Genomic DNA, 57,671 nt, shown 5'->3' with positions numbered 1-57,671 from the left:
GTCAGGTTATTCAGGGATTCATGAGGACGCTCGCTGTTATATTCATGCAGCCAGCGCTCCGTAATTTCCCTCACTTCATTCAGTGTTCTGAATAGGTAAAAATCCAGTATTTCTGTTCGGTACGTCCGGTTAAAACGTTCGATAAAGGCATTCTGTGTTGGCTTGCCCGGCTTAATAAACTCCAGCGCTACACCGTGCTCTTCCGCCCATTGTGCCATCGTCAGCGACACCAGCTCTGGACCGTTATCCATCCGTATCTTTAGCGGATATCCTCGGTTTGCCACTATCCCGTCCAACACCCGAACAACGCGGTAAGTGCCTGCCGCTCTGTTCCGGGCGTCAGTCTTCCTCGTCGGTTTCCCCGTAAAAATCCCGCAACTGCTTTCGCAGCACCAGTATCGCCGCCGCCTCCGCCAGCGCCTTTTCCTTACGAACCAGCTCGCGTTTTAGTTGCTTAACTTCTTTCTGGCTCTGTTTGAGCGCCGCTTTGTCATTGGGCGAAGACACCTGCAAAAAGCCTTGTTTCCACTGACTAATCTGTTCAGGATAAAGCCCTTTTTTACGGCAGTATTGCGCGAGCTCTGTTTCGCTGAGTGTGGCGGTTTCAATAATCACAGCCAGCCGGGCTTCGGCTGACCATTGGTCTGTGGTTTTGTCTGCACCCGGCACCGGTATTCCCTCTGCTTTCGCCTTGTTACGCCAGTAATAGAGGGTAGCTTCCGATATCCCTTCCATCTGTGCAACAGCAGTGACGGTCATGTTGTAAGGCGGTAGTAATTTAGCCAGTGCGGCCGCTTTACGTTCTGGTGAAATTCGTTTCACGATCTGCTCCCATCTTGTCATTAGTATTTTCGATGGGGGGTCGAGTAGCCCAAGGGAACCTCCCCCTCAGGCTCTCACAGAACCGTACGTGAATCTCTCGATTCATACGGCTCTTCTTATCCAACTGCCTTTGTATAGATAAATACCCAGTGCGCAAACAATTTAGGATGCTGTCCTCTTATCTGTTTGAGCCAGTTCCATGAACGTCGTTTGTGTCCGCGCAACCGTTTGTATTTGTTACGGGCCCATCGCCCCAGATGCAGATCTATTCTGATCAAGGCTCGGGACAATATTTCTGGGTAAAATTTTCCGTAATACGTTATCCACCCTCGCACCCGGGAATTGATCCGTTTCGCCAATTGGCCTAGATCCATCCCGGTTGCCCTGGCGATTTTCATACCTCGTAATACTTCACCCATCCGTTTGAGCGCTTTCCTGCTGATTCCCGGGTTGAATCCGCTAAACAACTTCCCCTGCCGATCCTGTACGGTCCGGGCATGGAAGCTGAATCCCAGAAAATCAAATCGGGTATGCTCGGCATGGCCGGTACGACGTCCATCTTTGCAATACACCAGCCGCGTCTTTTCTGGATGAAGTTGCAACCGACAGGCGGTCAATCTCGCCTGTAAGGCTTCGAGCAACGCTTTTCCTTCAGATTCGGTGCGGCAATGGCAGACAATATCATCGGCATAACGCTCGAACGGCACCTGTGGAAAATGTTTATTCATCCAGCTATCAAACGCATAATGCAAGTAGAGGTTGGCTAATAACGGTGAGATTACCCCACCTTGTGGCGTTCCACGATCGCGTGACTGACATTGCCCGTCAGCCACTCTCACCGGGCACGCCAGCCACCGTCTGATATACAGTCGTATCCAGCTTTCGGGGATATGCTTTTCAACGGCGCGCATCATCAAATCATGGTCGAGCGTATCAAAGAACGCTTTCATATCCATATCCAGCACCCAGTCGTATCGCCAACAATGCCGTCGTGCCTGCTCCACTGCGTGGTGAGCACTTCGTTGTGGACGATATCCAAATGAGCTGGGATGGAAAAGCTGTTCCAACCTCGCTTCCACTAACAACTTGACCGTCATTTGCGCCACCCGATCGCCTACGGTAGGGATCCCCAGAGGCCTGAACTCGCCGGCTCCTTTGGGGATCAATACCTGACGAACCGGGGATGGCATATAACTCCCCGAACTCATCCGGTTCCATAACTTATACAAATTGGGCCCCAGCCGTTCCCCGAAGGCGGTGATGCTTTCCTTGTCAACGCCCGGCGCGCCTTTGTTGGCCGCCACACATTTCCACGCTTCCCACAGGGTTCGTTTGGGTATATCAAAGGGTTTTGCCGTCCGGCAAGGATCATCCTGATGCACAGTTGTCCTCACTTTTCCGCTGGATAAGGTCATGCCTTCGCTCCGGCACCATTACAGTACTTTCCTCACTACTACGCATGACTCCGTCTCTGTATTCCGCATCGGTACTCAGATCCTCCGCAGGTTCGCTGCTTGAATCGCTCCCTTGGCATCGGAATGACAGATTCTCCTGTTCCGTATCTGTGCCTGAATGATCGTCACGCCACCTCCGTGCCGGATACCGCCAGACCCGCACTTCAGGTATCGGTCTGACTTATCCCAGAGCGTTGACAAGACCCTGGTTCTGATATCGGTTGCAATTATCGACATGTCTTCAGTGGTTCACTTGCGTTCGTCTCAATCATTCTTACCTAACGGAGTCTTGCTCCGCCTTTTTCCCATGGCGCTCACCACACACGCTCTTTACGTATGCAGCCCAGGGTGGTTTGGGATCACCGCCTGATCGGCGAACCCGAGGGGCCTACCCTCATCACAAATACAGCATGGTAAAACTTCATCCGGAAGATCTACCTTCAGGACACACTGACAACTATCCTGACAGAGGGGGAAGCCGTATCGCGGATAGCGTTCCGCCATTTCAGTCAGTGCCTGAATGACCGGCTCATCACGCCGGGTGTCAGGCTGATAAAAATACACCGTCCTGCTCAACGATAATGTCCTGCATGCCTGGCGGATGCTCATCGTAAACTGCGCGGTCAGATAACTGACGAGCTCACGCTTTATCGCTGGTTTTAAAGCTTTTTTTCAATAACATCTTTGAGTGCGCGGCACTCCAGACTCAGATCGGCAAACATCTGTTTTAGCCGACGGTTTTCATCCTCCAGATCTTTCATCTTTTTGATTTCAGAGGCTTCCATTCCGCCAAACCTCGCTTTCCAGTTGTAGTACGATGCCTCGGATATTCCCGCTTCGCGGCAAACGTCTTTGACGGTACGTCCGGCTTCAACAGACTTCAAAACGGCGATGATCTGGTGCTCAGTAAATCGGGCTTTACGCATAGCGATCTCCTCAACGGGACATAATCAGTATGTCGGAAGATCTCTAAAAGTGAATGGTTCGGTTTACCGGGATACTTACAACTATATATCAATACTTAATTTCTAGCTGAGAGGATTTTTAGAGTTATTCTGACTACTCAGAAATCATTCATCAAATTGACATCAAGCTAATCGTAGTGACTTCATATTCAGCAGGTAACCACACTCCCCATCCTTGTGGAACCATAATTTGCATCAGTGCCATATTGAATATGGAGAAATTCTTGTAGAAATCGTCGTCAGGGACAACTTCGAGATATTCGAGGCATAAGTCAATTAAGTCTCGCCACTTGAAGTATTCCTCAAAAAAACGAATCTGCGACAACTCCATCCAATATATTTCTACAAAATCGAATCTACCTATTATTTCGGGTTCGAAGAAACCAATATTATGTTCAGGATAATTCCCGAGGCATTCTTTACAGCCATACTCAAAGCATAATTTATTACCCTTTTTTACAAGGGTAACCATTGACCAAGGAAGAGCCTCCTTTGATAAAATATCATTACATCCACACTCCATTACGCAAGGTAGCGGCTTGTAAACCATACCTGTATTGACATGGTGGTATAGATCATGCACTTGTTTGAAGTACTTTTCCAGAACAAATCCCATCATAGTGGGAATTATGTCTAGGATGTTTATCCTGTAGTACTCAACCACTTTAAAATCAAGCTCGCGAAGCTTGTTAAACTTTTTCTTCAGGCCTGAAGTTACTGATGATGAGTAGAACGCGATGAACCCAGAGCATAAATTAAGCTCCATGCGATCTCGTATATCTTTCTCCTGCGAAACACCAATAGCCTTCTGATGATGTTTGCAGCTTACAATAAACCTCTGTCCACCTTTCTCTACAATAAGATCCACTCCATCATCGCGTCCCACAGATGGCCCTAAAGCTATTGTGTAGCCAAGATGAAAAAGGACATCTTGAGCAAAATTCTCCCAATCTTCATCGTTGAGATCCTTGAATACATCCCTCATCCTTCTCCTCCAAAAAACTCGCTATATGTACACAAAAAACCGATTAGCCCTTGTAAAAATAAAATGAAAAGGTTATTGCTTCGCATTTATTTTTCGCGTGGCGGAAAGCAATAACCCATTTCAAATAGTACCCACTCTAATAAAAGTGTTATTACTGAATATTTTGCTTTCGCCAGTTGTCAACAGCAATCATTAGCCGATTTTCTTCGACTGGGATCTGCCATTCATCCCAAAAATTCACTGTTCCGCTATTCGGCTTATTCTGTGGTTCGTCGATTCTGATACGGCTTGGCAATAAGCTGGCATCGCCAACAACCAAAGCCTCGCCAGTATCGAGCGTAGGAAGGATGTCGCTGAAGCCTCCGAGGCTGTCGGGAAGTAGGCGCTTGATAACGCCTTGATCTTCAGCATTGGTCAGACGCATAGATACAAAGTTACTGCACTGGCTAAGCAGTGTTTTGTTCACTTCGGATGGGCGCTGACTGATTACAACCAAACTGACGCCATATTTTCGCCCCTCTTTGGCAATTCGCTCGAATATATCCAATGAAATATCGTCGGCAGAATCTGCCATATTGCGCTGCGGCATATAGAGGTGCGCTTCATCACAAAGAAGAGCAATGGGGTGGCGAAGCTCTGATGGTGTCCACTGTTGTACTGAGAACGTAACTCGTGCAACGAGGGATACTATTAGGGGCAAAACGTCCGAGGGAACCTCGGAGAAGTTGATAATCTTGATGCCTGCTTTTCCGTTCTCCGCTGTGCTACCAAGAGCGGCACTGGCAAATTTATCAAGCCAAGTGAAATCAAGAATATCTCCACCGCCATTGAACATAAATCCGAGGCGTCGATCGGAAATTTTGTTCTCAAGCCGAGAAATCATGCGTGCGAGCTTTCCGAAGAAGTCGCCTTGCTTGTCGCCACGCGCACCAGGAACCATTTCGATGTTTATTTCATTTAGTCGCGACATCAGGAAGTTAAGATCAAATGGCACAGGGCTATCTACAGTAAAATGCTTTAGCAAGTCCTGTTGCCCATTGTCTTCAAGGTACTTTCTTTTGGCCTGATTGATCTCGCGAGCCATAATCATGGCTTGGTTCGGGGCATTTTGGTCGCTGCGATCCACAAACATGGAAACTAGGGCCTCATAAGAAAGCAGCCAATAAGGAAGATAAAGCACACCGTCAGAAATAGTGCTTTGGGCTTCAACATCTGCAGGCCCTGCAACTTTGAAATGTTGAATTCCAGGTCCTGTCAGTGGCGCGTATTCTCCGTGAAGGTCGAAGACAATAGCATTAGCAGTAATGAGCCCTGACATCTGCTCAATAATTTTGGCGGTTGTCCAAGACTTTCCAGACCCTGTACTTCCTCCAATAAAAGCATGACGTTGGAAGAATTTATTTCCATTAAGGTAGGCTACTGCATTCTCATCCAGAGTGTATTTGCCAAGCGTCAATGCGTTGCCATCAGCTGAAACACTGGAGAGAGTACGCATAAATCCCGTGAGGTTCTCGCCTTCGAGAGCGAAGCAGTTCGCATCTATTTCAGGAACACTTTCGAGTGTTCGACGGAAAACATTTTCTTTGGAGCCATCACGATCTAGCATGGTTCCAATTAAAGCAATGCGACACAGATTCAACTCTGATTTTTGGTCTACGATCCCATCATCAGAAAGATTCTCGATACCTCGCTTTCTGGTCACTTGTGTAATAAGACCAATAAGGTGCTGCCCTGGCCTGCTACTCTGAAGTACAGCTAGATGATTAACCTGCAGTCTCTTTAGATGAGAAACATTCTCGACATCAACAACGACATTCGCGGTGTCAACTGAGGCAACCTTTCCAAGTGCATCTTCATCCCTAAAGTTGAATATTGGCATAAGTCCTCTCTACATGATGAGTGATAAGTAGCCCTCAAGGCTCCAGATGTTTTTCTCTACAGAGATCGCAGAACTGAACAGAGAAGAGTAGACAATGGACTGGTCATCTGTTGCTCCTCGCTCTATGGCTAAATAATTCTGTGCTTTTCCCCCAAGGATAAGTCTTTTGGCTGACTCGGAAAGCGCGTATGTAATGATGGTGACTGGTGCTCCATGTCGCTGACATTTGGCCATAAGTTTTGGTTGAATATGTTCGTCGTTAAATCCATATCCAATGCACAAATATGATCCTGCCTCGTTGATGGCTACGTCTGCGTTATTAATAATTGAGCGGAATGGCTCAAGGTGCGTCTTTTGGTACTTTTGCGTGCCAGGCGTGACAATCTGCGGACTATAGTTTTCAGGTATTTCTTGTGAACCTGAAATTGCGACAGTGTCGTCTAGTGGGGACTGGAACCAGTCTAGAGATCCATGTACTTTCCAGATATTCACTCTGCGCGAACAGGTCAATTCATCGGGTGCGGCCAGTTGACGGAAAAATCCGTGTGTAAAACCAGTGTAGTGATGAATCCTGCTTTGCTCGCATGCGTACTCGGCCAAGCGATCATAATTTGTAGTGATGATATTTATTTTTTTCAGGCTTGTTTTGAACATATGTTCAAGCAGGCGGCTCAACGGAAACATCGAGCTATTTTGCAAGCCACTCTTGAAGATGCCGCAATCTTCATGATTTATAAGTGACCAAGTGGAATTTATGATTCTGCACGTCAGCACTTCAGATACTGCTACTCGGTGGAGAGCTGCCTCTAAATCCACACCGTCTGTCAGCATCTGACAGAACAGACCCCAAGACTCCATTTCAGCATCAGACAGACCTGAAACATCAGTATTCTTTATCAAATGCTGCGCAAGCCCCCACATGCCAGACATTCCATGTGCAGCTGAGGCTCCACTCCCCAGAATAATGATGGGAGCCTTGCTGTAATAGTCCTGAGCTTGCTTTTCGTAGTTGACATCAGACAAGGCGCTATCCCTTTTATATTTGAGATTCCTGAACAGGAAAAAATTTCTTAGGTTGCAGATGCATATAAATAGATAATAGGCCAAGAAGAGCCTTGCATCTCCGCTTTTCGGATCGAACTACTCCAAGTCCACTATTCTCTAATCCCTGACACCTACGGCCCGACTTCCAGCTTAGGGCCTGCTCGCTTCGCATACGTGCGGTCTGCACATCACGACGCTGTTGCCATGTCCAGCCGTCTCTCCTGAATCTATGAATTGCTCGCGACTGTAGCTCATGCCATATGCAAGATTCTGGTTCCACTCTCTCGGTTGGTATCCTGCCCCACGGACCGAAGTGTGCGCAAGACTCCGCGCATGTCGATTCCCGAACTCGCCGACAGCATCTCGCGTGTTGGCCTGTTGCAAAACCTTCTCGCGACCGCCGACGGCGAGCATTACAGAGTGTTGGCCGGAGGCCAACGCCTTGCAGGAGGAAGGCGAACAGCTGCAGGCGTTGGAAGATGGCTTGCAGAACTACGGGGAAGCCGTCAAGGCTGCCGTCGGTGCCATCGTCACCATCGACCACAACGGCGAGGCTATGATTCGTCGCGTGTTGCCACCGTGGCGGTTGAGCAGCCTCAGGCCGAGGCACTAGCCGCGTGATCTTCACATCTGTGAAGCAAGCGCTTTGGTTTCAGCAAAGGCACTTTGCTGTCTGGTCAGCCCTACCTTAAGCCATGATTCTGGCTAAGAGATAAATGCTCCAATGCTGTCTTTGTAACGAACCACAGCGGCAAGAACACCCGCAAGAAAAACAAACCCAGAAACAAAAGGGTTGTTCTTCGCCATCTCAATTAGTGCTACAGGGTGAACGCCATACTTGTCAATAAAGGATGCGTTTGTTTTCAGGCTTTTGTCGTGAGTTCTGTCAAATATATTTGACAAGACATCGACCTTTCTTAACGTTGATTGCTGAAGCCTTATGAACTCGCCGTTAACGAACGCAGCTGCTTCTTCAGCCCCCTGAAGAGCATCGGTATCCGCGATCCTGTTCAATTCAATTATGCTCATCAATCGCCCCCTTCGACCCTTGGGGGATGTATGGGGAGCATATCTTTTGCCGAACAGAGTTATTAATTCCCTAGCCAAGTCAAATTTCTTGTTATCTTGAAGTATGACGGGGTTTCCGCCTAAGACGCGAAAACGATGTTCCAGTGCGGAGAAGCCATAATTGTCATCCCGCATATTCCAGTGAACATATGTGCTATCGGAATGATTTGAAAGAAATGAAAAATATCCATTAAGCATGTCTAACTCAAGTGGATTGAGGATTTCGCTGATATATGCGGTTGCCTCCGTTCGCGGAACGTCAGCATCCTGCTCTTGATTGATAAGCGGAGCATTTGCCTTAATCAATTCGTTCAATTTTTCTAGCTGCTTACCAAGTTCGGCAGACTTGTGAATCGACCAGGTTTTTGTCTGACCAGATTTCAAGTTTCTCACGGCTATAGAGGTAACCCGAGTCGAATTAGCTAGCGGAGACTGTCCATCTGGTGCGTAGAACGATTCACAAGAATAATGAATGACGTACGCATTAATTGCTTCATCGTAGATTTCATTCAGTCGCTTGCGGCACTTGGATCGTTCGCGTACACGTGATATTTCCGAGGAAGACATGCTATTTCCTGCGATATTATTTTTGCATAAATTAAGCTAGAAATAGCCTAAGATCAAGATTACAAGGCCTTAAGTTCGACATCGATACCTTGCCGATAGCCAAGCCATTAACTGTCATAAATTAACCCCCTGTGCAAAACGTCATCGGGATGAAGTTGTTGCTTAATCTCCGTCATTAGAGTCGTCGTGTTGCACCCCGTTCGATCTTGCCCATGTGCGCATCATATACACAGTTGCCTCGAAGGTGGTGGAGTCGGCGGCGCTAGACGGTTCGCTTCTGCACAGACAGAAGTGTCGATTCGCAGCACAATCAAAACCACGTTGTATTTAAATCATTCATCCAATCTCACCGATTTTTGTGCCTTTACTGAAATCAGAATAGACGATTTTCTTCAAAAGCGCAGAGCCTGAGACGTGTCTTTCCTGACTTCCGGGCATGTGTCTGAGTGCTCCTACGCCTCTGCGGATGCGTGCCCTCTCGGCATCTGCACTTTCGTGGGAAGGCGTGAAAGCACATCTGATGCTTCGCTCATCCGTGGGAATACAGCCATGTTACCGTCATGCTCACGCACCTGCTGTCCAAAGGCTAGGCAAGAAATCTATCCTCTGCTCGTAGTGCGCCTGTTCACTCCAGATGCGCATGCCATCAGGCTACTGGCATCGCTCGATCCAGCCGATGGCGATACCGCCCACGGTTTGATCAACATAGGGATTGGCATGCCGATGCTGGGTACCGTGAAACTGTCGGAAAACCTGTGACTGACCGAAGACAAAGGCTCGATCAAGAATTAAATATCCAGGTCGAGGGCCCTTACAACCTATCTCAATAAACCCAAAATAGCATTCTGCTATTTCTTCACACAATCTGTCGCTATAAGCTGCAGGAGATTGAGATTGGCCTTTTAGCCAAAACGACTATCTACTAGATGAATTGCCGTAGTAAGTTTCCGCCTCTCTTTAATCTGACGCCACGATGCGGTGTGTGGGATCTAATCGAGATGAAATAATGACTCAAAGTGCTCAAGTAAGCCCCTCGTGTCAACATCTGAAAGCCAGAAATCGGTCTATGAATATCTAGATAATGTGACCCACTGTTGACTGTGTTTACCAAATAAATTTTGGGAAGAGACAAAGTCTATCAATTAATAATAGTGATAACCAAATGTACGAGACCCCTCACCAGTTTCGATTGGTGGTCATACTGGTGGTCTTGACAGAAAAGCAATTCAGGTTTAGCTTATTTATTAGCCAGTTACTGGCAAAGGCGATCCCAGTCAGAGGAGCCAGATTTTAGTATCATGACATCCCAGTGAGTCCTGATGCGTTTGAAAAACAATAAGTTATCTTTACCCGGTTATCCTGAGAAGGACTACCGGGTTTCTTGATATCCATAGTTTTTGGGGGCCTAATCGGGGGCCTCACGGTTCGTTGAGAAAATGGAGCCCCCCGCTATGGCATTAACCGATACCGCTATCCGCAAGATCAAACCCTCCGATAAATCCTTCAAACTGGCAGACAGTTCAGGACTGTACCTGCTGATCAAACCCAACGGCTCAAAACTTTGGTACATGAAGTACCGCATCTATGGCAAAGAGAAAAAGCTGGCCTTTGGTCCCTACCCGGGTGTTTCCCTGTTTAAGGCACGTCAGCTACGCGACGCCGCTCGTGCTAAAGTGCGTGAAGGGGCCGATCCTGCCGCTGATAAGAAGCTCGCGCAGCAGAAAAAGAAAAACGGGCAGACATTTCGCCAGATCGCCATGAACTGGCACGCCGATCACCGGCGCTGGTCTGCGCATTACGCAAAAACCATCCAGCGCAGACTGGAAATGTATGTTTTCCCGGATGTCGGGGACAACCTTATCGATCAGATCACGACAGCGGATCTGTTACTCACATTGCGTAAGGTGGAGAGTAAAGGCTTTCTGGAAATCACCGCACGGCTGAAAAACTACGTAACGGAGATCATGCGCTATGCGGTGAAAAAGCAGTTAATTAAATCGAACCCGGCGCTGGTGTCAGCGCCAGTGATATAAGACGGTAATTCACCATTTGGATTGTCCGCTCCACCCAACATGTTGTTTCCTTGAGGTTCTCACACCAGAAAGGACACCAGCATGCTGAGCAGAGAGGACTTTTACATGATAAAGCAAATGCGCCAGCAGGGCGCGTATATTGTCGATATTGCCACTCAGGTTGGTTGCTCTGAGCGGACTGTCAGACGGTACCTGAAATACCCGGAACCTCCGGCCAGAAAAACACGCCACAAAATGGCCAAACTCAGACCGTTCATGGACTATATCGACATGCGTCTGGCAGAGAACGTCTGGAACGGCGAGGTCATCCTCGCGGAAATCAAAGCGATGGGGTATACCGGTGGACGCTCCATGTTGCGTTACTACATCCAGCCCAAACGTAAGATGCGGCCATCGAAGAAAACGGTTCGCTTCGAAACTCAGCCCGGTTACCAGCTCCAGCATGACTGGGGGGAAGTTGAGGCTGAGGTTGCCGGGCAACGATGCAGGATTAACTTCGCTGTTAACACGCTGGGGTTCTCACGTCGCTTCCATGTCTTCGCGGCACCAAAGCAGGATGCTGAACATACCTATGAGTCACTGGTCCGCGCCTTCCGCTACTTCGGCGGCAGCGTGAAAACCGTGCTGGTCGATAACCAGAAAGCCGCAGTGCTGAAAAATAACAACGGGAAGGTGGTGTTCAACTCCGGGTTCCTGCTGCTGGCTGATCACTATGGCTTCCTACCACGGGCCTGCCGTCCACGAAGGGCCAGAACCAAAGGTAAGGTGGAACGGATGGTGAAATACCTCAAGGAGAACTTCTTCGTCCGGTATCGCCGGTTCGACAGCTTCGCCCATGTTAATCAGCTACTGGAGCAGTGGATGGCTGACGTTGCCGACAGGTGGGAACTTCGCCAGTTCAGGCAGACACCGGAACAGCGCTTCACGCAGGAACAGGAGCATCTGCAGCCGCTGCCGGGTACGGACTTCGATACCAGCTACTTCGACATCCGTCATGTCTCCTGGGATGGCTATATCGAGGTTGGCGGGAACCGTTACAGCGTGCCGGAAAGCTTGTGTGGCCAGCCGGTCTCAATACGGATCTCGCTGGATGATGAACTGCGGATCTACAGTAATGAGCAGCAGGTAGCATCGCACCGTCTCTGTTCGGTTGCATCCGGCTGGCAGACCGTGCCGGAGCATCACGCCCCGCTCTGGCAGCAGGTCAGTCAGGTCAGTCAGGTCAGTCAGGTGGAACATAGGCCGTTGAGTGCGTATGAGGAGCTGTTGTGATGAATGAACTGGAGACACTGCTGGGTCGTCTTAAAATGGAACATCTGGGCTACCACGTCGAAAGTCTGCTGGAGCAGGCGGCCAAAAAAGAGCTGAACTACCGCGAGTTCCTGTGCATGGCGCTGCAGCAGGAATGGAACGGGAGGCATCAGCGCGGTATGGAGTCCCGGCTGAAACAGGCCCGCTTCCCGTGGGTCAAAACGCTGGAGCAGTTCGACTTCGGCTTCCAGCCTGGAATCGATCGTAAGGTCGTCCGGGAGCTGGCCGGGTTGGCGTTCGTGGAGCGCAGCGAGAACGTGATCCTGCTGGGGCCGCCAGGTGTGGGTAAAACGCACCTGGCAGTCGCACTGGGGGTAAAAGCGGCTGACGCTGGTCACCGGGTACTGTTCATGCCACTGGATAAGCTGATCGCCACACTCATGAAGGCAAAGCAGGAAAACCGGCTGGAAAAACAGCTACAGCAGCTGGGTTACGCCCGGGTACTGATACTGGATGAGATAGGCTATCTGCCGATGACCCGTGAGGAAGCCAGTCTGTTCTTCCGGTTGCTGAACCGTAGATATGAGAAAGCGAGCATCGTGCTGACGTCAAATAAAGGGTTCGCCGACTGGGGAGAGATGTTCGGCGATAACGTGCTGGCAACGGCAATCCTGGATCGGTTGCTACACCACTCAACCACACTGAACATCAAAGGAGAAAGCTACCGGTTAAAGGAAAAACGCAAAGCGGGAGTGCTGGCAAAAAACGCCACGCCAATCAGTGATGATGAAATGGCGGAAAGCGGACAACATTAATGACCAATAGCGGACATTAAAAATGGCGAAAAACGGCCAACTATCTTGGCGTTGACACTGGATCTGGACGGTGAATTTACGCCACCGGAAACCAATCATTACCCTGCCCTGCCGCTTAAAAAGCTGCCTGAATTGTTATCCCGGACAAACAGTTACTCCGGCAGGTTGCTGACCCAATATGCCCTTAAGCTGTCGCTGCTGTTTTTCGTGCACTCCAGCGAACTGCGCTTTGCCCGCTGGTGTGAAATCGACTGGCAGCAGAAATTATGGATAATCCCGGAAACGCGGGAACCGATCGAAAACGTGCGTTTTTCTCACCGTGGCACAAAAATGAAAACTCAGCAAATTGTTCCACTATCCAATCAGGCTATTACCATCCTAAAGCAGATTGAAACGCTCTCGGGCCATCTGGCATTTATTTTCCCCGGCGAATACGGTCAGGATAAGTGCATAAGCGACAATACCGTTAACAAGGCTCTGCGCGTGATGGGCTACGATACCCAAAAAGACGTCTGCGGCCACGGCTTCCGAGCGATGGCGTGTGCGGCGCTGAGTGAGTCGGGATGATGGACGAACGAAGCGATTGAAAAACAAATGAGCCATCAGGAAAGAAACAGCGTTCGTGCTGCCTATATTCACAAGGCTGAATATCTGGAAGAGCGGATCAAGATGATGTAGTGGTGGGCGGATTATCTGGATGCGAATCTCGACGGGTATATTTTACCTTATCGGTATGCCAGCGATCTGAAAAAAGCATCGTAATAAAAGTACAACGCTTTATTTTTCCTTCAATTAATGGAAAGCCTGCCCTTTGCCCCTATTCAGGGGCAAAGTTAGTAACATGCGTCATGTAACTGTGGTTTCACAAATACAATTGGAATGATCATTTTGTTAGCGTTCTTCACCTTCTGTGCAGAAACGATATGAACCTGAAAAATCCGCTCTGCCAGATCAATTCCGATAATTTGTTCCATGGGACGCCTCTTCATTTTGCAGTGGGTCGCACTAGCAGAATGGCTCACTATGCCGGTATGGAGAAGAGTCTATCCCATTATGGACGCAATGACGGCACCACGACCGATTGCGGACACAGCCAGAGTGTGTCCCTTAACCTCCTTGAATACCAAAAAGTGCTGTAGAAATCATTTCCGAAATGTGATTTTTCGTTGAATATTGAGCGTTTTTGGGGCGATTTTTATCGCCTAAAAGCATTTTTTGCACAGTTATACCAATGCTGATATGTACAAAAACAGTTACGAGACACACCCTAAATAGTTATTTAATTCTGTAGGATCCTTAAACTTCATAAAACCAAACAATTTCAATGATCGCAGCTATAAACAATCGAGAGTTAAACAAACAAATCTAAACATACAAGTTAAAATATTGACACACATCAAATATTAGTGGATTAATTAAAATTTATCAATATTTATTGATTTACATCAAATCAATGAACGGAAAAAATTGACCATAACAAAACTATGGTCTTTGATCAAAAAATAAACAAATCAATAATGACCATTAATTTGTACAATCAGTCTTATGAGGAGGGGTTATGGATATGTTAAAAGGAATGCCCGACTTTTTTAATATGGAAAATATTACAAGATTGGGGGAGCGAGAATTAGACTTTTTAATGATAAACGTCCCACCTGTTTGTAATTATGATTGTGAAAAGTGTTTTACTTCAGCAGCTAAGAAGAATCCAGAAAAATTTTTGAGCACAAAAGAAGTTAAATATTTAATAGACGCAGCTGAGGAAAAGGGTATACAGTGTGTCTGTATTTTAGGAGAGGGCGAGCCTCTTTTATTTATAGATAAAATGGTCAAGGAAGTTAATTACAGAGAGATAATTAAACATATAAGTGAGAAAAATATCATTACTCTTATTGCTACAAATGGATTATTGCTAAACAGAAAAATTGTTGACTTTTTTTATGAAAATAATGTTAGCATTGCCATAAGTCTAGATACATTAAATAGCGAAGAATATAAAAACTTTTATAGAGGTTCAGCAAATCTAAACAAAGTTATAAAAAATATAGAATATGCTCGCAAAATATATCGACAAGATATAAAAAAAATAAATGGAAACATTATAAAAAGGCTTTGCATTCATATGACTGTAACATCAAAAAATTATATGAATATACCTAAAATAATTGAGTTGTGCGGTGATGATATATATTTTGATTGTGAACATATAGCTCAAATTGGTGTTGCCAATGAAAATCCAGAGATCTATGAAGAATATCAATCATGTATTGATGCTTGTAATAGTGTAAAAAAAGCAATGGTGAGAACTTATGTACCCCAAATTAATGGGGACGCATGTTGCTATCTTTATTATGGCTTTGCTGTTACTCATGATGGTGAAGTTCTTGTAGATACACACGCTCTTGATACAAAATATCGAATCGGAAATATAAGGGATCACAGTTTAAATAGTTTATTAAAAGAAGCAAGAAATCTGAGAGATATATACTTTGAAAAGTATGATTGTCATTACTGTATCATTAGAAGTAATAAGTATAAAAAATATGTTAATGAGCAGATAAGAATACCAATGGCAACATTATAATGTTGGAATAAAGATATGATCAGTTCAGTACAAATACATTTAACCAACAGGTGCAATAGATGCTGTTCACATTGCCTTTTTCTGTCAAATCGGCTTACTATCCCAGAGTTATCACCTGCAGATTGGATAAATTTTTTTGCCAAGAATTCGTCATATATATCCCCACGATGCAATGTAAACATATTTGGTGGAGAGCCTTTTTTATATAAAAAAATTTATGATTTAATTTATTTTTTAAACAAAAAAAAGCTGGATATTGGCATAACAACGAATGCTTCAGCAAGGATAGACAAAATCTATAGATCTATATCTTTAGGTGTCAAGCGTATTTCTGTAGATATAAGCTCTACCGAGATAATGATTCATGATCAATTAAAACCAAAAACCTTTACTAACACTCTTTATTTATTAAAATCTCTAGAAAATAGTCCTGTAAATGTCTATATAAACATAGTCATTCATCGCGATAACTATAGTCATATTGAAAAAATCCTTGATTTTATTAATAAGTATAAGGTGGATAACGTTTCTATATATAGCTTAACTGAGATTGGCCAGGCAAAACATTCTAAATATAAAATGGTCAATCAAAAAATATGGGGAATATTAAAACAAAGAGTTAAAAATTGGTTGATTTTAAATAATCCAACCTTCAGTCTTGTATGGGAAAATAGTTATCTCGATCATCCACTAAAGAAAAATTATAAGCTATGTGCAAAAGCATCGACGCATAGTATCGACATTCGGGCTGATGGTAATGTCTATTTTTGTTGTCTGTTAATGGCTGAACACATTTCAGAGCAAAAAAATAATAATAGTTTACTTCTAGGTAACATTATCAGTGATTCACTAGAAGAAATAATTGAAAGGAGAGAGAACTTAGTTATAGAAAAGAGCGAATTATGTCCAGTAATAAGAAAACTTCCAATTAGTGAAAATAAAAAGAGAAACTTTTGGTGCCCGTATGACTGGGAGTTCATGTCGATAGGATGTAAAGGAAATATTGGGTATATGGGAGGATGAGTCATGGATACTTATTCAAATGAAGATCGGTTAAGCAGAGTTTTTTTAAAAAAAAATAAACTCGCCATCATTTCGATTACTAATCGATGTAATTTACATTGTATTTATTGCCGACCTCTTGGGGAAGAAAACTGGTATGATAAACTATCAAAATTTAGCAATAAAAACGAAAAATTAAAAAATATAAGTTTGCTTTTAAATGATGATATCATCGAAGTAATGTTATCCGGTGGAGAACCACTAGCCGCAAAAAACATTATCACACTGGCATTAGATCTGAAAAAAAATGGTAAATTTATATCCATCCATACAAATGGCGTACATCATAAAGCATCTGAAATTTTAGCATCACTGTATAATGAGAAAATAAATCTAAATTTTCATGTTTCTTCAGAACTATTAGAAGAACATCAAACTACATTAAGACAATGTAAAATGCCCTATGCTTTTATTGAAAAAGCAGCTAAAGAATATGGTTTTAAAGTTGAATTAAAGGTTATTCTTCATTCTTTACTCACCACACATGTTGAAAATTTTCACAAGATCATTGATGACTGGTTAAACCATGGTGTCTCTCAGATACGTTTTCAACCCATAGTACAAACAGGTAATATTCCTACCGAATTAATCTTACAAACTAAAGATAGCATTATAATTCAAAAACTATTAGAACTAAAGCAAAATGAAAGGTATAAAAATAAAATTAGAAATTCAAATGATTCCCTTGAAACAATTTTAAAAGTAATTAATAAAAAAGAAAATAAAATTTATAAAAAATGTGACATGCATGAAAAAATAATTTTCATAAATTATAACGGAGATGTAATTAATTGTGCCACGATGTGGGGAAAAAATATAAATTGCTGTAATCATACATTTGATTTTGTCTGCTGCGGCTTTACCTCATAAGGAGGAAAATTGTGAACAATTACATGATAGATGACACTTATTTTGAAAGTAAATATAAAATCATAATGAAAGCCTACTTGGCAAGACTGATATGGCTTGTGTGTTATAGTAGAAATCACTCACCTTTACATGAGAATGTAAACAAACTAAATACTGAGTTAATAAAAATAACCGATCCTATATCTGATACCGAGTATAAATCCTTTAACCAATGGTCAGTGATTACCAGAAAAATAATTTCCAATATTAAAGAAAAAGGGATTGATAATTTTTTACAATGGGAGTGCATCAAAGAAACCATGGGTGAAGAAAATTCATCTTTTTTATATAAAGAATATAAATATTTAAAGAATAATAAATTATGGAAAGAAATAAAGGACAATATAACCTATCCGAAGGTAGGCAACCCACTTCCTTTTCTAGGAAATATAAAACTAACGGGGGCGATAGTGCATCATAGCTACTGCCTAGTGAAATTTTTAGATAAAAGCAATCTCAAAATTAATGAGATTGACAATATATTCGAATTTGGCGGTGGATATGGAAATATGTGTAAAACAATTCATGAAATAGGGTTTACTGGCTCATATCATATATTCGATTTAGAGGTCATGAGTGCTATTCAACAGTATTTTTTAAATAGCCATAGATTAAATAAAGTTTTATTATTTCATGATCCAGACAAATGGGAATCAGTTTTAAACACCATATCGGGTTATAAAAAAAATCTTTTTATCTCAACATGGTCTTTGAGTGAGTGTCCATTATATATAAGGAAAATCACACGTGACCATTTACATCTATTCAAATATTTTTTGGTCGGATTTCAAGAGGAATTTGGAGAGACGAACAATATCCTTTATTTCAATGAAATAAAGGATAATCTAGAACAGGTAGAATGGTTTGAAGAAATTATGCCAATGCTACCAAAACATCATCTACTAATAGGCTACTGAATTTCATGGTAAATATTTCCGCAAAAAATCTATGCTTTGGAACTATGACCTTTGGTAATAAGGGAATTTTCAGCAGAATTGGTTCTAATCAAACTAATAATTCTATCGAATTAGTTCGTCTCTTTTATGACGCTGGAATAAGAAGGTTTGACACTGCCTATGGATATTCAGATGGAGCTTCTGAGCATATGTTAGGCAATGCACTTAAATCATATAGTAATGTTTATATCTGTTCAAAAGTTAGTAAGTCAATTAATGGTAATAAATCAATCGACCTATCATATAGAAACATAATTAACTCATGTATGATGTCTTTAAAAAACCTTAAAGTTGACAGAATAAATTTATTCTTATTACATGGGTTTGATTCTTCAGTTAATATTGCAGAATCAATATCTGCGCTAGAATGGCTTTGCGATCATCAAATGATAGCTGAATATGGCGTAAGTAATTTCACTGGATATCAACTAGCACAAGCTATAGAACTAGGTACAGAACGTTTTACATCAGTGCAGTATAAATGCTCTTTTTTGGAACGAAATTACACTTGGGATATGTTAGACTTAGTCATCAGGAAAAGAATTCACTTTTATGGTTATTCGATTTTAGGCGGAGGATTACTTACAGGTAAATATATTCATTGTCCAACTAATGATAGATATAGATTCAATCGCCTTGGCATAAAAATAGAAGATGATTTTATAAAAAAAACAAAAAAACTTTACAATTTAGCGCAAGCAATCAATATACCGATTGAGAAACTTGCTATCCAGTCAGTAATGGCCGATCTTGATTATATTATCATTGGAGCATCCAATATAAAACAGGCCGAATATTTATTGGAGATTTTATTAAATGAATAATATTGAAAAATATGACACGTGGTCTTCTCTATATAGCAATCAGCCATTTAACCCTTTAATGGAATCAGAACATATAATTTTAAAACGTAAACTACAAACATGTTGTTTAAATCGTTCAATTATAGATGCCGCTTGCGGCGCTGGTCGTATTTCAAAACTATGTATTGAATATGGTGCAAAAAAAATACTTGCTTTTGATTATTCTAATTCGATGATTGAAAAATGTAAAAAAATAAACAAACATTCCAAGTTGAAAGTAATTCATGGTAACATTTTGAATATTCCTCTAGCTGATAGCTCCTTTGATATTTTAGTATCATCTCTTGCTATCGGCCATGTAAATAGTTTATTTAAAGTTTTATCTGAGGCCAAAAGAGTTGTTAAAAAAGATGGAGAAATCATTATTAGTGATTTTCACCCAATTCGTGCTTCATGTGGATTCACTAGGGGATTTATAATGAATAAAACATATATTAAGTTAGAACACTTTATACATGATATAAGCAGTTGGATACATTGCTGTAATCAACTCAATTTGAAAATCGTAGATATTCAAGAAGGATTCATTGATGAAAAACACCATAATTACGAACAATGGCGTAATGATCCTGACATTTCCAGCAAAGATAAGTTTGAATTAGCTTTCAAAATTCCAAGTGTATGGGTGATACATGCAAGAAATAAATAGAAACAATAACATTTCATTTGTTATTAGCGCACTTAATAAGTGTAAACTAAAAGCTCTTGAAGGTATTAAAAAAGGAGAAAATCCTTTTGGTGCCTGTGTGATTGTTGATAAAGAAATAATTACTTGCACGTACGATCTCGCCATGAGAAATAATAATCCCGCTGATCATGCAGAAGTCGTAGCCATTTATACTGCTTTAAGAAAATTAGACGTTAACCAATTCCCAAAAGGGGCGATACTAATATCAACTTGCGAACCGTGTCCAATTTGCATGACAGTTGCTCAATTAGCTGGTATTGAATATATATACTATGGAATGAGTGTAACTACAGGAAAAAAAAGAGGATATTTGAAGTATAGTATCCCTTCTTCAGGATTTGCCAGCCAGCTAGGGAGTAATATTAAGATTGTAAGTCTTGAAAAAAAATGTTCTACAGAAGAATTAATTGATTTCTGGGAATCCCGTAATGATAGTTAACAATAAAACATTTTTAGTTTATATAATTAAATAACTTTTCAAAATAGTAGATCACTGAACTATTACGGAGAAACTGATGAGGACGACTGACACAGATATCAGAACAGATAGCGTTGAACTGTTGTGTGCATGAAACAATGACCAAGGTCACTGGTTTTATCTGTATCTCATTAAAGATGTGTTCAGTTCGAAAATCATAAATTATTAAGTGCATAAAAATGAAGAAACAATCATACCAATTTGCGCCAAAGATCAAAAAATACTGGAAAAGTAGACATTTTTGGTAGTACCTTTATCTATCTATAAAGCGTAACAAAAGAGTATTGATTTTATCAAAATATTGAAAAAACAACAAATTAAAAACATAAAGATAGGAGGGAATGTGACAACTATAGAACAACTTGTAAATTGTGGTAAGAAGGATATTTCTAAAGCCACTTCGTTACAAGAGCTAAAAGAATTCCATATCAAGTACTTAGGTAAAAAAGGATTGTTTACATCAAAAGCCAAAGAATTACCATCTTTTCCCCCGGAAGAACGTCCTGTGATTGGTAGCCTAATAAATGAGGCAAAAAAAGAATTACAGAAAATATTTGAAAAAAAACGAAAGGAATTAGAAACAAAAAAAATTGATGCTCTTATTACAGATGAAATTATTGATGTGTCACTCCCTGGAAGAGGAATAGAAAGTGGAGGACTACATCCAGTAACCCGAACAATTGAACGAATTAAAGATTTTTTTATTGAAATGGGATTTACTGTGGCCCAAGGGCCAGAAATTGAAGATGGATTCCATTGCTTTGACGCTTTAAATATGCCAAAATATCATCCCGCTCGTGATTCTCAAGATACATTTTATTTTAATCCGGAGGTTATGTTACGTCCGCATACATCAAGCGTACAAATAAGAACAATGGAAACTCAATCCCCTCCGTTGAGACTTATTGCCCCCGGACGAGTATACCGAAACGATTATGATATGACTCACACGCCAATGTTCCATCAGATAGAAGGACTATTTATTGATCATGGTGTCAGCTTTGCGCAACTAAAGGGAATACTTCATTCATTCCTCTATAATTTTTTTGAAGAAGAATTACAAATTAGATTTCGTCCCTCATTCTTCCCATTTGTAGAACCTGGGGCTGAAGTCGATGTAATGGGGAAAAATGGTAAATGGTTAGAAGTATTGGGATGTGGAATGGTGCATCCAAAGGTTTTACAAGCTGTCAAAATTGATCCTGAAGAATACTCTGGATTTGCATTTGGTATGGGCGTAGAGAGACTGACAATGCTACGTTATGGTGTTAATGATTTACGTCCTTTTTTTGAAAATGACATTCGTTTTCTTCATCAATTTAAATAGCCCAAATATATATACAGGTCCATCAGTATTTTACTTGAGATTATTGGGCCTGTTATTTTTTTTGAACACCCCATCTTTATTTAATTATAGTTTTTCATTCCTCTTTTTGATTTGTGTCATTGATATTTTCTCTGGTTGCGGTAGGGGTGGCAGTTACCTGCCCCCCGCCCAGATCCGTACGTGCGGAACTACCACATACGGCTCCTGCCTCGTAAACGTCTGGCGAACTCATATTGCCGGTAGCTGTCAACGAAGTTGTCACCCTTAATGAGTAGTTTTTAGGCGGCTTTTTCTGATGCCAGTTGTGGCTTATCTGGATTCAACATCACCACGCCTACACGTTGCCATTGGCGGCATTGCCTTGACCATCGACCCGGTCTGGCTTTCCTCGCTGCTTCATATCGGTAGCGTCGAGTAGCCCAAGGGAACCGCCCCCTCAGGCTCGCACAGAACCGTACGTGAATCTCTCGATTCATATGGTTTTTCTTATCCAACTGCCTTTGTATAGATAAATGCCCAGTGCGCAAACAATTTAGGACATTGCCCTCTTATCTGTTTGAGCCAGTTCCATGAACGTCGTTTGTGTCCACGCAACCGTTTGTATTTGTTACGGGCCCATCGCCCCAGATGCAGATCTATTCTGACCAAGGCTCGGGACAATATTTCCGGGTAAAATTTTCCGTAATACGTTATCCACCCTCGCACCCGGGAATTGATCCGTTTCGCCAAGTGGCCTAGATCCATCCCGGTTGCCCTGGCGATTTTCATACCGCGTAATACTTCACCCATCCGTTTGAGCGCTTTCCTGCTCACACCCGGATTAAATCCGCTAAACAACTTCCCCTGCCGATCCTGTACGGTCCGGGCATGGAAGCTGAATCCCAGAAAATCAAATCGGGTATGCTCGGCATCGCCGGTTCGACGTCCATCTTTGCAATACACCAGCCGCGTCTTTTCCGGATGAAGTTGCAACCGACAGGCGGTCAATCTCGCCTGTAAGGCTTCGAGCAACGCTTTTCCTTCAGATTCGGTGCGGCAATGGCAGACAATATCATCGGCATAACGCTCGAACGGCACCTGTGGAAAATGTTTATTCATCCAGCTATCAAATGCATAATGCAAGTAGAGGTTGGCTAATATCGGCGAAATGACTCCGCCTTGTGGCGTTCCACGAACGCGTGGCTGACATTGTCCGTCAGCTACTATCACCGGGCACGCCAGCCATTGTCTGATATACAGTCGTATCCAGCTTTCAGGGATATGCTTTTCAACGGCACGCATCATCAAATCATGGTCGAGAGTATCAAAGAACGCTTTCATATCCATATCCGGCACCCAGTCGTATCGCCAACAATGCCGTCGCGTCTGCTCCACTGCGTGGTGGGCACTTCGTTGTGGACGATATCCAAATGAGCTGGGATGAAAAAGCTGTTCCAGCCTCGCTTCCACTATCAACTTGACCGTCATTTGCGCCACCCGATCGCCTACGGTAGGGATCCCCAGAGGCCTGAACTCGCCGGCTCCTTTTGGGATCAATACCTGACGAACCGGGGATGGCATATAACTCCCCGAACTCATCCGGTTCCATAACTTATACAAATTGGTTCCCAGCCGTTCCCCGAAGGCGGTGATGCTTTCCTTATCAACGCCTGGCGCACCTTTATTGGCGGCCACGCATTTCCACGCTTCCCACAGAGTACGTTTGGGTATATCAAAGGGTTTTGTTGACAAGCAAGGTTCATCCTGATGCACAGTTGTCCTAACTTTTCAACGGGATAGGGTCATGCCTTCGCTCCAATACCATTACAGTACCTTTCTCACTACTACGCATGACTCCGTCTCTGTATTCCGCATCGGTACTCAGATCCTCCACAGGTTCGCTGCTTGAATCGCTCCCTTAGCATCGGAATGACAGATTCTCCTGTTCCATACTTGTGCCTGAATGATCGTCACGCCACCTCCGTGCCGGATACCGTCAGACCCGCACTTCAGGTATCGGTCTGACTTATCCCAGAGCGTTGACAAGACCCTAGTTCTGATATCGGTTGCAATTATCGACATGTCTTCAGTGGTTCACTTGCGTTCGTCTCAATCATTCTTACCTAACGGAGTCTTGCTCCGCCTTTTCCCATGGCGCTCACCACACACGCTCTTTACGTATGCAGCCCAAGGTGGTTTGGGATCACCGCCTGATCGGCGAACCCGAAGGGCCTACCCTCATCACAAATACAGCATGGTAAAACTTCATCCAGAAGATCTACCTTCAGGACACACTGCCAACTACCTTGACACTTACCGGTATCGTTCTGGCGCAGCCAAAAAGCATACGCCGGAGACCATTTGTGTTTTCAAATCAGGGGGGATGTATGGGGAAATTAGGCGGGGAGATGAAGGCGCTGCCGAAAAACGGCGGCGGCAGCCACAAAACGGTGAACGATCGCATTCATATCGTGCAGCGTTTCAGCTACCATTTACGGGCGCTAAATATCCAGCGGGTGGCGCAGATTAAGGTTCGCCACATTGAAAGCTATATTAATGAAAGGCTGGCGCAGGAGATCGGCAAACGCACGCTACAGAATGACATGGCTTCACTGCGCGCTGTGCTGCAACAGGCGGGTCGCAGGCAACTGGCAGAGCACGAGCGGCTGACCAACAACGCATTAGGACTGTCCGGCGCATCACGCAACGGTACGCGACAGGCGATTACGCCGGAACACTACCTCCATGTGCTGGAAACGGCCCGAATGAAAGATCCGGGGCTGGCCGCGGTTCTGGAACTGGCACGGGTAATGGGCCTGCGTTCACAGGAAGCGGTGCAAAGCGCTCAGTCGCTGAACACATGGAAACACCGTTGAACGCGGCGACACGCGCCTAACCATTGTTTTTGGCACCAAAGGCGGACGGCCCCGCGAAACGGTGATTCTGGATGCCGGCGCAGTCAGAAAGGCGCTGGATAATGCGTTAACTGTAGCAGAAAGCCGTAACAACAGGCTGATTGACAAACCGGATCTGAAAAGCGCGATGAACTACTGGTACGGTCAGGCGTCGCGTATCGGCTTGACCGGCGCATATTCCCCTCATTCTCTACGCTACGCATGGGCGCAGGACGCCATTCGTCATTATCTGGCACAGGGTTTTAGCAGAAAAGAGACGCTGGCAATGGTAGCGATGGATTTGGGGCATGGCGACGGGCGGGGGCGGTATGTGGCGCAGGTTTACGGGTCGAGGTAATGAGAGATATGTTCAATTTTACTTTTATTCCAGTTAGTAGAATAATCACAGACGTGTTTTTTTAAACAGGAAATTATGATGGGAATACTTCCTCAAGTTTATCCAACGCATCAGCAAGAAACCGATAGTTTTAGAAAAATAGAATCAATAATCCCATCTGAAATGTTTATTCTTCGTAAAGAAAGTGGCGGCGATTATGGTGTTGATTGCATTATTGAAATTATCGAGAATGGTTTTGCTACAAACATTAGGAGTCATATTCAATTAAAAAGTAAAAAAAATCAAGTTATCGATTCTGATGGTTATTTTAAGTACTCTGTACCGATCAAAACCATTAACTATCTATCGAATGCTCTTAGCTCTATATTTTTTATTTATTCCATAAGTGAAAATATTGTTTATTGGGAGTGGAACTCCATAATTTTAGAAAAAGCGAATCAAAATAAAAAATTCGGAGCAAAAAGCTTTAAATACTCTTTTCATAAAATCCTTGATAAAAAAAGTATCGATGAAATTTATTTCACTATAAAAAACAATAATGAAATAATCATTAACTTAGGGTTAAATTCTTTAGAGAGAGGTATGTTAGAAAACCTGATTACTGAGGAAGTTAGTTATGACTTGTTATTGAATTTTTTCAAAGAAAAAGATTATAATTCCATTATAGGAAAACTGAAAAATAAGAAAGATCTTACATTAGGGGAAGTCAGTTTATTATCGTTAAGTTATTATAACTTACATCAGTATGATAAATCCTTAATGACTATTCTTCTGTTTGAAAATAAGGGATTAAAAAACAATCACCTTTTGAGAATTAAGGCCTGTATATTCTGTGAGAAAGGCATAAAAGAAAAGAACCTCAATATTGTCAAAGATGCGAAAAGAATTCATAAAGAAGCATTACATGGTAAATGTTGGGATTGGTTAGACTACTATAACTATGCGAATATGGATTTGGCGCTCGGTAATTTCAAGGATGCCATACATAATTATAATAAATCGTTAAAGATAAATCCGAAAGATGAAAAGACGTGGAAAAATCTGGCACAATGTTACTATGAAATAGGTAATAATAAAAAAGCATTTTCGTGTCTTGAACAGGCGTTAAGTATTAATCCTGAGCTAATTGAAGCTATTCTCACTAAAGCAGGAATGATCCGCGACATAAAAAAAGCCCCTCTTGATACAATAGATTTATATGATCAGGCAATGAGTATTGCTGTCCAAACAGGTTTTGACATGAGATCTATATTTTATCAGAAATCTCTATCTTTTTATCAAGGGGATAGAATATTTGACGCTATAGATACAATTCAAAATGGACTCATATATTTTCCAGGAGAATTTTATCTCACAAATCTCAAGCTATCAATTCTAGCCCATAGATGGTCAATTGACACTACGTTAGCAGAAATGGCAATTCAAGAATTTACACAACAGATTGAAGAACATCCACTTGATATTGAAGCAAAAAAAATACTAGCTGAAATTTTCCTGAAAAAGAATGACAATGCGAAATTAGAAGAAATTATAAAGTCATGTCTGGAACAATACGAGTTACCATACAATTTAGATGAATTAATTGAGCATGACATCGAGTCAATATTTATTTTCATTAAGAATATTGATAAAATACATAATTATAGAAAGAGTAGTAACTTATGCGGTGAGTTATTCTCCACCTATGAGTTAAGTATAAGTCATGCTAATGAGATTCAGTTTCATTTTGATATTCTATATGCTGACCTGTATACAAAAATAGAGAAAAAATTAAATAAGAAAAATTTCTTGAGTATTCTTGATAAACATCTTTTAGTTGGAATTAAAATTTCTAAAGCCGTCTCCCGAATACTATCAAAAGATCAATCGGTCAAAATAAAAAACAAAGAAGAAATTGCAAATAACATTGCTTACTTAATCGCATCTATTCCTGAAATTACGATAGGTGAAATATCAAGACAAATTGGACATGCCTCTGGAGTACTCGGATATGATTCTTCACTTTTAGATAAAAATATTAATATTTCAAATAAAATCAGCAATTGGTTTAATCTTTCTCTTGAGCCAATATTAAATGGAGCAAATGAGATCTATAGAGTATTTAAAGAGTAAAATGGATTAGTTGTTATTCAATTTTGACATATTCTATATCAAGGTATGGATAAATCTGGTGCTCGGTAGAAGAGATGCCATTTTAGGGTTGTGTAGTAATGGTGAAAATCATTGCTAATGTATTAATGAACAGGAAACAGGTTGACATATCTACTCTCCGTCATCTATTTCGTTCAAGTAATGAGCCAGAACATCACCATGACATGCATATGGCTTACAATGGCATCCTAGCGTATGACCCCTGAGATTTTTTAGTTTTTCCTTAAAATCGTTTCCACCTTTGAGAAAATTACGCTCAAAGTCATACTTAAACTTTCTAATCACTTCATCGCGATCACCATCATGGCCGATTGCATAAGGGTTTCCCCATAATGTTCCACGGCCAATATATGTGTCAAAATGCTCACCTTTATCTTTATTAGACACAAAGGTTATCTTATCTTCAATATAACGGACTGGAATTTTTTCGGATAAAACTTCGTGTGGAGTTGAGAATACGGGTTTAGTCGTTGAATCAAATATTATTGCATGAGTTGGTTCAACAGAAAACGGATCAGAAAGGGCATCAGCACTAAGCTTGATTAATACATCAGACTGAAAATAGCCATTTATTAGTTTATGGTGATCTTCAAAATACAGAACTTTATAATCACTTGACTTAGAAAAAATCCGAGTAAGCTTACGTTCAAACTTTCCCTTCGATGCAAAGTCAGGATGATACATTATCAATACTCTCATCATAGCAAGTGCTTAACCTCAAAATCAGTATCCCAATGGCTATTAAGATATTCTATCACAAGCCGACGATGGCAGTGGTGGGGTTTGTGTTCACTGCATAGTAAGCAGCTATCTTCAATCAATGATTTATCAATTCTTTCTATATTCCTTTTCCCCATTAAATTCATAAAGTTATCCTCATAAACCTCCCATGAAACATCCCCTTTTTTATACGGATTTAACATCTCTTTTGTCGGTGCTAAATCTGGGATATGAGCGTAGCCGACTGTACATATTTCTTTCAGGAAGTATTTAAGATCGTTTTTCTTGGCGAAGCCAGCAAGTTGGGAGACATTATTTAGTCTTACATCAACTAATGTTTTTATCGGTTGTGATTTAATTAAATTAAAAAATCTTTCTGCTGATTTTTCAGTGAATCCAATTGAATAAACTTTCATAATTAATCCTATTAAGTTACTTTATAATAGCGGTAATAAATTTATAACAATATTCATCTGTATGAGGTGCAGTACTAAAAGTAATATAGCAATCACCAAAATCATAGGTGTCTTCTTTCTGTTGCCCATAGGCAGAGTATATTTTTGGATCAGTTATAATCAGCCCATAATTAATACCATTATAGGTAAAAAAACCTCTAAATCGCTTTAAATCATTACCAAAATCAATACATTCTCTTTTTACTCGAATCTTAAGATTACATACATTGACAAAATAAAGAGATTGCATTGGTCTTTTAACTAAAGCTATAGGGAATCTGTCATTTTCACCATTATATGATGAAAAATTATTATACCAGAGATTTTGTGGGTTATCTAAAAGTTGATTGATATTAAGTTTATTAAATACACCAGATTTCCTCCAATAAAAGGACGTGTCTATTGAGTAGTTTTCACATTGAATTTCATGCGGAGTTTTTTTAAGATAACTAAAAGAAGTAATATGGAAAAGTTCAGGGCGCTGGTTATTAGAATATTCAATATCATTGTAAGTTAATGCATCACTATTCGAGTCAGTAGCATTTACTGGACGTATCCACTCACCAATAGTCCCATTACTAAAACGTTTTCCTGCTATGCAAAATTTTTTATGTTTAATTGATTTTGCTAGTACTATAAATGTAATTAATGGCATGATAACTACCTCTGCGTAAATTAGAATAATCTTATAAATCCACTAAAAAGAATTGTCAATAAATTCAAAATGTTATGTTATAACATATAATTTAGAGAATTTTGCTGAGAGGTGAGTTTAGATATTTACCAATATCTACATTTGGCACTGAACTACCTATCATATTTTAATTGTAGCTAAATAACTTCACATAATACCTCTCCACTTTTGGGAATGTCTGTAGCACAAAGCTTCAAAGGTGTTTCATCCACAAATGGCCGCCGGATAAGACTTGGGCGTTAAGCTCGGTAACCAGCAAAACGCACTACGTTCATACAGTGAACTGATATTTTTCGAAACTAGAATCCCAATCTAAAATATGACAGACATCACATTTCAAAGCAGCGATAATGTTTGGGGCCTTAATGAGGGCTTCATTTCAATTTAAAAAATTAAATTCATTTAAGTTCAACTAGATATATGAGATGCAGCATCCAGTCAGAGGAGCCATTTTCCTGTTTTCATGCATCCTTGCGAATCCCTATTTATACATTGATTCAACAGGTTGGCGTGAAAATCCTTCCCGATGCGTTTCTAGTTTTCCCTCCGCATCGGGAAAAAATGGTGGTCAGATTTGGGGTCAAGTTGGTTCGATGACGGAGTGACCCCCAAATGTCTCTTAACGACTCAAAAATCCGCAACTTAAAATCATCCGCTAAACCCTTCAAAGTTTCCGATTCTCACGGCCTGTACCTTTTAATCAATCCAGGCGGTTCACGTCTCTGGTATCTCAAATATCGTATCGACGGCAAAGAGTCCCGCCTCAGTTTAGGCGCTTATCCTAATGTATCGCTGACCGACGCCCGGCAACAACGCGATGGCATCCGCAAGATGCTGGCGCAGAATATCAACCCGGCGCAACAGCGTGCCGCTGAGCAGGCGGCGCGTTCACCGGTTAAGCATTTCAAGACCGTGGCGCTGGGCTGGCATAAAAGCAATAAAACATGGTCGGAGAACCATGCCGCCCGCCTGCTTGCCAGCCTGAACAATCACGTTTTCCCGGCGATGGGTCATCAGCCGATAACGGAACTCAAAACCCGGCACTTCACCGTCCTGCTGAAAGGTATCGAAGAAAAAGGCCTGCTGGAGGTGGCGTCCCGTACCCGACAGCACCTGTGCAATATTATGCGTTACGCAGTTCAACAAGGATGGGTGGAAAATAATCCGGCGCTGAATCTGGTCGGCGTAACGGCTCCGCCGGTCAGGCGCCATTATCCGGCCCTGCCGCTGGAGTGTCTGCCGGAATTGCTGGAACGCATTGAAGGCTATCGGCAAGGCCGGGAGTTAACCCGGCTGGCGGTACTGCTCACCCTGCACCTGTTTATCCGTTCCAGCGAACTGCGTTTCGCAAGGTGGAGTGAAATTGATTTCAAAAACAGAATCTGGACCATTCCCGCTACCCGCGACGCTATTGCCGGCGTCCGCTACTCCGGGCGTGGCGCGAAAATGCGTACGCCGCATATCGTGCCGCTGTCCAGGCAAGCCATCGATATACTGAAGCAGATTCAAGCGATTTCAGGCCATCTGGAACTGGTGTTTCCCGGCGACCATAACCCGTATAAACCCATGTGCGAAAACACAGTCAACAAAGCATTGCGACTAATGGGCTATGACACCAAAAAGGATGTCTGCGGTCACGGATTCCGCGCAATGGCGTGTAGCGCATTAATGGAGTCAGAGCGTTGGTCGCAAGATGCCGTTGAGCGCCAGATGAGTCATCAGGAACGCAATAGCGTGCGGGCGGCCTATATCCACAAAGCCGCCCATCTTGAAGCCCGCAAAGCGATGATGCAGTGGTGGTCGGATTATCTGGGTGCATGTAAGGAAAATTATGTACCGCCGTATATCTGGAGCCAAGAAAATAACCATCAGGCGGCCTGAATCAATAATGGCGTGACAGATAAATAATATATAAGCAGTATCTGTCAAATCAGATACTGCTTTTTATATGTGCCTGAGTAATGACCCGGTTAGGCCCAAAATAACTATTACGGACAGCTGGCTTAAATCACGCAGCGCAAAAAAATGTGGTTTTTCTCGGGCGGGCTATGCAGGAGGTTCATTCGTGACAAGGTGTAAAGTAATCAGGCCAGCGTCGACCCCAGATTCATTCGTGCGATCCTGAGCAACTGAGCCGGTTCTGCGCCGGTCTGGGCGAGCACCCGCAGGCCCGAGACCACGGTGACAATCAGTGTAGCCACATCCTCTGGCAAGGATTCGGGGCGCACGCTGCCGTCGGCTTGCCCAACTTTCGCGGCCTGAGCCAAGAGAGAAAGACGGCGATTCAGGTCATGGTCCAGGATCGTTTGCACCCGGCGATCACTCAGCCGTATATCCGGCGACATTAACGTGTGCACAGTCATACACCCAGCCGCACGCCCCTCCTTGCGAGCCTCCCGCTCCTCGTCAATAACCATCTCGACGATCCGCCACAACCGCGTACCGCCATTAAGTTCAGCATTAGTGAGTACCGCTTCCTGCCGTAGCGTTACGACTTCGACGTATCGACGCAGGGCTTGCACGAACAGCTCTTCCTTCGAGGTGAAGGCATTGTACAAACTGCTACGGCGCACGCCAGCGACTTCGCACAGCCGCTCTGTAGAAGTGTCAGCGAAACCATGAACACGGAACTCTGCCGCCGCAAAGTCCAGTACCGTCTCTGTATCGAATGAACGTGGTCTACCCATGACGTGATATTAGCATATTCTGTATAGTAATATACAGAACTCGTACTCAGCGATCGTATCCAACAGGGGCCGCGCGAGAACGCAGACGGTCTATTAGGCTCGATGCTGGGCTGACGCCACCAGACTCGCCCGATACTGCCCTCATCGACATCAAATTTACCTCACTCAATCGTGGAACGTTTAGAGTTCATGGCGCTTAGGCGGGGGTGTTGGCCGGATGCCTACAGGACGGTCACACTCGTAAGCACTGACAGGCTCGATTCTTACAGTCGAAACTCGCATGGCGACTTAAAGATACTCCAGTGCCTGGGCCCTGGGCATAGAACCAGGTGATCTCCGACCAGAACTTCGCCGTCGAGCCATCCGAGTTCGAGAGTGCAGCTACCGCTGCATTGCACGTTGCCGGACTTAGGCACCTCATGCAGTCGAGGCAGCGGCTTTGCCCCCATGTGCGCAGACTACAGTCACGAGAATCACTGGAGGCGTAGGACATCTCGCCGTCCAGTTCCCCCTCAAAGCTATGAGTGCCCAATCCTACAGCCTTCGTTACATATCATCTGGCACAACGTCCGGCCCCGACTTAACACTCGCCAAAAAGTCAGGATGATTCAGACACGTTGCTTTTTCTGGATTACAAAGTACAATAAAATTGTTTTTGTATTTTAAAGTACAATACTAAGCAAATATGAGGGCTCTGGTTTTACCAAAGGTGGGACCGGTACTGCGAAACAACATCAAGTTGATCGGAGAAGCCAATGACATTGCAGGACTATCGCGTCCAAACAGACGCTGAGCTAAGCACACGAGTAGTCGACTATCGTAATCACCGTGAGATCGAGCAGTTGATTACTCACGGGTGGAGGTACGTTGGGGGCCAATGCTGGGTGACCTCTTCTCCTGAAAGCGAAGAATCCGACTCCACTGGACGTAAGACTTTTCTGCCACGTCTGTCGGAGTCCTGTATATGCGGTGATGGTTTGGTCCTGACCTATCCGGTTCTAGAAGATATTACCGGCCTGTATGCGAACGAGTTTGACGACGAGGTCCAGCGCCACTCTATCTTTCCACCAGCTTCCTCGGCAGCGCTGGAATCAAGGATCGTCGGGGCATATGCGGGCTGGCGACTCGGAGATTCGACGTTCTTGGTCGGGCGTCGCGATTTCAACGGTGTGGCTTTGACGACATTGTCGGTCCGTCGTCTGGGTCCGCCTGGCGTTCTGGATGTCGGATACTCGACGATGAGCGCCTATCGCGGAAACGGTTACGCTGCACACACCCTGAGGCTATTTACTCAGTGGGTCTTCAACGCTTTCAGCGTCCAGAGAATCGAACTGGGCATCAAGCCGGGCAACGCTGCCTCCGTGTCTACCGCACTCAAGGCAGGGTACCACTTAGAGTCCGTTCGCCGTTCCCGATTGCGCAACGCTGATGGGTCTTTCGACGACGAGCACTCGTATGTAGCGCTCAAGGATGATCATATCCGTGCCTGGAGGTACCAGCCATGAGTCACCTAACGGGCAACAATGTCAGCGAATTCGCCTACTCCGCACCGGGAGAAATTCTTGAGCCCAATGACGTGCTTGAGGTTCAACAAATAATTAAGTCTCGTTCCAGTGGTCTGAAGCGACCGCTGCGAGTGGTATCCAGTGGTTACAACTGGGGACTGGGCTCAGCCTCAACCCCCGGCCCCGTGACCGATATCATCAGTCTGTACCGTCTTAAATCGATCCGGGAGATTGCGGAAGATCGAGGGTATGCCGTCATCGAGGCTGGGGTCACTCAGGAGCAACTGAGCACAGCCTTACTGGGAAGCTGCTGCTACTTGAACTGTACGGCATCCAGCGCCAAGACCTCAGTCATCGGCAACATCATGGATCGAGGCGTTGGATTGCACGGACAGCGAACCCAAGACTTGCTCGGAATCGAGGTTGTCCTACCCGACGGTCGAATAGGTACAGTCGGATGGTGGCCCGGCGTTGGGTCTCTAGCCGCCAATCCTTTGGGACTCGGCCCATCGGCCCTCCACTTGTTCACCCAGTCAAATTTTGGCGTCGTGACTGCTGCCTCCGTGCGCCTGCGGCCTCGGCCATCACGGCGGAAAGTTATCACCTTTACGGTTGAGCCAGGGACCATTCGTACGGTCGTCGACCACGTGAGAGAACTCGTGCGCGATGGCGTACTCAGCGGGGTCACAAAAATCTACGACCACGAATCGAGTGCACTCTATGGCGCGCGGGAGGCACGGATCGCTATCCACACTTGCATTGATGGCCCCGTCCCCATTACTGAAGCAAAGCTTGATGTGATGTGGCGCACCCTGGCGGATGTCGACCCACAACGAGTGTCGGATGACTTCGTTACCAATGATCCGTTGATGTCGGCTGTCGCGCGTCTCTATGACGGAGACACGCGCAGCAGCGAGATTATCGTCCGCAACGCGTTGAACGCCTCCACTGAGGAGGCCGACGAACATGGCAGCGGCTGGATTTTTGCTTTGCCTTTCGTCCCGATGCGAGGAGACGACGTCGAGAAAGCGATCCAGATCGTCCGCGACGGAGTCACCGGGACCACTATCCGCGCGGGTACAACCGTCAACGTACTCGACCATGACACTGTCGATCTCGTAGTCGCCATATCTTTCCACCGCGACACGCAAGGCACCGCAGCGGCTCATGCGGCTTTCGATCACATCGTTGCTGCACTAGTCACCGCTGGCTATGTGCCCTACCGGGTGGATACCCGACATGAACGCGCCGATTACGCCGACGCGGGCAGAGGACTTGACGCCGTCATCGTCGAACAAGTCAAACGCCTGCTTGATCCCCAAGGTGTGCTCGCTCCCAGCCGCTACATGGCAGATTCGCGCATTGTTGATACAGAAACTTCTTGCAAGCCCGAACGCGGGGTCGACGGGAGAACGAATGCAACGTGGAAATCGGGAGATGACTCACGATGAAAGACGTTAATCAACTAATGACGACTGCAAGTACCCAACCGGGCCAAGGAGGAAACGCATGTTAGACACGATCCTACGGCAACAAGACGACTACTTCTTCGCTGGTGACGAACGTCTGGCTTCAATCCTGGCATGGATTCGGAACTATGCCGACATGCTACGTATCTATGGACGCGAAGCGCGACTCCATGCACGCCTCTCATCGGCTTGTGTGGAACTGTTGCGCGCCGGCGGGTTGTTTGAAGTGGTCAACTAAAACTGGCCACCGCTTTAGAGTTTTTCCAGTATCGGTTTTCCGATTCGTTTGGTGGTAACCCACCGTTATATTCGTGTGGCCTGAACGTACTGTAATACCCAACGATATAGTCCGTTATTGCACTGTTAGCATCGCTGAAGCTTGTGTAACCAGTCACCGGCAACCACTCGTTCTTCAGGCTTCTGAAGAAGCGCTCCATCGGACTATTATCCCAGCAGTTTCCACGACGACTCATACTCTGCCTGATCCGATACCGCCACAGTGACTGCCGGAACTGCCTGCTTGTGTAATGGCTGCCCTGATCGCTGTGGAACATCACCCCGGCTGGTTTGCCGCGAACTTCCCACGCCATTTCTAGCGCTTTGATGGTCAGCCTGCTGTCCGGTGAGAACGACATTGCCCAGCCCACCGGTTTCCTCGCGAACAGGTCGAGAACAACGGCAAGGTATGCCCAGCGCTTACCTGTCCAGATATACGTCACGTCGCCGCACCACACCTGATTAGGCTCTGTCACTGCGAACTGACGCTCAAGGTGATTCGGGATAGCGATGTGTTCATGGCCACCGCGTTTATACCGATGGATGGGCTGCTGACAACTGACCAGCCCCAGCTCTTTCATGAGTCTGCCGGCAAGCCAGCGCCCCATCAGGAAGCCTCTGAGCGTTGCCATTGCGGCGATACTCCTTGCCCCGGCTGAGCCATGACTAATGTTGTATAGTTCCTGAACCTGACTGCGTAACTCTGTATGCTTTCTGTCCGGCTTATCAGGACGGCATTTCCAGTATTTATAGCTGCTGCGGTGAACCCCAAATACGTGACAGAGTGTAGCCACGGGATAACGCGCCCTGAGTTTTCCGATTAACGAGAACTGTTCAGGGAGTCTGACATCAAGAGCGCGGTAGCCTTTTTTAATATTTCATTTTCCATTTCAATACGTTGTAGTTTTTTCTTCAACTCACGTATTTCAATTTTCTCCGGGGTAATGGGGGAAGCTTTCGGTGTTTTTCCCTGTCGTTCATCCCGTAATTGTCTGACCCATCGGGTCATTGTTGAAAGGCCAATATCCATGGCTTTTGCTGCTTCAGCAACGGTGTAGCTCTGCTCGACAACCAACTGAGCTGCTTCACGTTTGAACTCTGCACTAAAATTTCTTTTTTTCATTGGAGCACCTGTGTTGTTCTGAGGTGAGCATATCACCTCTGTTCAGGTGGCCAAATTCAGTGTGCCACTTCAGTCCACGCAGCTGAAAATAACGTCAGCATCAGCAACCGCTAATACCGCTTCCCTATCTAATATTGAGCTGTGGATCGCAGTCGCTACGTTTTCTCCACGTATCCTGCTAACAGCAACGGCAAACATCTCAACCTTAGATACATTGTGTGAGGCATCTTCTTGCGTAGCGTTCAGGATCCGGTTGAGATTCTTCTTTTCAATATGATCATCGTCAACGAGTAATATTTTACCAAAACCCAGGCGGGTTACCTGCTCCGCGACAATTGAACCGGTACCTGAAACGCCTATAACCGCGGCGGTGAGATGACTAAAACACGAAGTCATTCCAGAGGTGAATGCAATGACTTCCTTTTGCGGCACTTCATCACCGGGCCGCCAGAGGCAGATGTCATCCCCCGGTACACTGACAAGGTCTACGTCTTGTACGTTGATACCTTCACTATAGAAACGGGCCCGTATTCTGCCATCAGGTATCATTATTGCAGAACCATGGAGTGCATTGACACCCTGATAAAGAGCAGGAATTGTGATGGCATCGCTCGCATCATCAAACTGTGAAAATTCAAAGAGGCCGCCTGGGTGTGAGTGAACCAAAATGATAGACATTGAAGCTGTTTCCGCAGCATCAATTGCTTTTTCTAGGTAAAGCCCTGGCCAGGAGATGAAATCATTTTTACGTGATTCGCATTCGTCGTCCGGCACTTGAATGATCTCTTTTACAAGCAGCTTAAGGCGGCTTCCTTCATTGCGATTACAGAGCAATATTGCAGCAGATTCCTTGCCGTCACCTGGGAAGAGGTGTTTATGAAGCTGCAGGTGAATACTTTCTGGTATCACCATATTTGAGTTTACGCTCACAGGCCCACCTCCTTAAGTAAACATCCGTTAGCCATGGCTAGCTGTGAAATGACGGAGTCAGTGTCCGGATCCCATGGACGATGGCGAGACCATCCCTGGAAAGTGTTCTGATCAATAACCGCTACAATTTGAGTCGCCGAGATTTCAGCGCCATTTGATAGTTTAAGTGCTGGGAAAACATAAAACATATCCAACAGGCTTATGGGATACCCCTCAGGGATAAGTAAAGCGAGTTGGATCTGTTTTTGGTTGTAGCCTTCAGGCAATACATAATCGTTTATGATGAGCCAGCGTGATTGTTCATTGACACACGTTTCCCACTGAAAACCCATCTCATTAAGATACTTCTCGTCATTGATGAGAAGTTCAAAATCGCGACGCAGAGCAACCGCAGCTTCACCGTTTGAAACATTGCGTGGAGTCAAACGCAGTTTCTCAACGCCTGGGGTTGTCAGATCAAGATGGTCGTTAATAGTTTTTTCCTCTTTAGGCCTCCCTTCAACATTGAAGAAGATATGCCAAGCCTGATCAGGATTTAGTCCTGCTCTCACAACGGCATCCCTGACGCTGATAATGGGGGTATCAAAAGAATAAACTTTACCCTGCACATTGAGCTTCCAGACCGGATCGCGGCTGATGAATCGCTCAACCCCTTCTGGCTCAAGCGAAACAAACTGATGCCCTTGGATCTCTTCATCAGCGGAATCCTCTTTTTCGAGTAATAGACGCTTTCCTTCTGCGACCTCTCCAAGCTTACGGACAGTGTGTCCCGTGATCTGATTAAACGGCCACTCCAAGCGTTCCCCATCAACGGAGAAGAAGTAGGTCCGGTCAGATATAACAACAATAAATTTATTATTGTCAGCCCCCGGACGAGCGAGTTCACCAGGACTGAGGCTTTCGAGTGTACCGTTAGCCAGCAACTGCAGGATCACAGGCAACTGGTCGGGTTTGTAACCCGCCGCAGCGCCAATCTGGTTACCAGTAAGAGTTAAATCATCGACATTCACCTGTCGGAACTGCAGGTCTTCACCAGCAATTTCAATGTAGTGATGTGGTTTACTGCTTAGAGTATCGAGAGAGTTCATGGGATTCAGTCTCATAGGATAGTTATCTCAATAACATCTGATAAACTTTAAGAGATTTATCAGATGCCACACAAGTTGGCGAACCAACATGCAGGACAATACCGCTAGATTCTGATTAACGCAAGCAGATTTATCAGAATTATTTTATCGGAACATACACAAACTCATGCCCGCCGGACTCCGCGACCTCTTTTTTCCCCAGAATAAACCCTTGCCGATAAAGCTTTTTGAGCTTCCCACTGGCATTTTGCGTAGAGAGGTCGAACTCTGATGCCACCATGCTAGTCGTGGTAAATTCATTTCGCATAATGAAATCAATGAGCTGTTTTGTTCCTTCGGTCAGCACAGGACCGATGATGCTATAAGTACTGCCATAGACAAAAATCGGCTGGTCTTTTGCTGTCGCGGCATATGACCAGTTATCCAGTAGGTCCTTAGACGTAACTCCTGTGAGGTAAAAGCCTTTATCTTCACGAAGCAACTTTGCAAGTGAAACAACGCTTTCTCTGGGAAAGGATGCATCGGTGGCATCAATTCCTTCAAGAGAAATGCCGAACACATTCTGCTGAGGGTTATTGTCCACTATCTGCTGGAGCTTACCAAAGACCTCTCTTCCCATTTCGTTACCGAATGCAAAAGAGTCGCCGACAAGATCGAAAAGTTTGATGATAAGTGATTTCTGTTTCATCTGATTAAGTTAATCTGTTTTATTCAGGGGTGTCAATAAAGAAATCGAAGCAGATATGAGTACCGTTTATCAAGCTAAGATTTTCCTTAACCTCAGCGGTGACAAGTTCACCATCTTTGTAATTCAGTTCAATGCTGAAATGTGTTTGTCTGATGATGAGCAACGCTTCGTTTTTGGACGCTTGCTTTCGAGAACTTTCAAAACCAAGGCCACGCCCTTCTTTTGAACCATGGCGGCTAATCCCGCCGTTAGAAAAAACGTGTTTAACCAGATCTATGTCGGAACGTAATAAACCAGCAGGAAATTTTGCATATAACTCAGGATAATTACCTTGGAGCGTTGCGCGTAAGGTTGCCACTACTCCTAGCCCGCTATCCGAAATCACCGTCTGTATATGCTTCCTTCTTCCCTTTCCATTGTAGCTCTGGAGAGCGGCAAAACCAGGAATATGGCTATTACTGTGATCCTTCACATTGTTAATGAGTTCGCTAAAGACCGTCATAATGACAGTAAGATAATCTTTGGAAGCTTCAGAAACGAAGCGTTGTCCCAGTCTCTTGATAAGTTCACTGATTTCGGCCTTTGTTGAACCCATGTCTATCGCGCCTAGTTCAACCAGACTCTCGCTGTTATCAACATATTTTACAGCATCAGAATTGCCAAGCTGGGGTCTGAAGGGTAGAACGGTAATCTTTTGATCCAGCAGATCGTAAAAACCAGAGCGGTTGAGGAAAGTTCTTGTTCTTTTACATTTAGTTAAATCAATAGTGACCGCGATATTTCGGGATGACAGTTGATTAAGTAAAGACAGCATCCTGGCAATAGCCACCATCATCAGAGAACAGTTTTTGGCAAAGATTATATCGGCTGCTTTGTAGGTCCCATCTAAAGGATTTCCACTTTTAGAAAGAGCATCCTCAAAGTCATCTTGGGTAAGCCATGTGTCACCAGGAAGCGAAAGTACAAAAGTTCTGTTCTTAGACTGGAACCACTTGTAATTCTCATCTTGATTAAATAAATGCCCACTTCGACTCAGGAATGAATTGACCTTTTTTTTATCAAACCCAAGTTGCTTGGCGATCTCACGCCCCGTCAGGCCTGGGTTAGCGTTAAGTAGCTTATCAATGTCACTGAACATTATTATATTTTTTCCTGTCAATCCTCAGCGGAGGTCTTGCCAGTTATTCTAATGAGTTGTTTATGAAATCGCTATAGTTTCAGCCTGCAAGGGGCGTTGTTGAATAAATCGAACTTTCAGCGGTAAACAGGATCAGATCACTCTCTTCCCTGACAGTACATGGCGAACCGTGGCAAAGCAGAAGTTCAAAATCACCAACTGGAAAACGTATAACCACGCCCTCCGTCAACGGGGGTCGCTGACAGTCTGGCTCAGCGATGACGCCACCGCCGCATGGTACGATGCCGCTGAGCCTGCGCGGCGAGGCCGGCCGTTACGTTACTCCGATATGGCGATCACCACTGCATTGATGCTCAAGAACGTCTTTAACCTTGCGCTGCGGGCGTTGCAGGGATTTATCGATTCGGTTTTCCATCTGATGAATGTGCCGCTGCGCAGCCCGGATTACACCAGTATCAGCAAACGGGCCAAAAGTGTTAACGTCAATATCAGGACGCCGACACGCGGCGAAATCGCGCATCTGGTCATTGATTCCACCGGGCTTAAAGTCTTTGGCGAGGGGGAATGGAAGGTCAAAAAACACGGTGCGGAAAAGCGGCGGGTGTGGCGCAAGCTGCATCTGGCGGTGGACGCGGGCACACATGAGATAGTCTGCGCTGACTTGTCACTCAGCGGCGTGACGGACGCGCAGGCGTTGCCGGGGCTGATAAGCCAGACGCACAGGAAGATAAAGGAAGCGCTGGCAGACGGGGCTTACGATGTGCGCGACTGCCACGACGGTTTGAAAAGGAAGAAAATCAGGCCGGTCATCCCGCCGCGCAGGGGAGCGAAATACTGGCCTTTGGAGCGATATCAGGAGCGAAATCAGGCGGTGGCGCAGCAGCGGTTGACGGGAAACAACGAGGCGTGGAAAAAGAAAGTGGGTTACCACCGGCGTTCACTGGCGGAAACGGCGATATCGCGGATGAAGATGATGTTGGGAGACCGGTTGTCGCTGCGTGATTACGATGGGCAGGTGGGTGAAGCGATGGCGCGGGTGAAAGCAATGAACACCATGACGCGGCTGGGCATGCCGGTCAGTGTTCGCATTGCCTGAGAGATGAGGAAAGGGCTTTGCTGCACCCCGAAAATGATTTATTCAACAACGCCCCTGCAAGGAAACTTAAGCGGGCTTTTAGTTTTAAAATAACGTCAGATATTTAACGTCAAATAAAGAGAAGTGGTTAGTTTCTCACAGATCCAATCCAGCCCCACGGCCTCTGAGCCACTCTTTTCTTTCGCGATAATCCGGCAATACCTTGTCCACCTCGTTCCAGAACGCTTCCGAGTGATCCCGATAACGCAGATGGCAAAGCTCGTGGACGATGATATAGTCAATGACGCTTAGCGGCGCCATCAGGCATTTCCAGTGGAAATGGAGATCGCCGTTCGTGCCGCATGAAGCCCAGCGGTAACCCAGATCCTTAATTTGTACTGTACCGGGATTCACACCTACTTTGGCTGCAAACCAAGCCACTCGACTGCGGATACGAGGTAAACCTTTCATTTGATAAAAAAGTACGAACGCCTGATGAGCCGCGGAATAGCCCTCCTCCTCTTCGATAATCTCGCGCCGCATGCAGAAGCGGCCATCCTTAAGTTTGAGATCATCAATTTGTCCGGCGATTAACTGAAGTCGGTAGCCGCTTCCCAGATAGAGAAAAGTCTCACCGTTAACCCATTCACGCACTACTCGTGTAGCATTAAGATCGCGCCACTCAGCCAGATTTCGGTAAATCCACATGCGCTTGCTGAACACAGTTTCATCTACCTGCTCAGGTGTCATTCGCAGGGGAGGCCGCACGGTAATAGCACCGTTGCGTTCAATCACAATGTCGGTAGTCTGACGATCGCTTCCTGGCAATAATTGATATTCAATATCGCGAACCTGCCGGCGTTGCATCATGCATCCTCCGTCCGTACCATGTTAATCAGTTCATTATGGCGATTTTTAGCCAGTTTCATGATTTCCACGGCCACTCGCTCACGATTCAGCTTCAACTCCTCGATTCCGGTCCTGGCGATCTCGGTTTTAATCAAACCACGCACACGCTTTTGTTTGTCAGGGTTCAGCCAAAAGTCGATGCTCGCGATGCTTTCTTGCAGTATTGTCACCGAGGTACTCATCAACGCTTTGAACGCAGGCTTATCCGCATCATTAACAGTACCGCTGGCAAAGCCAAGCTGAACAATGTGCTGATAAAAAGTGGTCACTTCTTTACTCATCCCCTCTTCACCTTGCTGCCGACCTGCAATAGCCTCCTTGCGTAGATCAGTCAATTTTTCAGCCAGCAATTCCCATTCGTCGTGGTGCTTCTCGATCAGCGCGTTCACCTTTTCAGACAGGCTCTTATAGAAGGCCGGATCCTCATCGTGGTGGACGGTACAGTGCTTGCGGATAGCATGTTCCATCTCGCTCGCTTTGGCTTCACTGTTCTGCCCGGCATGGCTGGCCAGCTTCTCGAGAAAGTCTTCTGATAACAACTCTACCGGTGGCACCTTCGGGTTGATACCAAGACTGATCAGATGCTCATTAATCAGGGCCTTAACCTTTTCACCTGCGCTACCAAGGTCAAGACTGGTGTCCTTATAACGCTCTCTGGCGACCTGCAAAATGTAGCCGAACCGTTTTGCAGGTACACGATAGGCCTGGGCAGAGTGATGCGGCAGGATGATATCCAGACTCATCAGAAACTTTTTGAGGTAGACCTCGAAGTCTGCACGTTTTTTCTCATCTTTCAGGGCCTTGACCGCCTGGTGCACGACGGCGGCCTCGGCATCCAAATGAGATAACTCACCATTAACAAAGGCCCTAATCTGCCTGATTCCCAGGGCGCTGAAATGTTGCAGCAACCGCTGATAGCGTTCGTCCAGCACCGGCAATTCTGACGTGATATTCTGCATTCCATCGTGCAGTTCCTGCAACTCATCACTGGCGGCGTACAGTGTAAGCGCCTCTGTCAGGTGATTGGCCAGACCGATATAATCAACGATATATCCCCGCTGTTTTCCCTTTTTCACACGGTTGGTCCGCGCGATAGCTTGTAGCAAACTGTGCTCGCGTAACTTTTTATCGATATACATCACCTGCTCAATCGGCGCATCAAAGCCCGTTAACAGCATGTCGCACACAATCAGAAAGGCAATGCCGGTATTTGCTTTGTCGGGATCATTCAGATCGAAACTACGGCAAAAGTTCTCCACCGCATTCATGCGCTGCGCCTGTTTGCGCGCATACGTGATAAAGGCCGCTTCATTAGTGCCATCGCTGGAGATAACCACCGCAGTTTTCAGAAAACGCAGACGCTCAATCAACGCTGTATCTGGCAGAGTCAGCCCTTCTTCCTTGGTTATTCTTTCAGCCAATGCCGCTTCAATACCGTTGCGGTAACGCACACAGGCCAGCTTCGAATGGCACACCACCTGTGCCTTAAAGCCGTTTGGCAGGATGTTGTCCACATAGTGCGCAACCAAATCGCGAGCAATGGCGTTGATACGGTTTTCTGCCTCCAGAATATCGCCGGTAGCGCCGTATTTTTTCTTGATCGCCAGCAACTCCTCATCACTGCGGTCTTTGAATAAATCTTCAAACGCCGTATCAAAAGCATGCTTCTCGTTCAGCGCACTGTCAGCGGTTTTGCCCTCATAGAGGATTTGTAGCGTAGCGCCATCGTTCACCGCATCCATCAGCCGGTAGGTATCGATGTACTCGCCAAAACGCTTATGGGTTTTCTTTTCGCCATGACGATCGGTAATCAAGGGCGTGCCAGTGAATGCAATCCGGGCCGCATTGGGAAAGGCCTCAAACAGGTTATCACCTAGGTCCGAACTTTGCGTACGGTGAGCCTCATCAATCATCAAAATGATGCGTTCAGAGCTGTTCACCACGCCAAAGGTCTTACCTGCGGGCATGGCCAGATAAGTACCCAGCGCCTCGGCGACTACATTAGTCAACGTCTGTTTTTGCTCCTGAAACTTGTGCACCATGACCATGCTAACGTCCGAGCTATCAGTGGCAAGATGTGCACGCAAGCCCTGGCGGCTTTCAATCACATTCACCCGCCCGCCGATCAGGGTAGCGGTGTTGCACAACTGTTCTTCCAAATCCTGTCGGTCATTCACCAGAACCAGCTTGTAATCGCTCAGGTCGAGACTGGCACGGATCGTTCGGGCCAAAAAAACCATGGTCAACGACTTGCCTGAGCCTTGGGTATGCCATACCACACCGCTACGCTCCAACGATGTATCGCCCTGACGCAGGCGTTCGATAATCTTGCCCGAAGCACGAAACTGCTGATAACGGCACACCACTTTAACGCGCGGCCCACCGTCGGTATCCATAAACACCGCACTGGTACGCAAAATCTGTAGCAGATTGGTTTTATTCAGCATCCCGGCAATCAGTTGCTGCTGGGCATTCATGCCCTCACGGGCGGCATCATCTTGCGGGTAGATCGTTTTCCAAGCGTAGTAATGTTCTTCGCCAGAGGTGATGCTGCCGTAGTCCGCCTCCAGGCCGCAACTGCGAATCAGCAGCAGGTTACTGTAAAAAAGTCGCGGCTCACCTTCTTTCAGGCCCACGTTTGCAGTTTCCTTGCGTCGCCCCATATAGCGCTGCAACTGCACAAAGGCTTCCTGCATCGGGTTAGCACAGGTTTCCGAACCTTTCTTGCATTCCACCACCACCAGCGGGATGCCATTCACGAACAACACAATATCGGGAATGATAAATGCCTTCACACAGCCCGGCGTGTCAATGCGGAATTGGTTAACGGCATGAAACTGATTGTTCGCTGGGGTGTGAAAATCAATCAGACGCACCACCGGGTCAGTTTCACCAGTCAGTTCGTTGCTGTCAGTCTGCGCCTTGAATAGCAGCGCCTGCACGGCTTCATTAGCCTCCAGCAGAGTAAGATTGGGCTGACGCAGCAGTTGGCCGCGCAACTCTTCCAGTTGTCTGTCCGTTAACCATTCGCAGTTATCGTCAGTACGGTTGATGGCTCGAACAGCCTTGTCGAAGATTTCAGGTAAAAGCCACTGGCGAAAGTTGTTGCGCAAGCTGGGGCCCGCCTGCTGTGGAATACCGCAGCCCTGGTCGATCACCGTCCAGCCCTGCTCACCCAGTTGGTTCAGAAAAGGCTTTTCAACTTCGCTGTATTCGCTCATACAGAGTCCTCTTCTGTATCTCCTGCCAACTCTCGCTCCAACTGCTCAATGCTCGGTAAGCTGGTTTGCAGCTCCACTGGGAGGGATTCAACTAACTTGTATTCAGCAATGCCCATAGGCTGGGACTTATCCCCTAAGGCATATTCGGCAACGACTTTGTTTTTGCTCTTACAGAGCAAAAGACCAATTGTCGGGTTATCCTGCTCGTCTTTCACCTGCCTATCCACCGCCGTCAGATAGAATCCCAATTGCCCAAGATGCTCCGGTTTGAACTTACCGCCTTTGAGTTCGATTACCACATAGCAACGTAACCTGAGATGGTAGAACAGCAGGTCGATAAAGAACTCGTCACCGCCTACATCCAGCAACACCTGTCGCCCGACAAAGGCAAAGCCCGCACCAAGCTCCAGCAGAAACTCGGTCACATGCTTTACCAAGGCGTTTTCCACTTCACGTTCCTGTGCTTCCTCAGTTAGCCCAAGGAAATCAAATCGGTATGGGTCTTTCAGTGATTCACGCGCCAGGTCAGACTGCGCCTGAGGCAAGCTGACATCAAAGTTGGTTATCGCACTGCCGCTACGCTCTAACAGGCGACTTTCAATTTGCATTACCAGCACATTACGCGACCAGTTATGCTCAATAGCTTTGGCGGCATACCAACGGCGATCTTCCGGGCGATTAAGTTTGTCCAGCAGGGCCAGTTGGTGATACCAAGGCAATTGTGCAAGTACCGCTTGCACAAATTCCGCATCCGGCCAAGCTTCGGCAAAAGCGCGCATATACTTGAGGTTACGCGTTGAGAATCCCTTCATTTCCGGAAAGGCTGTGCGTAGGTCATGCGCCAGCCGTTCAATGACTTTCGCCCCCCAGCCTTGATCAGCCTGTCGGCTAAGGATGTCCCGACCTATCTGCCAATACAGTCCCACCAGTTCCCGGTTGACCGCCAGCGTGGCACGCTGCTGGGCGCTATGGATACGCCCCTTCAGGTCGGCCAGCCAGTCGGCGTAGCCGCTGGGTTCTGGGGTCATCGAAACCGGGCGCTCTGATGTCATGCCGTTACCTCAGTGTTTGGTTCCTTAACATGTACAGGCACTTTGCCGGTGAGTAGATCTTGCATCAGGCCGATTTTTTGTTTTCTGAGCTTTTCTAGTAGCAAACTTTCCTGCTGAATTTGCGCTGAAACCTTGATATATCGAGCATAAATTAATGTTTGCTCGTTAAGATCTGGAATTGGCAAATGTAGAGTCTTTAAGGTGCTAGACTGAATTGCATCCATTATCCCCCCTTGCATTGCACGGCGAAACCACGCTTTGGCCCATGCTGAATGGTTAAGCTGCCAGCAGATCAATTCAGGAATAGCTTTCTCAAGATCAAATGTCATCGTCCAAAGGTGCTTGGAAGAGAGCCCAAGTTCAAGATTATCTGGAATGACACAGCATCTACCGACAGTTCCCATAATCGTGATGACAACATCACGAGGACGAACTCTGTACTTGGCTAACTCTTTAAATTTTTGTTCACTTACAAACCGACGAAACTCAGGTTCAAAGCGCTCTACATGAACATTATCGATACCTAAGAATGGAATGCCATCCTCAACCAGTTCATGTTTAAGTAAGGCACTACCAAAGGGTCCGCTGCGGATATTGTTTGGTAGTGGTGCGAGTAATTCTTCGAGAATTGAAACCTTCCACTCTTTCGGAACCCATCCGATCTCTGTCTCTCGATACATCCCAGGTGCCTGACTGCGCGAGGGGCGAAGTTGGCCGTTGGGTAATACGCCTCGGGTAAACAGATCGTGCATAAGACCCGTTTTAATTTGCTTATATTTGGCAACTAGGGCTTTGGTTTTTTCGATAGCAATATCATTGGTAGTAAGAATAGCTGCAATTTTTGACTGAACTGATAACGCTTTTGGATAGCGCAACTTCAGGATTCTTCCAAGATCCTTTGGTACGTGAGGAACCCCCGTACCTGTTCGACGGTGCTGAATCCAACCAAATCGATCAGACAGAACAAAAAACAGGTATTGCGGGTCGATTTGCTCGTTTGGAGTAAGTTTTGATACTGTAGAGGCAACTACACCTTCCTTGTCAAACCCGACCAAGCCAGATCTTTCACCATCCCACAACATTAGCGTGTCAGTTCTTTTAGCAATTACCCCGTGTTGAGTCGCAGCAAATCCGTCATGACCACCTTCAATGCCAGATGCTCCCAAATATGCGGCGAAGCCTTCGTTTGCAAAGGCGGAAGTATCAACCTTCCTGCCCTTTTGAAAAGTCACTAGCTCAGACAACGGCTTTTCAATCCATTCACTCATAACCCAACTCCACCAAAAACGCCTGCAAGGCTTTGGCTGCCTCATCACGCTCGGCCTCAATCTGCTTAGCCGTGACCGCGTACTTACTCCACAGATTTTCGATCGCTGCAATGCAGGCACGTTGATCGGCACGCAAATACTGGCGATAACTGTCAAATAGCGCGTTGCCTAATCGTTCGACAATAACCTTCTTCGCGTCATCTTTACTGATATTCAGACGCGCTTGCTCAACCAGTTCATACTTTTTCGACTCGGTGGATTTAATCGCTACCTTCAGTGATTTTGCTTCGTCTTCCAGAGCCTTATGTCGGGCCAATTGCGCTTCAATACGAGCTACCTCCTGCTGGTGGCTTTGCCAGTTACCAAAGGCGCTATCGCGCCTAGCAAGTTTCACCATACCCCTGGCTTCTTTAAGGCTGGCTTTCAGGGCCTTAACTTCGTCGGCAGGCAGTACGCCAGTATCATCATTATCTTCAAAGTCCTCTTCGCCTGCAGCGGCAAACAACGCCTGCAGTTCAGCCAGACGGGCATATTGCTGCTCCAGCTCAGTCAGCACCTGCGGGAACTGACTTTGAAGGATGTCCTGATCGGGGATCAGCTCAGGGCCCCAGCCACTGGCAGCGATAGATTTAAAATCAGAGGCAAGCAGTTTGAAGTAGTTGGCGAAGGCGCCCCGCACCTGATAGTGATTGAGCAGATGCTGACTGGCAAAGGTGCGTTCAATGCTGTCGAGCAGAGTGGCACGCATCTGATACACATTGGTGGCCTTGGCCTGTTGGTTATTCGCATCGGGCGCCAGCGCTTCAACCACGGGAAGGTATAGCTGCCACCAGCTTTGCAGCCCGGCCATAAATTGCGCTTGTCGCTCCGAAACGCCAGGATGGATATTAATATGTTCGGCGATAGCACGTTTGTCTTGCAACGCTGATGAAAAATCGACGTAAGCCACCGCTCCATTGCCTGAAAACTCGCTGTCGGCACGCGGCACAAAGCAGCTCTCCCGCAGACCAACATAGTTCAGCCAGAAATGGCCAAGGGCATTCACTTCGCTGACTGGTACGCCACCGTTCAGATGAGCACGTACATCATGCGGTTCTGGCGGCGGAGCGTTATCAACATAGCGACGGATGTTGCAGTTGTAGTCCTCGGCCTCGATATCCGCTATCCCCACGCGTTTAGCGTAGGCCGGGATATCTTGCCCGGCACGATAAGCCTGAACAATTTTGTCGATATCTTCCGGTCGCAGGTGATTCTGCGCCTTGCCTTCACGGTATTCGCGATCGGCGTTAATAAACAGCACATGCTTACGCTCTGCTGCACCCGCCTTGTTGAGTACCAGAATGCAGGCTGGGATACCGGTACCGTAAAACAGATTGCCAGGCAGACCGATCACAGCTTCAAGATAGCCGCGCTCAATAAAATACTGGCGCGCCTCGCGCTCCTCTCCGCCGCGGAACAGTACGCCATGCGGCATCACGGTGGCCATACGTCCATCGCTTTTGAGCACTGCTAACATGTGCTGTACGAACATCAGATCGGCTTTTTTACCTTTTTCCGGCATCCATACGTGGAAACGGCCAGGGTAGGCGATGGGGACTTTTTTCTTGGTCCCCGTGCCATCATCTTTAGACTGGCTGCGCACGTAGTTCTGGCTGAAAGGGGGATTAGCCAGCACGCGGTCAAAGCGCCTGAGTTCGTTATTTTCCGCTTTATGCCGCGGGTCAACAAGCGTATCGGCGTTACGGATATCGGCGTGCGAGATTCCGTGCAACAGCATATTCATCTTGCAGATAGACCATGTAGTGCCCATCTTTTCCTGTCCGTTAAGCGACAGTTCGCTGGCATCTGCACCACACTCACGCAGATAATCGCGCGCCTGAATCAACATACCACCCGAGCCTACCGTCGGATCGTAGACGCTCATTCCTGCCTGTGGGTCACAAATCTCGACGCAGATGCGCACCACCTCTGCCGGAGTGTAGAACTCACCCGCCTTCTTGCCTGCTGAATCGGCGAAGTGCTTAATAAGCCATTCATAGGCAGCACCGAGCAGGTCAGGGAATTCAAAATCATCATCCCGAAGCGGAATCTTTTCGAAGTTCTGGATAAAATCAACCAGGGTATCGTCATCAAGTGTGTTCTGGCCAATCTTGCGGTTGAAGTTGATGGTGCCCTTAAGCACATCCTGCAGGGCGTCAGTGTTACAGTCTTCCAGTTCCTCCAAAGCTTTGGTAAGCGCGGAGCCCACGTTGTCTTTGACGTGTTTTAGTGCAGGTTGAGGCTTGCCCGCTGCATTTATCCAGGGGTCGTTCCAGCGCGCACGCGGCGGAACGTAAAAGTATTTGCCGAAATACTGGTCCGGATCTTCCAGATTGAGGGTGATGTCAGCTTCAGACAAGCCAGCAGCTTTACCTTCTTTTCTGATTTCTTCACGACGCTGATCGAACAGGTCGCTGGCGCGCTTAAGGAACAACATACCAAATATGTATTCCTTGTATTCACTGGCGTCCATATTGCCGCGCAGATCATCACACGCGGTCAACAGCAGGCTTTCAAGGCGGGCTAGTGTAAGTTTAGGGGACGGCATTGTTGGATCTGTTCCTCGGATTTAATTGTCGCTGGGATTAACCCAACGCCATCAGAAAGTCGGTCACAAGCGCAATGAGACAGGTTTTGATCCCATTTTTCATAGCTGCCAGCAAAATCATGGTCGCTATTTTTGACGTTCGGTTCGACCATTGCCCTGCCTCAGGGAAGGATATGAAACACTGTATTTATGGCGTTTACGGAGATGCGACTCTTACTGACGGATGGTTTGGTTGCACTAAACGATGCCCTGAATTGTATCAGCCTGACAACTTGATGACGAGGGTACGGTTAGAGAGATCTTGCTTTTAAGCCGCCTGGCGTGTTGATCGACCAACGCTTGATAAGTACCTCATCTCATACCCCTTTACTTGCCGCACTCTTGCCGTATAAACATCGTTCAATTTGGGGGTCACTCTGGTGGTCTTGACAGGACAGCCCTCCTGAGATAGCTTACTTATTAGCCAGTTACTGGCAAAGGCGATCCCAGTCAGAGGAGCCATTTTCCTGTTTTCATGCGTCTTTACGAATCTTTATTTGTACATTGATTCAACAGGTTAGCGTGAAATTCCTTCCCGATATGTTTCTAGTTTTCCCTCCGCATCGGGGAAAAATGGTGGTCAGATTTGGGGTCTTCCCGGTTCGATAAAGGAGTGACCCGCATATTTCCCTTAACGACACTAAAATCCGCAACTTAAAACCTCCCGTTACCCCCATAAAACTATCCGATTCACACGGTGTATCACGTTAATCCTACTGGTTCACGTCTCTGGTCCTTGATAAAGTTTTCACTTTCAAGGATACGTTTTATGACAGTCACTCTTGAAGTTGCCTGCCGATAGTGTCAGCACATATTGGTTTTTTCACCACCGATGACTGGGGCAGCTACACACGAGAAATAGCGTCAGAAAAACACCTGACAGGTAAGATATTCACGCAGCGAATTGAGTGGCACGCCATAATTTATGCATTCACATTAAACGTCCGGCAAGGAAAACAGTCTGCTTTTCCCGTTCATTTGAAATAGATGAAAAGTCATCGATGCTTACATTGAAAAACGCCATTACAACACATTTAAGTCATAAACCAGTCAGCCATCAAATGGTCGTGCCGTACAAGGGAAATGCGGTATATCAGGTGATGACGATATTGCTTTTCCCGCTTTGATGAGACAGCGCAGCAGATAGCACCTGGTACGGGTTGCTCCATTGAAACGGATTTGTCACAAACAGGGGCAATAACACCACATCAGGTTAAAGGGAAAATGGCGATTCGTCAGACGGTTAGTGAGGCAACAAGAGGAACCCCACTGAAAATTACCCGTTGGAAACCTGACTCAATAACCCTTCGTTGATGTGCCTAGAACCTATTATAAAGAGGGCGGATGTGAATAAATCCACCGGAGCGGAGGTAGTCCGCTCGCGGGGGGGACCTCGCTGAACGCTGAAATTAATCCAGCCCCAGACGTTCTCTAAGTTCATTTACAAGCGAAACGTCATCCAGTTCAGCGCTTATCTCATGACGAATGGCATTACTCAACGGCTCGCTGCGCTGACAGCTATCGTGGTAACCGTGGGAAAGCCAGTTCCAACTGCCGAGGACAACGTAGCGGCCATCGATCATCAGCACTTTTTCGTGGGTGCCTTCCATCAGACGGATCACGTTCTCTTTTCCAAGTCGTTCGCAATACTCGGCAACCAGCGCCTCGTCATTATCATCAGCACGATCTAAGCGTTGATGATAATAACCGTAATAAACCCTTACTCTCACACCGCGCTGCTGCGTAGCCACCAGTTGCGCCAGTTCAGGTCGCTGATACCGTTTACCGCCCCGTCGGATCCACGGCGTTATCACAATCATCTCCTGTTCACTTTGCGCCGCCAGCGCGCTAAATGCGGCAATATGTTCGCAGTCTCGATAGTAACGCTGCAAACGCGGCGTCTGGCTCAGGCTGGCAAACTGCGGATGCTGGCTGCCCTGCTCAAGAAGAAAATCTTCTGCAACGCTGTCGGCGAGCACCTTGAGATAGTTGCCCGCCTGTCGCAGCCGGTGATGATTGCCGACGACGATAAATTGCTGTTTGGCGCGTGAAACGACTACGTTCAGTAGGTTAGGCGAGTCATTTTGAAAACTGGTGTAATCAAGGGGATGAAAAATCACCGAGCTATAAATGATGACCTCAAAACCGACGCCCTGGAACTGATGCACAGTGCCGATACAGTTTTTCCGCCAATGATTCATGCGCTCAGCGAGGCGCTTGATCAGCAATGCTTTCTGGTTGGTGTAGGGAGTGACGATACCGATATCTGTGGTCAAGTCATAGCCCGCTTCTTCCAACTTATCCAGCAACTGCTCAATGGCATCGACTTCGTCAAGGTTGGTGTTAACCACGTCACCTTTCCGACCTTCAACGCTGTAGAACATTAAATGATGTCCGCCCGCTTTCTCAAAGGCTTTGGCGATGCGTTCGGCAGGCGGCGTGGTTTCCACCGTCACGCCACGATAGCCGGCCAGCCGGATAAAGAGATCGGCGATCGGCTTCTGGCATCGCCGATGCTCATCAAGAATAATGCCGCTGCCAATCTCATCCACCCGGCCTGAAAGCGTGCCAGCGGCGCGGTGCCAACCGGTGACGGTAGCGGGCGAAACCCGCTCATACAGCGTGTTGTTGTCTGCAAAGTGGCGCTCTCGCAGTTGCGCTTGTAGGTTTTCAGAGAGATTACGGATCGGCTCGATTTGCAACGGATCGCCGACTATCATCGCTTTCTCGCTGCGGCACAGCAGCGGAACCAGCGATTCAACCGAAATCATGCCTGCCTCATCACACAGGGCCAGATGCCAGGGCTTGTGCCCCTTGAGTTGATCCAGCTTGCGATATCCCGCCATCTTCCAGGCGGATACCAGCGTGGTCGCCATCACCGGATACACCAGCGACAGCGCGCAATAGAATTCATCCAGCTTATCCAGCCAGCGATAGTAACCCGCGCTTTGGCGTCCGCTGACCAACGCCCGCCAGTGATTCAGCACCTCTTCCAGCTCGCATTTTCGCTTCAACTGCTCCTGCCAAAGATAGCCAATCGCCGCTTCAAACATCGCACGGTGCTGTCCGATGAAGCGTTTACGCAGAATGTCGCACCAGTTGCCTTCGGGATAGCGCTGCTGATGCTGGGCCACCGCCTGCTGTGCATGCAAGACTTTACGCCACTGCGCCTGAAGTTCTGCAACTTCGATACTGAGGTTTTGTAGGCGATCTTCTTGCTGCACATCAGGTTCAGGGTGCAGGAGCAGTGTCAGCAGTTGAAGACCGTCCGGCTGTTGCGACAACGCTTCTCCGGCATCCGCCAGTGCCGCCAACTGCCGATGGGACTGTGCGGCAAGATTAAAATGCTGAAAATCCTCCGGCGCGGCGGCGCGCATCTGCCGCAAGCGCGCCGGGTATTTTCTTTCGAACAAACGGGCCAGATAACGCTTGATTCCGCTACGTGGATAGTCACGGTAATGGCACTCAAGCGCAGGGCGGAGTGGTGAATCCATCCAGGCCAGGATTTGCTGCACATTATGCGGCAACGGCCAGGTCGCCCGAAGGGTTTGACAAATTTTCCCGGCCTGTTGACGCCGCGCTTTTTGCTGGCGTAACCCATGCAGGCGCTGCTCCAACTGGCAGGCGAAGTCGTCAAGGTCGTCGGGGTGATCCAGTGAGGCGTCAACGCCCTGATGCTGCGCGTGGGTGGCAAACGCGGTAAGTTTCGCAGCGAAACGCCCTGGGAGCTGTTGTACTGCCGTGGTCTCCAGCCCGCAACTGACAACGGACTGCTGCGCCTCAGCCTTATCTTGCAAGTACGCCCGATAGTGAACATCCAGACTGGCGCGATGTTCGATCAACACATCTAAACAACCACGCTGGCTCTGTTCATCATAACTCTCCTGCCGCCAGCGGCTGATGAGTTGATCGAGCCGGGCAAGCTCATTCTGTACCTGATCCTTTGAGCCGCCGTGAAACCAGAGCCAGTCAAGCTGTCGGGTAACGGGGTCGCTACGCAGATCGTCAATGATATTCTCCACCGCTTTAATTGCGGTCGAAGTCACCAGCATACCGAGGTTGCGGTCATTTCCATCGGCGATGGCCAACGCGCGGGCCACTAACTGCTGGGCGATCAGCGATTTAAACAACGTAGTTTTACCCGTTCCGGGCGCACCCTGTACCGCGATCAGCGTTTCATCCTGATTAATCGCCTGAATCGCCTCCATCTGTCCGTGACCCAGCGGATGACGCGTCTCAAACAGGCCGCCGGTTACCAGCTCATACCTGTCCGGGGCATTTTCCTCGCTATGAACATGGTTGAGGTACTGCTCCAGTAGTGGGAACTCGCCTTTGGCACTGTCACACAGCCAACTGAAATCTTCAGCGTCGCGCTTCAAGTTGTAATCTTCGTTATGTAGCGGCGCAACAAGGGCGTTGAACGCTGTTTCCAGCCCCTGGTGTTTATTGCCCGATTGCTCTGCTACCCAGTATTGAAGCGCTTCTAACGCCTGGACGAAGGTGTCATATTTGCAACCGGTCAGCGCGCTAACGATGCTCATCATATGGCGATTTTCACCCAGCTCTGCCAACTGAATGCCAAACATCTCCCGGAAAGCGAATGGCAACGCGCTTACCTGTTGACCGTCTTTGACCGGTAGGAGTAAAGAGAGACTATTTTGTTCAAACAGCGATTTTGGCAGAGGGAAAGAGAACAGCGGCAAGTATTTCACGTTGGCTTTGCCACGTTCATACTCGATACAGCGTAGCAGCGGAAACAGCAGATTGACGGGTTCAATATGGGTAATCTCACCCTTATCACCATACTTGACGAAACGCCTTCGCCAGTTTTCACGCATTTGGGGGGGGATGTGCAGTGATACGCCGTTCTGACGCTCCTCACAGTTTTCTTTACCGAGCGCGAGCTGATGATCTTCATGCACCTTACTGGCTGGTACTTTACTCCTCTCTGCGCCACTGCATTTCAAATAATCTTGCCATGCGGAGAGGATAACTTTAGAAGAACTTTTCATTATTCTGGATACGCCTTATCAGTCCATGTCCTTTGAAATTGACATAAACAGAATAACATAGGTGCCAGGGCTTTAGCCCATGCTCGCTCCTCACTGCCAGCGGGGAACCGGTAAACCGGTTTAATCCACCACCATTGTTTAATTGCTGAACTGCCCCAGGGGTTGGGCCGGTTACCTCTGCCTCCCTCCCGTCCAGAGGATTATAAAGAGCTGTGAAACCACCTGCTGTGGAGTGGCGTTCTCGTTGTGGTCATTTGAAACTTCATTTAACGGCGCTATACTGTATAAAAAATCAGTACGAGGGTATTTAATTGGTCAGACGCATCGCCGCGCCCAGGCTAGAATTTGAAGCGGCAGCAATTTATCAATATCCAGAGCACCTCCGCCAATACCTTGATGATTTACCCTCTTTGCCAGGGGTTTATGTGTTTCATGGGGAGAGTGAAACCCTGCCGCTCTACATTGGTAAAAGCGTGAATATTCGCAGCCGGGTGCTTTCGCATTTGCGAACCCCAGATGAAGCAGCGATGCTGCGCCAGGCCAGGCGTATCAGCTTTATTAGAACCGCAGGAGAAGTAGGGGCCTTGTTGCTGGAAGCGCAATTGATTAAAAAGCTGCAACCGCTATTTAATAAACGCCTGCGCCGCAACAAGCAGCTTTGTGCATTGCAGCTTAAGGGGGATAAGCCTGAAGTGGTTTACGCCAAAGAGGTGGATTTTGACCAAAAGTCGGATTTGTTTGGGCTCTTCGCCAACCGGCGAGCAGCACTGCAATCGCTGCAATCAATCGCTGATCAATATCAACTCTGTTATGGGTTATTAGGGCTGGAGCCATTGAGTCGGGGGCGTCCCTGCTTTCGTTCGGCACTGAAACGTTGTGCTGGCGCCTGTTGTGGCAAAGAAAGCCTGGCTGCGCATCACCAGCGTCTGATTTCAGCGCTTGAGCAAAGCAGAGTGGTGTGCTGGAGGTGGAATGGCCCGATCGCTTTGCGAGAACAGGGGCCTGATATGACGCAGTATCATATTATTCATCACTGGCTATGGCTTGGTGCGGTAAACAGTCTGGATGAGGCAAGAAAGTTAATGATTGCTGCGCCGGGTTTCGACAGTAACGGCTATAAAATTCTTTGTAAACCAGTCATTAGCGGTGACTGTGAGATTATAGATCTTTGCGACAAAACGTGAATCGCATGCCTGTGAGCAACACTCAATGATTAGCCGATATCAGCCGCGATCTGTGACGATATCAGCGGTTGCGGTACAGGCAGTTTTATCTCGGTTACTCACGCCCTCCATCTGGAATGTCCCCCCCGGACGGCGGGCTTAAACAGCCCGTGAAGTGAGTATAAATTATCAGGTACGGATGCAGATCGTGAACACGGAGAAATAGTACAGTAAGGCCACACTTCCGGTTATTACGGTCTATTTTCATCCAAGGGTTCGTCTAACTGATCGCCAAAACGCAAATTATAGTCCATATAATAATCAATGAGGGTGGATTCTACGGAATCATTATTAGGTTCGGTGTTGAAGATGACGGTTTTAAATTTTTCATAGCGCTCATCCTGCTTGCTGCCTTGTAAAATCTGCTTTGTTCCCTCTAAAAGCAATTTTTTGCCCAGGTAGCCATAATTCTGAGACGCCATGCCGACGGTAGGCAGTAATCGATTAAAATTAATCGACTCTCTATTTTTATCCCTTTCATCGGAAATAGAGAAGTCATCATAAGAAAAAGAGGGCAAACAGGTTTGGATCGCTTTAAGGGTTTGTTCCTTGACACTATCTTTTAATGAAAAATTTCCAGGCCCGGAGATGTCGTCTATGACGTTAATAATGATGCCGATATCATTATCTATGAACTTTATCCCCTCTGAGTAAGTATGGAGTAGCTTATCTTTCAACGCCGCCGCATATTTCAAACCTAGACGGCCATTAAGCAAATCGGTTAGTTGTGATAATGGCTGTTCGATGCCGCTATCTTTATCTATCTGCAAGGGGTTGATGGCGTTGAATATAGTATCAATCATCTCTTGCAATGGTTTCTCTTCATCAGATATTGATGGTGTATTGCTTGTAGAGGCTACTCGGTTAAACATTTAATTCATCTCATTTTAGGTTTTATCCAGGTTTACTTCGTGGCATTTCGTCAAGTTTCGGTTCCATAGAATCATCTGAAAATGCCATCAACAAAAGATAACTGTTTACGACCGCGACGCATAAATAGTGGAATTAGCTGTAAATCGCGTTTTTTCCAGCAGAGAATTTTACCCCCTGCTCATGGCACAATCTGGATGGCCTGACATCACGCCTGTCAACCCGGCATAAAAGAGCAGACAGTGGAGTTTGCGATGAACAATGCCGGTATTCGCGATACCGCAGGTGCGCTGCATATCAGCATTGATGCCGTGGAACGCACGCTAAAAACGCTCGCCACGATGCCTAACCTTAACTTCTCTGGATAACATACAAATTTAGCTTATCTGCGAAGCCGATGAAATGTGACCATTTGTGGGTAATAACAAGCAGCAGCACGGGTTGTTCGATGAAGATATCGAGGTTGATGCCGCCGATATCGAGCAGCAACTGGCTACACTGTCACCCGAG

44 protein-coding genes and 8 pseudogenes (2 of these 52 cut by a window edge) are annotated in these 57,671 nt (G+C 46.3%); 27 read left to right on the top strand and 25 right to left on the bottom strand.

The genetic code is table 11. From position 1 onward, the window contains the following. From EH207_RS06170 to EH207_RS06140, 7 genes and pseudogenes are all read right to left on the bottom strand, one after another. Positions 1-311, bottom strand: a pseudogene (locus EH207_RS06170) (integrase core domain-containing protein) (its annotated part extends 61 nt beyond the left edge of the window); the annotation flags it as partial. A 28-nt stretch (positions 312-339) separates the two neighbouring features. Next, positions 340-822, bottom strand: coding sequence for a transposase (locus EH207_RS06165; protein WP_175413651.1), 483 nt, complete (start codon positions 820-822; stop codon positions 340-342). A 116-nt stretch (positions 823-938) separates the two neighbouring features. Then, positions 939-2,237, bottom strand: a complete 1,299-nt coding sequence (ltrA, locus tag EH207_RS06160) for a group II intron reverse transcriptase/maturase (protein WP_137713194.1) — start codon at positions 2,235-2,237, stop codon at positions 939-941. A gap of 513 nt (positions 2,238-2,750) precedes the next feature. Continuing rightward, positions 2,751-3,202: pseudogene (locus EH207_RS06155) on the bottom strand (transposase); the annotation flags it as partial. A gap of 151 nt (positions 3,203-3,353) precedes the next feature. Continuing rightward, positions 3,354-4,226: a restriction endonuclease gene (locus tag EH207_RS06150; protein ID WP_137713193.1), complete on the bottom strand. Its 873-nt coding sequence runs from the start codon at positions 4,224-4,226 to the stop codon at positions 3,354-3,356. Between the two features lie 151 nt (positions 4,227-4,377). Then, positions 4,378-6,105, bottom strand: coding sequence for an ATP-binding protein (locus EH207_RS06145; RefSeq protein WP_137713192.1), 1,728 nt, complete (start codon positions 6,103-6,105; stop codon positions 4,378-4,380). 9 nt (positions 6,106-6,114) lie between these two features. Further along, positions 6,115-7,128: an SIR2 family protein gene (locus EH207_RS06140; RefSeq protein ID WP_137713191.1), complete on the bottom strand. Its 1,014-nt coding sequence runs from the start codon at positions 7,126-7,128 to the stop codon at positions 6,115-6,117. Between the two features lie 463 nt (positions 7,129-7,591). On the opposite strand from EH207_RS06140, the gene EH207_RS18110 reads away from it, so the two are divergent. After that, positions 7,592-7,762 (top strand): hypothetical protein, encoded by a 171-nt coding sequence (locus tag EH207_RS18110; protein WP_175413650.1) that lies wholly within the window; start codon positions 7,592-7,594, stop codon positions 7,760-7,762. Positions 7,763-7,854: 92 nt separating this feature from the next. On the opposite strand, the gene EH207_RS06130 is transcribed toward EH207_RS18110, so the two are convergent. Beyond that, entirely contained in the window at positions 7,855-8,784 is a 930-nt protein-coding gene (locus EH207_RS06130) for a hypothetical protein (RefSeq protein ID WP_137713190.1), read from the bottom strand. Between the two features lie 549 nt (positions 8,785-9,333). Here EH207_RS06130 and EH207_RS06125 point away from each other — a divergent pair. The 14 genes and pseudogenes from EH207_RS06125 to EH207_RS18510 all read left to right on the top strand — a co-directional run bounded on the left by EH207_RS06125 (position 9,334) and on the right by EH207_RS18510 (position 22,168). Then, on the top strand, positions 9,334-9,543 hold the full coding sequence (locus EH207_RS06125; protein ID WP_137713189.1) for a DUF2958 domain-containing protein: 210 nt from the start codon (positions 9,334-9,336) through the stop codon (positions 9,541-9,543). 692 nt (positions 9,544-10,235) lie between these two features. Next, positions 10,236-10,796: pseudogene (locus tag EH207_RS06120) on the top strand (tyrosine-type recombinase/integrase); the annotation flags it as partial. 102 nt (positions 10,797-10,898) lie between these two features. Beyond that, the gene (gene istA, locus EH207_RS06115; protein WP_137713188.1) at positions 10,899-12,089 is read left to right on the top strand and encodes an IS21 family transposase; all 1,191 of its coding nucleotides are present in this window, start codon (positions 10,899-10,901) and stop codon (positions 12,087-12,089) included. After that, positions 12,089-12,883: an IS21-like element helper ATPase IstB gene (istB, locus tag EH207_RS06110; RefSeq protein WP_137713187.1), complete on the top strand. Its 795-nt coding sequence runs from the start codon at positions 12,089-12,091 to the stop codon at positions 12,881-12,883. Before istA ends, istB begins: the two co-directional genes overlap by 1 nt. A 57-nt stretch (positions 12,884-12,940) precedes the next feature. After that, positions 12,941-13,645, top strand: a pseudogene (locus EH207_RS06105) (tyrosine-type recombinase/integrase); the annotation flags it as partial. Positions 13,646-14,441: 796 nt separating this feature from the next. After that, positions 14,442-15,467, top strand: a complete 1,026-nt coding sequence (locus tag EH207_RS06100) for a radical SAM protein (protein WP_137713186.1) — start codon at positions 14,442-14,444, stop codon at positions 15,465-15,467. Positions 15,468-15,482: 15 nt separating this feature from the next. Further along, entirely contained in the window at positions 15,483-16,490 is a 1,008-nt protein-coding gene (locus EH207_RS06095) for a radical SAM protein (RefSeq protein WP_137713185.1), read from the top strand. Between the two features lie 3 nt (positions 16,491-16,493). Next, entirely contained in the window at positions 16,494-17,399 is a 906-nt protein-coding gene (locus tag EH207_RS06090; RefSeq protein ID WP_137713184.1) for a radical SAM protein, read from the top strand. 11 nt (positions 17,400-17,410) lie between these two features. Then, positions 17,411-18,355: a class I SAM-dependent methyltransferase gene (locus tag EH207_RS06085; protein ID WP_137713183.1), complete on the top strand. Its 945-nt coding sequence runs from the start codon at positions 17,411-17,413 to the stop codon at positions 18,353-18,355. Between the two features lie 5 nt (positions 18,356-18,360). After that, positions 18,361-19,218 carry an aldo/keto reductase gene (locus EH207_RS06080; RefSeq protein WP_137713182.1) on the top strand — a complete coding sequence of 286 codons (858 nt, stop codon included), beginning with the start codon at positions 18,361-18,363 and terminating at the stop codon, positions 19,216-19,218. Next, positions 19,211-19,906 (top strand): class I SAM-dependent methyltransferase, encoded by a 696-nt coding sequence (locus EH207_RS06075; protein WP_137713181.1) that lies wholly within the window; start codon positions 19,211-19,213, stop codon positions 19,904-19,906. The genes EH207_RS06080 and EH207_RS06075 overlap by 8 nt, the downstream gene beginning before the upstream one ends. After that, a complete protein-coding gene (locus EH207_RS06070) occupies positions 19,890-20,384 on the top strand; it encodes a nucleoside deaminase (RefSeq protein ID WP_137713180.1) in 495 nt (164 codons plus the stop codon). The genes EH207_RS06075 and EH207_RS06070 overlap by 17 nt, the downstream gene beginning before the upstream one ends. A gap of 382 nt (positions 20,385-20,766) precedes the next feature. Beyond that, entirely contained in the window at positions 20,767-21,750 is a 984-nt protein-coding gene (gene pheS / locus EH207_RS06065) for a phenylalanine--tRNA ligase subunit alpha (RefSeq protein ID WP_137713179.1), read from the top strand. Positions 21,751-22,045: 295 nt separating this feature from the next. Continuing rightward, positions 22,046-22,168 carry a hypothetical protein gene (locus EH207_RS18510; RefSeq protein WP_281279156.1) on the top strand — a complete coding sequence of 41 codons (123 nt, stop codon included), beginning with the start codon at positions 22,046-22,048 and terminating at the stop codon, positions 22,166-22,168. Positions 22,169-22,236: 68 nt separating this feature from the next. Here EH207_RS18510 and ltrA (EH207_RS06060) read toward each other — a convergent pair whose 3' ends face one another. Then, a complete protein-coding gene (ltrA, locus tag EH207_RS06060; RefSeq protein WP_137713178.1) occupies positions 22,237-23,481 on the bottom strand; it encodes a group II intron reverse transcriptase/maturase in 1,245 nt (414 codons plus the stop codon). A 635-nt stretch (positions 23,482-24,116) separates the two neighbouring features. Between ltrA (EH207_RS06060) and EH207_RS06055 the strand changes: the two are divergent. Beyond that, positions 24,117-24,981: pseudogene (locus tag EH207_RS06055) on the top strand (integrase domain-containing protein). A 75-nt stretch (positions 24,982-25,056) separates the two neighbouring features. Further along, the gene (locus EH207_RS06050; RefSeq protein ID WP_137713177.1) at positions 25,057-27,093 is read left to right on the top strand and encodes a tetratricopeptide repeat protein; all 2,037 of its coding nucleotides are present in this window, start codon (positions 25,057-25,059) and stop codon (positions 27,091-27,093) included. Between the two features lie 150 nt (positions 27,094-27,243). Here the strand turns inward: EH207_RS06050 and EH207_RS06045 are convergent, their stop codons facing one another. The 3 genes from EH207_RS06045 to EH207_RS06035 are packed head-to-tail and all read right to left on the bottom strand — an operon-like array spanning position 27,244 to position 28,962. Continuing rightward, entirely contained in the window at positions 27,244-27,834 is a 591-nt protein-coding gene (locus EH207_RS06045; RefSeq protein ID WP_137713176.1) for a DUF4326 domain-containing protein, read from the bottom strand. Continuing rightward, positions 27,831-28,268 carry a DUF488 domain-containing protein gene (locus EH207_RS06040; RefSeq protein ID WP_137713175.1) on the bottom strand — a complete coding sequence of 146 codons (438 nt, stop codon included), beginning with the start codon at positions 28,266-28,268 and terminating at the stop codon, positions 27,831-27,833. The genes EH207_RS06045 and EH207_RS06040 overlap by 4 nt, the downstream gene beginning before the upstream one ends. A 16-nt stretch (positions 28,269-28,284) precedes the next feature. Beyond that, the gene (locus EH207_RS06035) at positions 28,285-28,962 is read right to left on the bottom strand and encodes a dual OB domain-containing protein (protein ID WP_137713174.1); all 678 of its coding nucleotides are present in this window, start codon (positions 28,960-28,962) and stop codon (positions 28,285-28,287) included. Positions 28,963-29,613: 651 nt separating this feature from the next. Here EH207_RS06035 and EH207_RS06030 point away from each other — a divergent pair. Beyond that, positions 29,614-30,882 (top strand): tyrosine-type recombinase/integrase, encoded by a 1,269-nt coding sequence (locus EH207_RS06030; protein WP_137713173.1) that lies wholly within the window; start codon positions 29,614-29,616, stop codon positions 30,880-30,882. Between the two features lie 203 nt (positions 30,883-31,085). On the opposite strand, the gene EH207_RS06025 is transcribed toward EH207_RS06030, so the two are convergent. Beyond that, positions 31,086-31,688, bottom strand: coding sequence for a TetR/AcrR family transcriptional regulator (locus tag EH207_RS06025; protein ID WP_137713172.1), 603 nt, complete (start codon positions 31,686-31,688; stop codon positions 31,086-31,088). 977 nt (positions 31,689-32,665) lie between these two features. Between EH207_RS06025 and EH207_RS06020 the strand changes: the two genes are divergently transcribed. From EH207_RS06020 to EH207_RS06010, 3 genes are read left to right on the top strand one after another with little or no spacing between them, the layout of a single operon-like run. Beyond that, the gene (locus tag EH207_RS06020; protein ID WP_175413649.1) at positions 32,666-33,193 is read left to right on the top strand and encodes a GNAT family N-acetyltransferase; all 528 of its coding nucleotides are present in this window, start codon (positions 32,666-32,668) and stop codon (positions 33,191-33,193) included. Beyond that, complete coding sequence (locus tag EH207_RS06015; protein WP_137713170.1) at positions 33,190-34,644, top strand: FAD-binding oxidoreductase; 1,455 nt, start codon at positions 33,190-33,192, stop codon at positions 34,642-34,644. Before EH207_RS06020 ends, EH207_RS06015 begins: the two co-directional genes overlap by 4 nt. Before the next feature lie 58 nt (positions 34,645-34,702). After that, positions 34,703-34,900 carry a hypothetical protein gene (locus EH207_RS06010; protein ID WP_137713169.1) on the top strand — a complete coding sequence of 66 codons (198 nt, stop codon included), beginning with the start codon at positions 34,703-34,705 and terminating at the stop codon, positions 34,898-34,900. Here EH207_RS06010 and EH207_RS06005 read toward each other — a convergent pair. The 5 genes from EH207_RS06005 to EH207_RS05985 all read right to left on the bottom strand — a co-directional run bounded on the left by EH207_RS06005 (position 34,893) and on the right by EH207_RS05985 (position 39,905). Continuing rightward, positions 34,893-36,061 (bottom strand): IS3 family transposase gene (locus EH207_RS06005; RefSeq protein ID WP_137713168.1). Its coding sequence is split into 2 segments (ribosomal slippage): positions 34,893-35,812 and positions 35,812-36,061, totalling 1,170 coding nucleotides; the frame shifts between segments, so codons are not numbered across the junction. The genes EH207_RS06010 and EH207_RS06005 overlap by 8 nt on opposite strands. A 69-nt stretch (positions 36,062-36,130) precedes the next feature. Continuing rightward, positions 36,131-36,991, bottom strand: coding sequence for a ThiF family adenylyltransferase (locus EH207_RS06000; protein WP_137713167.1), 861 nt, complete (start codon positions 36,989-36,991; stop codon positions 36,131-36,133). Next, a complete protein-coding gene (locus tag EH207_RS05995) occupies positions 36,988-38,079 on the bottom strand; it encodes a multiubiquitin domain-containing protein (RefSeq protein ID WP_137713166.1) in 1,092 nt (363 codons plus the stop codon). The genes EH207_RS06000 and EH207_RS05995 overlap by 4 nt, the downstream gene beginning before the upstream one ends. Positions 38,080-38,218: 139 nt before the next feature. Continuing rightward, entirely contained in the window at positions 38,219-38,767 is a 549-nt protein-coding gene (locus EH207_RS05990; protein ID WP_126124240.1) for a MarR family transcriptional regulator, read from the bottom strand. Between the two features lie 19 nt (positions 38,768-38,786). Further along, positions 38,787-39,905, bottom strand: coding sequence for an ATP-binding protein (locus EH207_RS05985; RefSeq protein ID WP_137713165.1), 1,119 nt, complete (start codon positions 39,903-39,905; stop codon positions 38,787-38,789). A 169-nt stretch (positions 39,906-40,074) separates the two neighbouring features. On the opposite strand from EH207_RS05985, the gene EH207_RS05980 reads away from it, so the two are divergent. Beyond that, entirely contained in the window at positions 40,075-41,001 is a 927-nt protein-coding gene (locus EH207_RS05980; RefSeq protein WP_137713140.1) for an IS5 family transposase, read from the top strand. 135 nt (positions 41,002-41,136) lie between these two features. Here the strand turns inward: EH207_RS05980 and EH207_RS05975 are convergent, their stop codons facing one another. Genes EH207_RS05975 through EH207_RS05955 form a run of 5 tightly spaced genes read right to left on the bottom strand, consistent with a single transcriptional unit; the run spans position 41,137 to position 50,017 of the window. Further along, complete coding sequence (locus EH207_RS05975) at positions 41,137-41,850, bottom strand: M48 family metallopeptidase (RefSeq protein WP_246048943.1); 714 nt, start codon at positions 41,848-41,850, stop codon at positions 41,137-41,139. Next, complete coding sequence (locus EH207_RS05970; protein WP_137713164.1) at positions 41,847-45,110, bottom strand: type I restriction endonuclease subunit R; 3,264 nt, start codon at positions 45,108-45,110, stop codon at positions 41,847-41,849. Before EH207_RS05970 ends, EH207_RS05975 begins: the two co-directional genes overlap by 4 nt. Beyond that, entirely contained in the window at positions 45,107-46,162 is a 1,056-nt protein-coding gene (locus tag EH207_RS05965) for a PDDEXK nuclease domain-containing protein (RefSeq protein WP_137713163.1), read from the bottom strand. Before EH207_RS05965 ends, EH207_RS05970 begins: the two co-directional genes overlap by 4 nt. After that, positions 46,159-47,430, bottom strand: coding sequence for a restriction endonuclease subunit S (locus tag EH207_RS05960; RefSeq protein WP_137713162.1), 1,272 nt, complete (start codon positions 47,428-47,430; stop codon positions 46,159-46,161). The genes EH207_RS05965 and EH207_RS05960 overlap by 4 nt, the downstream gene beginning before the upstream one ends. Next, complete coding sequence (locus tag EH207_RS05955; RefSeq protein WP_137713161.1) at positions 47,423-50,017, bottom strand: type I restriction-modification system subunit M; 2,595 nt, start codon at positions 50,015-50,017, stop codon at positions 47,423-47,425. The genes EH207_RS05960 and EH207_RS05955 overlap by 8 nt, the downstream gene beginning before the upstream one ends. Positions 50,018-50,680: 663 nt before the next feature. Between EH207_RS05955 and EH207_RS18340 the strand changes: the two are divergent. Both EH207_RS18340 and EH207_RS05945 read left to right on the top strand, forming a co-directional pair. Next, positions 50,681-50,795, top strand: a pseudogene (locus EH207_RS18340) (Arm DNA-binding domain-containing protein); the annotation flags it as partial. 71 nt (positions 50,796-50,866) lie between these two features. Continuing rightward, positions 50,867-51,101 (top strand): annotated as a pseudogene (locus EH207_RS05945) (IS1 family transposase); the annotation flags it as partial. Positions 51,102-51,465: 364 nt separating this feature from the next. Here the strand turns inward: EH207_RS05945 and EH207_RS05940 are convergent. Then, positions 51,466-55,068: an AAA domain-containing protein gene (locus tag EH207_RS05940; protein ID WP_137713160.1), complete on the bottom strand. Its 3,603-nt coding sequence runs from the start codon at positions 55,066-55,068 to the stop codon at positions 51,466-51,468. A 311-nt stretch (positions 55,069-55,379) separates the two neighbouring features. On the opposite strand from EH207_RS05940, the gene cho reads away from it, so the two are divergent. Next, a complete protein-coding gene (gene cho, locus EH207_RS05935; RefSeq protein WP_137713159.1) occupies positions 55,380-56,252 on the top strand; it encodes an excinuclease Cho in 873 nt (290 codons plus the stop codon). Between the two features lie 230 nt (positions 56,253-56,482). Here cho and EH207_RS05930 read toward each other — a convergent pair whose 3' ends face one another. Then, positions 56,483-57,163 carry a hypothetical protein gene (locus EH207_RS05930; protein WP_137713158.1) on the bottom strand — a complete coding sequence of 227 codons (681 nt, stop codon included), beginning with the start codon at positions 57,161-57,163 and terminating at the stop codon, positions 56,483-56,485. Positions 57,164-57,367: 204 nt separating this feature from the next. Here EH207_RS05930 and EH207_RS05925 point away from each other — a divergent pair. Together EH207_RS05925 and EH207_RS18105 are read left to right on the top strand one after the other, a co-directional pair. After that, a pseudogene (locus EH207_RS05925) lies at positions 57,368-57,566 on the top strand (IS1-like element transposase); the annotation flags it as partial. Positions 57,567-57,575: 9 nt separating this feature from the next. After that, on the top strand, positions 57,576-57,671 hold the 5' portion of the coding sequence (locus tag EH207_RS18105; protein WP_175413648.1) for a hypothetical protein. 60 nt of this gene lie beyond the right edge of the window; the window shows 96 of its 156 coding nt (coding positions 1-96); the start codon lies at positions 57,576-57,578; the stop codon falls past the right edge of the window.

It is taken from the genome of Brenneria rubrifaciens (genome assembly GCF_005484945.1).
In the GTDB taxonomy this organism is placed as follows: Bacteria; Pseudomonadota; Gammaproteobacteria; order Enterobacterales; family Enterobacteriaceae; genus Brenneria; species Brenneria rubrifaciens.
This window is presented reverse-complemented; position numbering and strand designations above follow the sequence as displayed.

Excerpts from the sequence above, each read along its gene's own strand:
- ltrA (WP_137713194.1), bottom strand. The coding sequence starts at position 2,237 with ATGACCTTATCCAGCGGAAAAGTGAGGACAACTGTGCATCAGGATGAT.
- EH207_RS06150 (WP_137713193.1), bottom strand. The coding sequence starts at position 4,226 with ATGAGGGATGTATTCAAGGATCTCAACGATGAAGATTGGGAGAATTTT.
- EH207_RS06145 (WP_137713192.1), bottom strand. The coding sequence starts at position 6,105 with ATGCCAATATTCAACTTTAGGGATGAAGATGCACTTGGAAAGGTTGCC.
- EH207_RS06130 (WP_137713190.1), bottom strand. The coding sequence starts at position 8,784 with ATGTCTTCCTCGGAAATATCACGTGTACGCGAACGATCCAAGTGCCGC.
- EH207_RS06125 (WP_137713189.1), top strand. The coding sequence starts at position 9,334 with ATGTTACCGTCATGCTCACGCACCTGCTGTCCAAAGGCTAGGCAAGAA.
- istA (WP_137713188.1), top strand. The coding sequence starts at position 10,899 with ATGCTGAGCAGAGAGGACTTTTACATGATAAAGCAAATGCGCCAGCAG.
- istB (WP_137713187.1), top strand. The coding sequence starts at position 12,089 with ATGAATGAACTGGAGACACTGCTGGGTCGTCTTAAAATGGAACATCTG.
- EH207_RS06100 (WP_137713186.1), top strand. The coding sequence starts at position 14,442 with ATGGATATGTTAAAAGGAATGCCCGACTTTTTTAATATGGAAAATATT.
- EH207_RS06095 (WP_137713185.1), top strand. The coding sequence starts at position 15,483 with ATGATCAGTTCAGTACAAATACATTTAACCAACAGGTGCAATAGATGC.
- EH207_RS06090 (WP_137713184.1), top strand. The coding sequence starts at position 16,494 with ATGGATACTTATTCAAATGAAGATCGGTTAAGCAGAGTTTTTTTAAAA.
- EH207_RS06080 (WP_137713182.1), top strand. The coding sequence starts at position 18,361 with ATGGTAAATATTTCCGCAAAAAATCTATGCTTTGGAACTATGACCTTT.
- EH207_RS06075 (WP_137713181.1), top strand. The coding sequence starts at position 19,211 with ATGAATAATATTGAAAAATATGACACGTGGTCTTCTCTATATAGCAAT.
- EH207_RS06070 (WP_137713180.1), top strand. The coding sequence starts at position 19,890 with ATGCAAGAAATAAATAGAAACAATAACATTTCATTTGTTATTAGCGCA.
- EH207_RS18510 (WP_281279156.1), top strand. The coding sequence starts at position 22,046 with ATGCCAGTTGTGGCTTATCTGGATTCAACATCACCACGCCTACACGTT.
- EH207_RS06050 (WP_137713177.1), top strand. The coding sequence starts at position 25,057 with ATGATGGGAATACTTCCTCAAGTTTATCCAACGCATCAGCAAGAAACC.
- EH207_RS06045 (WP_137713176.1), bottom strand. The coding sequence starts at position 27,834 with ATGATGAGAGTATTGATAATGTATCATCCTGACTTTGCATCGAAGGGA.
- EH207_RS06040 (WP_137713175.1), bottom strand. The coding sequence starts at position 28,268 with ATGAAAGTTTATTCAATTGGATTCACTGAAAAATCAGCAGAAAGATTT.
- EH207_RS06035 (WP_137713174.1), bottom strand. The coding sequence starts at position 28,962 with ATGCCATTAATTACATTTATAGTACTAGCAAAATCAATTAAACATAAA.
- EH207_RS06030 (WP_137713173.1), top strand. The coding sequence starts at position 29,614 with ATGTCTCTTAACGACTCAAAAATCCGCAACTTAAAATCATCCGCTAAA.
- EH207_RS06025 (WP_137713172.1), bottom strand. The coding sequence starts at position 31,688 with ATGGGTAGACCACGTTCATTCGATACAGAGACGGTACTGGACTTTGCG.
- EH207_RS06015 (WP_137713170.1), top strand. The coding sequence starts at position 33,190 with ATGAGTCACCTAACGGGCAACAATGTCAGCGAATTCGCCTACTCCGCA.
- EH207_RS06010 (WP_137713169.1), top strand. The coding sequence starts at position 34,703 with ATGTTAGACACGATCCTACGGCAACAAGACGACTACTTCTTCGCTGGT.
- EH207_RS05995 (WP_137713166.1), bottom strand. The coding sequence starts at position 38,079 with ATGAACTCTCTCGATACTCTAAGCAGTAAACCACATCACTACATTGAA.
- EH207_RS05990 (WP_126124240.1), bottom strand. The coding sequence starts at position 38,767 with ATGAAACAGAAATCACTTATCATCAAACTTTTCGATCTTGTCGGCGAC.
- EH207_RS05985 (WP_137713165.1), bottom strand. The coding sequence starts at position 39,905 with ATGTTCAGTGACATTGATAAGCTACTTAACGCTAACCCAGGCCTGACG.
- EH207_RS05975 (WP_246048943.1), bottom strand. The coding sequence starts at position 41,850 with ATGATGCAACGCCGGCAGGTTCGCGATATTGAATATCAATTATTGCCA.
- EH207_RS05970 (WP_137713164.1), bottom strand. The coding sequence starts at position 45,110 with ATGAGCGAATACAGCGAAGTTGAAAAGCCTTTTCTGAACCAACTGGGT.
- EH207_RS05965 (WP_137713163.1), bottom strand. The coding sequence starts at position 46,162 with ATGACATCAGAGCGCCCGGTTTCGATGACCCCAGAACCCAGCGGCTAC.
- EH207_RS05960 (WP_137713162.1), bottom strand. The coding sequence starts at position 47,430 with ATGAGTGAATGGATTGAAAAGCCGTTGTCTGAGCTAGTGACTTTTCAA.
- EH207_RS05955 (WP_137713161.1), bottom strand. The coding sequence starts at position 50,017 with ATGCCGTCCCCTAAACTTACACTAGCCCGCCTTGAAAGCCTGCTGTTG.
- EH207_RS05940 (WP_137713160.1), bottom strand. The coding sequence starts at position 55,068 with ATGAAAAGTTCTTCTAAAGTTATCCTCTCCGCATGGCAAGATTATTTG.
- EH207_RS05930 (WP_137713158.1), bottom strand. The coding sequence starts at position 57,163 with ATGTTTAACCGAGTAGCCTCTACAAGCAATACACCATCAATATCTGAT.